Source organism: Belnapia arida (assembly GCF_016773205.1).
GTDB lineage: Bacteria > Pseudomonadota > Alphaproteobacteria > Acetobacterales > Acetobacteraceae > Belnapia > Belnapia arida.
In genome coordinates, this window is sequence record NZ_JAETWB010000010.1 from 1 (window position 1) to 55,557 (window position 55,557).

Below are 55,557 nucleotides of genomic sequence, written 5' to 3' on the forward strand. Positions count from 1 at the left end.
TACCCCGTGCCATGCCCGCCTCCTAACGCAGCCGCCGGACTACTCTACCGGCGGACCACTCCTAGGGGGTCAGGTCAACAGGACAAATTGCCTGCAATGGAATGCGCAACTTTTTGCGTAAATAAGAGAGTGAGTTTTTAGCAATGAGACAAGTATTGCCGCCAAAGAATTGTGCCAGAGGACATTGGAGTTTCTCCAAGAGAAATTGAAGTAGTGCATACCAATGTCACTGCCAATTTTCGTGCTCCCAAACAAATCTATTTTTGCCACGCGGCCGTCCAACAGGACGACGTCCGCATATCGCTCCGACGCGAATTTGGAGGCAGGCGGCGCCATCAGTCGTTCTTTCCGGAATCGAGGGCGAGATCGTTTGCTAGGGTTTCGGCGATCTCATCTGACTTGCGACGGATGTGCCGTTTGGCGTAGCGAGCGCCCATCGACGATTCGCCGCGCCATCCTTGGAGGCGGTTTCGAATCCTCACCTCCTCCGTCACTGATGGGCGTTTTTCAGGGGGGAGGCTGTCGACGGTAGCGCTGAACTGGTCGTTCCAGGAACGTCGCACAGTATGGGGAGCGAGGAAGTCCGGAATGTTGGAATCTTTCTCCCGGAGCCGCTCGAAGATCCTGTTGATCGCGCGGAGGCTGAGATGCGCTCCTCGCCCGTCCGTAAACAGGAAGCCTCGGCGCCTAGCGTTCTGCGACAACTTAGACCAAAAATCTTCCATGAACCTGTCGAAGGCGTCGGCGGTCTTGGGGTTGATGGGGACCGTGCGCGGGATTGTCTTCGACGTGTGTATCTCAAACCGCCGAGTGCTGTATTTGACGTGGTCGGCCTTTGCCTCCCTGACCTCTGCGCGCCGAGCTCCTGTATCTAGCAACAGGCGCCAGATTAGGTAGTTTCGAACTTGCACGAAACCCGGCGTGAACGGGTTTTGCTTTGCCCCCGGCAGCATCGCTTGGTCGATGCGCTGCAGGACGTCGCGATCGACACCTTCGAGCGTGGGTTCATCATCGCTGCCATGACTGCTCCGGGGAGCCCGCTGCCGCAACCGGGCCACGACGGCCTCTCCGAGCTTTTTCAGGTTCTCCGATGCACGCTGCTGGCGGTCGAGTGATCCCAGGCGCATGCCCAACTGCCACTCGACATAGGACGCAACCCAGCGGACGCGGGTTGCGATCTCGGCCGGATTGGTGACTGGAGGCACCGATCGCTCCAGCCGACGGGGGTCGGGCCGCGCATCCTCTAGGCGGACCACCCTTTGTCGCTCTGGTCGGGACGTGTGCGTTCGGGCGGCGCGTGCAGCCCATTCCACTTGGCCCACCGCCGTCAGGCAAAGGAAGTCGGCGAGGCTCTCAACATCCTCGATGGAGAGGAAGTTGCCCTGCCGTAGGTCATGGTCCAGATCCCGTCCGAGCACCCCGGCCCACATCCGGGCCATCCCGAGCGTGCGTAGGACCTTCACGACCGTGTTCGGCGAGCGGGACGCTTTCCCGTACTCGACGGTGGCGTACACGTTTGGCCAGAACGCCGGGCAGCCGCAGCCCTCTCTACGGTCCAGCAGCACTGCTAGTTCCTGCCCGGATCGGGACGGGAACCTACGAACCTCAAACGGCAACATGTTTCCGAACCCCGAACCGTCACGATAAGGTCTATCCTACCTTCCGTTACGGTTTCCTAGAAGAGGGCTGGAAAAAGCTAAGACGGACAGGGGCTTCCATCCCTGTCCGTCCATCCAAGTTTCCGTTTTTATATAGGTCTCGCTACTGGCAGGCCAGGCATTCCTCGTAATCCGTCGTTGAGGTCTGCGCGCCGCGGGCCACCAGCGGCAGCGCCGCGTCGGCCGCGGTCGGCACATGGGCCGCCATGATGTCTTCCTGGCCGACGATCTTCTCGCTGATCGTGTCGGCGCGCTGGATGGACAGGCTGCGGCAGTAGTAGAGCGACTTCACCCCGCGCTTCCAGGCCATGACGTGGATCTGGTGCAGGTCGCGCTTGTGGATGTTGGCGGGGAGGAAGAGATTCACCGACTGGCTCTGGCAGATGAAGGGCGAGCGGTCGGCGGCGTGCTCCACCACCCAGCGCTGGTCGAGCTCGAAGGCGGTCTTGAAGGTGGCGCGCTCCGGCTCGGTCAGGAAGTCGAGATGCTGCACGCTGCCCTTGCGGACGGTGATGCTGGTCCAGGTGTCCTCGTCGTCGCGGCCGTGCTTCGCCAGCACCTTCTTCAGGTACGGGTTGCGGACGATGTAGCTGCCCGACAGCGTTTTGTGGTTGTAGACATTCGCCGCGATCGGCTCGATCCCCGGGCTCGCGCCCCCGGTGATGATGGAGATCGAGGCGGTCGGCGCGATCGCCATCTTGTTCGAGAAGCGCTCCATGAAGCCGTATTCGGCGGCGTCCGGGCAGGGCCCGCGCTCCTCGGCCAGCTGGCGGCTGGCGGTGTCGGCCTGCTCGCGGATGTGCCTGAACATCCGCTTGTTCCACACCTTCGCCACCACGCTCTCGAAGGGCACGTTCTGGGCCTGGAGGAAGCTGTGGAAGCCCATCACGCCGAGGCCGACGGAGCGCTCGCGCATCGCCGAGTACTTCGCCTTCGCCATGCTGTCGGGCGCGGTGTCGATGAAGTTCTGCAGCACGTTGTCGAGGAAGCGCATCACGTCGGGGATGAAGCGCGGGTCGTCCTTCCACTCGAACCAGGTCTCGAGGTTGAGGGAGGAGAGGCAGCAGACGGCGGTGCGGTCGCGGCCGTGCTGGTCGCGGCCGGTGGGCAGGGTGATCTCGGAGCAGAGGTTGGAGGTCTTGACCTCGAGCCCGGCCAGCTTGTGGTGCGCCGGCATCGCCTTGTTCACATGGTCGGAGAAGACGAGGTAGGGCTCGCCGGTCTCGATGCGGGCGGTGAGGATGCGGATCCAGAGGGCGCGGGCGGAGATCTTCCGCATGATCGCGCCGTCCTTCGGGCTGCAGAGCGGCCACTCCTCATCGGCCTCGACGGCGCGCATGAAGGCGTCCGAGATCAGCAGGCCGTGGTGGAGGTTCAGCGCCTTGCGGTTCGGGTCGCCGCCGGTCGGGCGGCGGATCTCGATGAACTCCTCGACCTCGGGGTGGCTGACGGGGAGGTAGACGGCGGCCGAGCCGCGGCGGAGGGAGCCCTGGGAGATGGCGAGCGTCAGGCTGTCCATGACGCGGATGAAGGGGACGACGCCGGAGGTCTTGCCGTTGCGGCCGACCTTCTCGCCGATGCCGCGGAGGTTGCCCCAGTAGCTGCCGATGCCGCCGCCCTTGGCCGCCAGCCAGACATTCTCGTTCCAGAGGCCGACGATGCCGTCCAGGCTGTCATCCGCCTCGTTCAGGAAGCAGGAGATGGGCAGGCCACGCGTGGTGCCGCCGTTGGACAGCACGGGCGTCGCCGGCATGAACCAGAGCTTGGAGATGTAGTCGTAGATGCGCTGGGCATGCGCCGCATCGTCGCCATAGGCCGAGGCGACGCGGGCGAAGAGGTCTTGGTAGCTTTCGCCGGGCAGCAGGTAGCGGTCATCCAGCGTCGCCTTGCCGAAATCCGTCAGCCGCGCGTCGCGGCTGCGATCGACCTGAACCTGGTGATGACCTGCAAGCTGAACCGTATCGAACACCGCGCTATCCCCTTCCAGTCCCCGGTGGGGGAGAATGCATCCAGCAGCGACGTGACACAAGATATTGTCGTCTGCACCCCCTCATAACACCAGATGGGGTGTTTGGTTCCGGCGCGGCGCGAAAGCGGGCCGAGCGCCGATGTTCATATTCCGTTCATGGATAAGCGGTCATTGCGGGTGAGTCCGTCAAGCCTCATCGCCATCCATCCCCATGATCCCCGCTATCCACAGGCCCGTCGCAACGCAGGCGTGACGGATTGCCGGGCGGGACAGGGTTTTGCATGCTCCCCGGAGACGGATGCGAAGGGAGGATCGGCCATGGTCTGGCGTCGGCATCTCGCGGGACTCGGCCTGGCGCTGCTGCCGGGGCTGGCGGCGGCGCAGGGCGCCGGGGTCAGCCTGTTCAAGGTGGTCGGGCCGCGGGACGAGGTAACGATCGGCCTCACCGAGGCGGAGCTGGCGCGGCTCGGCAGCGGGCCGGCGGTTGAGCGACTCGCCCGCGCGCTGGTGGCCGAGGGGCAGGTCACCGCCTGGCGCTACGCTGTCGGGCGGGCACCGGACGGGGCAACGCGATTCGCCGCCACCGGACGAGTGGCGATCCTCAGGAGCGAGAGCCTGCGAATCGAGCCCTATGCGGCCGCGCTGCCGGTGGCGCCGCCGCCTGCGGAATAGGAAGCGTGCCGCGGCGCCGGACGAGGCGCCGCGTGTTCGCAGATCCTTCATGACCGCGGCATGACGGCGGCCGGGCGCCAGGGTGGCGCTGTCGGCAGATGCGCGCGAGCACGGCGCGGGAATGGGTTGTGCTCCCGGCCCGGGAGGCATCGGCACCGCAAGGTCCATCGAGGCCGCGCCGGGAGGACATGCGCGAGCGCACCCGGAACGAGCACCCCGACCTGAAGATGCGTGAAGGCAACCATCGGCCCTTCGCGGCGCTGCATGCCCGGAGCGGGCGGGCGCCGACCCTGGTTGCCCGCCCCTCAAAGCCCGCGTGAGGGCCGGCGGCCGCCATGGCAAGGCCGGCTACCGGCCCGCAGGATTTTACGTTGCCAGTGCAGGATTCCACCATGGCCGGTTGGCCCGCATCGCCCAACGCCTTCCTCGCCCATGTACCGAGCGATGACGCCGCTGGCCCCCTGCGCCCGGGCTGCTGCCGCGCCGCCGGCGAGGCCGGGCCGCGGGGCGTGCCCCGGGCATCCGACGCCCATGCATGACCAGCCCGGCCCCGATCCGGAGGAGCTCCGCCGGGAACGGGCGGCGCTGCAACGGGAGGTCGAGCGACTCCGGCAGGAGCTCGAGGGGGCCAGGCGGGCGCCGGCCGGCCCTGCGGCGGAGCTGGGCGCCCTGCTCGACCAGCGCATCGCGGAGGACCAGGCCCGGCTAATTGCTTCCCGGGCAGCCGCGACCCTTCGCGGGCATGCCGATGCGGAGCCGGCCGCCGGCTGGCACGAGGCGGAGCTGCGCACGGTCATCGAGGGCGCGATCGATTGCGCCATCGTCGTCACCGGCCGTGACGGGCACGTCCTGTCCTGGAATCCCGGCGCAGGCGCCCTGCTCGGCTGGGGCGAGGCGGCGGCGCTGGCGGGGATGCCGCTGGACGCCGCGCTGGAACCCGGTGACGAGGCAGCGGCCGGCGCGCTCGCGGCGGATGCCGCGACGGTGCTGGGCGGCGGCCGGGTCTCGCGCGAGGGCTGGGTGCGGCGGCGGGGCAACGGCCGGGCCTGGGTCGCCATCGAGGCGATGCCGCTGCGCGCACCCGGCGAGGCCACGCCGGTCGGCGCGGTCTGGATGCTGCACGACCGCAGCGCGGCCCGCCTGGCCGAGGCGGCGCTGCGGGAGGAGGAGGCGAAGTACCGCATCCTCTTCGAGGCGATGGACGAGGGGGTGATGATCTTCGAGCGGCTGCCGCAGCGCCCCAATGGGCTGCGCGACTGGCGCTACGTGACGATGAACCCGGCCTCGCAGGCGATGTTCCGCACCGGCGATCTCACCGGGCGGTCGGTGCGCGACCACTTCCCCGACGAGGACGAGGGTTGGTACGACATCTTCGACCGCGCGCTCGAAACCGGCGAGGTGGCGCGCTTCGAGCGCGAGGCGCGCTCCCAGGGCAGGATCCTGCAGATGTACGTCGCCCGGGTGCAGGACCAGGCACGCGGCCGGATCATGGTGGTGATGCAGGACGTCACGACGCACCGCCGCGCCGAGGCGGCGCTGCGCGAGAGCGAGGAGCGTTTCCGCAGCTTCGCCGAGAACTCGGCCGACGTGCTGTGGATCGCGGGCGAGCAGGGGGCGAGGCTGGAATACCTCTCGCCGGCCTTCGAGCGCATCTTCGGCGAGCCGCGCGACCACCTCCTGGCCGATCTCGGCCGCTGGCGCGACCTGGTGCACCCGGAGGACCGCGCGGCCGCCTTCGAGGCGATGCCGCGCGCCCTCGCGGGCGAGACGGTGGTCGCGCAGTACCGCGTGGTGCGGCCGGCGGATGGCCGGGTCGCCCACCTGCGCGACACCGGCTTCCCGATCCGCGATGCCTCGGGCCGGGTCGCGCGAGTCGCCGGCATCGTGCAGGACGTCTCCGACATGGTCGCGGCCAGCGGCGCGCTGGAGACGGAGAAGGAGCGCTTCCGCCGGCTGGCCGAGGGCATCCCGCAGCTCGTCTGGCGCTCGGCGGATGGCGGGGACTGGAGCTGGGCCAGCCCGCAATGGATCGCCTTCACCGGCCTCACGGATGCGGCGAGCCGCGGGCCGGGCTGGCTGGGCGCGGTCCACCCTGACGACCGGGCGGTGGTGCGGGCGGCCTGGGGCCGTGCCGCCGCGATGGACATCGTCGATGCCGAGTGCCGCCTGCGCCGCGCCGCGGACGGCACCTGGCGCTGGTTCCAGATGCGCGGGGCGCGCGGCCCGGCCGTCGGCGCGGGCGGCGCCGCGGAATGGCTCGGCGCCTGCGCCGACATCGACGATACCATCCGCGCGCGCGAGGCGCTGACCCGCGGCGCCGAGGAGCTGGAGGCGCGGGTGGCCGAGCGGACCGGGGAGCTGATGGCCGCCGAGGAGAGCCTGCGCCAGGCGCAGAAGATGGAGGCGATCGGCCAGCTCACCGGCGGCATCGCGCATGACTTCAACAACATGCTGCAGGGCGTGACCGGCGCGCTCGAGATGGCGCGGCGGCGGATGGATGAGGGCCGGGCCGGCGATGCCGCGCGCTACATGCTGGCGGCGCGCGACGCGGCCGGGCGCGCGGCCGGCCTCACCCGCCGGCTGCTCGCCTTCGCGCGGCGCCAGCGGCTCGACCCGAAGCCGCTGAAGCCGGAGGCGCTGGCGGCGGGGATGGCCGACATGCTGCGGCGGATGGTCGGGCCCGCGATCGCGCTCGAACTGCGGCTGGAGGATGGCGCCGGCGCCGTGCTGTGCGACCCGAACGAGTTGGAGAGCGCCATCCTCAACCTCTGCATCAATGCGCGGGATGCGATGCCGGAGGGCGGGAGCCTGACGATCGCCAGCCGCGGGGCCCGGCTCGGGGCGGCGGCATTACGGCCTGACGAGGCGGCGCTGCCGGGCGACTTCATCGAGATCGCGGTGCGGGACACCGGCACGGGCATGGCGCCCGAGGTCATGGAGCGGGTGCTGGAGCCATTCTTCACCACCAAGCCGCAAGGCCAGGGCACCGGCCTCGGCCTGAGCCAGGTCTTCGGCTTCGTGCGGCAGTCCGGCGGCGTGCTGCGCATCGCCAGCACGCCGGGGCGCGGGACGACGGTGCGCCTGCTGTTGCCGCGGCACGCCGGAGGGGCTGCGGCCGTCCCCGACGAGGCCGGCGGGATGGAGCAGGCGGAGCTGGCCGCCGCCGGGGCGACGGTGCTGATGGTGGACGACGAGACGACGGTGCGCACGCCGGCGGCCGAGCGGCTGCGCGACCTCGGCTACCATGTGGTCGAGGCGCCCGACGGCCCGGCGGCGCTGCGGCTGCTGGACGAGGGGCTGCGCCCCGACCTCCTGGTGACGGATGTCGGCCTGCCGGGCCGGATGGATGGGCGCAGCGTGGCCGAGGCGGCGCAGGACCGGCTGCCGGGCCTGCCGGTGCTGTTCATTACCGGCTTCGCGCGGGTAGCGCTGCCGGACGACGCGGCGGTGATCCCGAAGCCCTTCGACCTGGAGGTGCTGGCGCGCGCGATCACGGCGGCGCTGCCGCGCGAGGGGTGACGGCGGCGGCGCGGGCGGGGGCCGCTCAGGCTCTGGCGCGCATTGCCCGCGGCCTGGCCGGGGCCTCGCCCTCGAATTGCAGGGCGCCGCTCAGGAAGGCGGTCATCCGCTCGATCTCGGCCTTCAGCTCCCGCGCAGCCTCCTCGCCGGCGCCACGGCGCAGGGCGGCGAGGATCGGCCCGTGCCGGTGCGCCGCCTCCGGCGGGCTCCCCATCACGATCCAGCGGGCCTCCCAGAAGAGCGGGCCGCGCCGCAGCCAGAGCGCCTCGATTATGCCGAGCAGCATCGGCGCCCCCGCCCGGCGGTAGAGGCCGAACAGGAATTCGCGGTCCTTCTGCAGGCAGAGTTCGGGCCGGCCGGCGGCGCGCGCGGCATCCTGCTCGGCCACCACCGCCGCCAGCGCGTCGAGCGTGCCTGCATCCACCCGCCCTGCGGCCAGACGGATGGCGAGCGGCTCCAACTCGGCGCGGATCGCGCTGACCTCCTGGAAGGCGGCGCGGGTCAGGCGAGGGACCAGGACGGTGCCCGAGGGCAAGGCGTCGAGCGCCTGTTCGGTGGCGAGGCGGCGCAGTGCGGTCCGGGCGGGCATCGGGCTGGTGCCGAGCGCCTCGGCGATGCGGCGGATCGACAGCTTCTCGCCCGGGGTGAAGACCCCCTCCACCAGCGCCTGGCGCAGCCGGCGGTAGGCCTGCTCCTCGAGTGGCAGCTCTTCGGCGGCGATATCGTGGGTGGAAAGAGTGATTGTCATGGGCCGGTCTTTGTGATCACATTTTTACGGTGAATGATATGCCGAAATAAGGCTGCAGCCTCAGGGAGCCGTCCAAGCAGCCCATACCGGAGTGCCCGCCCATGCCCAACCGGTCCCCATCCGCCCGCCCTATCCATGGAGCCATGCCATGAGCGCTGCCATCGATGACCGCCGGAACAGCCTCGACCTGCCGGGCGCGGTCGAGGCGGCGCGCACCGCCTATGCGGCGAAGCGGCCGCTCAGCGCGGCGCTGCACGAGCAGGCGCTCGAAGTGCTCGGCGGCGGCAATACCCGCAGCGTCATCGCCTATTCACCCTTCCCGACATCGATGACGCGGGGCGAGGACTGCCGGCTCTGGGATCTCGACGGCCATGAGTATCTCGACCTCTGCGGCGAATACACCGCCGGGCTGTTCGGCCATTCCGAGCCGCGCATCCATGCGGTGCTGCACGACGTGCTGCGGCGCGGCATCAACTTCGCCTCGGTCGGGCCGGGCGAGGAGCGGCTGGCGCGGCTGCTCTGCGGGCGCTTCCCCTCGCTGGAGCGGGTCCGCTTCACCAACAGCGGCACCGAGGCGAACCTGATGGCGCTGACCGCGGCGCGGGCCCTCACCGGCCGCCCGAAGGTCATGGCCTTCCGCGGCGGCTACCATGGCGGCGTGCTGACCTTCCCCTTCGCCGGCAGCAGCCCGGCGGCGCTGCCGCTGCCCTTCGTGATGGCGGATTACAACGATGCCGCCGGCGCGGCCGCCGCCGCGCGGGAGCATGGCGCGGAACTGGCGGCGATCATCGTGGAGCCGATGCTGGGCTCCGGCGGCTGCATCCCGGCGGAGCCGGCCTTCCTCGCCGCGCTCCGGGCGGTGGCGGACGAGACCGGCGCGCTGCTGATCTTCGACGAGGTGATGACCAGCCGCCACGCGGCCGGCGGAATGCAGGCGCGGCTCGGCATCACGCCCGACATGACGACGCTCGGCAAGTACATCGCCGGCGGCATGTCCTTCGGCGCCTTCGGCGGGCGGGCGGATGTGATGGCGCAGTTCGGCGGCAAGCTTGCCCATGCCGGCACCTTCAACAACAACGTGCTGTCGATGAATGCCGGCGTCGTGGCGATGGGCGAGATCTTCACCGCTGAGGCGGCGGAGGCGCTGTACCGGCGCGGCGAGGCGCTGTGCGCGCGGCTGAACGGGCTGGCCGAGGCGGCCGGGGTGCCGCTCGGCTTCACCGGCATCGGCTCGATGCTGACCGTGCATTTCCGCCGGCCGGCGCCGGGGCGGCCCTATGCATCGACCCCGGGCGAGGAGCAGCTGCGCGAGCTGTTCTTCTTCGACATGCTGGAAGCCGGCATCTACCTCGCCCGGCGCGGCATGGTGGCGCTGAGCCTGCCGGTGGGCGAGGCGGAGCTGGACCGCTTCGCCGCCGCCGTCGCAGGCTTCATCGAGCACCGCGCGGAGTTGCTTCGCGCTGGGGGAGTTGGCGGCTGATGCGGCTCTCGATCCTCTCCCTCCTCGCGGCGGGCCTGCTGGGCCTTGCCGCGCCGGCAAGCGCCGGCCCGACCCTGGACGCAGTGCGGCAGAACGGCGCCGTGCGCTGCGGCGTGCCCTCCGGCGTCGCCGGCATGGCCCGCCCGGATTCGCAGGGCCGCTGGGTCGGGCTGCATGCCGATATCTGCCGCGCGATCGCGGCGGCGGCGCTGGGCGATGCCGACAAGGTGCGCTTCGTGCCCCTCACGGCGCAGAGCCGCTTCACCGCCGTGCAGAGCGGCGAAGTGGATGTGCTCGTCTATCTCACCGCCCTGACGCTGTCGCGCGATGCGACCCTCGGCCTCAGCATCGTGGCGCCGCCCTACTTCTACACCGGCCAGGGCTTCCTGGTGCGCCGCAGCCTCAACATCACGCGCGCGGCCGAACTCGACGGCGCGACGGTCTGCGCCACCCAGGGCAGCGTCGTCGAGCGGAACCTGAACGACTTCGCCCAGCGCTCCAACATCCGGCTGACGACCATCGCCTTCGACACCCAGCCGAACGTCATCGCCGCCTTCTTCGCCGGGCGGTGCGATGCCATCAGCAACGACATGATCAGCCTCAGCGCCAACCGGCTCGCCGCGCCCGACCCGGATGCGGTGGTGCTGCTGCCGGAGCTGATCGCCAAGGAGCCGCACGGCGCCATGGTGCGCAACGGCGATGGCGAATGGGCGCTGCTGGTGCGCTGGACCATTTCCGCCCTGATCCAGGCGGAGGAATTCGGCTTGACGCGCGAGACCGTGGTGGCGGCACGCGCGAGCACCACCGACCCACAAATCCGCCGCTTCCTGGGGCTCAACGAGAATGTCGGCGCCGGGCTCGGGCTGCGCGACGACTGGGCCTTCCAGGTCGTCCGGCAGGTGGGCGACTACGGCTCGCTCTACGAGCGCCATGTCGGCGCGCGGGGGCTCGGGTTGGAGCGGGGCCTGAACCGCCTTTGGAACCAGGGCGGGATGATGATGAGCTGGCTCTGGTAAGGGGCCGGTGTCAGCGCTGCTGCTGCTGCTGCGGCGGGCGGCGCGGACGGGGCCGGGGCGCGGCCGCCTCGCCTCCGCCCGGCATGGCCGGGGCGGCGCCGCGGCCGAGGCGGCGGCGGGCCTGCTCGTCCCAGGAGCGGACATCGGCCCAGAAATCCCCCGGCTCCACCGTCAGCGGCGGCTGGCCGCCCGGTGGGGGGCCGCCTGGCGAGGCGCCGGGCCGTGGCTGCGGCTGGGCCGCGGCCGGCAGGACCAGGCCGAGCGCCAGCGCGAGACCTGCCCAGAACTGCTTCGTCACCCACTCCTCCCCCGGCTGCGGCCGCTTACTTCGCCAGGGCGGGCCGTGGGTGCAAGGGGGTCAGCCGGCCGGGCGTGCCCCGCACCAGTCGGCGATGAAGGCGGCGATGGCGAGCGTCGTCTGCTTCAGGTGGTCGAGGCTGGTCCGCTCGTCGAAGGCATGGGCCCCCTCCCCCTTCGGCCCGTAGCAGAGCCCGGGGATGCCGAAATAGAGGCCGTAGAAGCGGGTGTCGTTCACTGCCGTGGTGATGCGGGCCGGCATCTCCTCGCCGAAGACCTGGGCATGGGCGCGGGCCAGCACCGCCTCCGCCTCGCTGCCCGGCTCCAGGACGTAGCCATCGGCGAGGAAGCCGTGCCACTCGACCGAGGGCGGGTTGTTGGCGAGGAAATTGTCGCCGCGCGCCGCCTCGGCGACGCAGCGTTCGACGCCGCGCTGGATCTCGGCGACATCGGCGCCGGGCAGGAGGCCGATGCGGCAATCGACCTCGCACCAGGCAGGCGTGCTGCTGGCCCAGTCGCCGCCGCGGATGATGCCGGGGTTGAATTTCAGCGGGCTCTCGATGCCGTTGTACCATTCGTGGTGGCGGGCGGCCTCGTTCAGCGTGGCGGTGTGGGACTGCAACGCCTGGATCAGGTGGTAGGCGGAGAGGATGGCGTTGCTGCCGCTCTGGGCGACCGCGACATGCACCGGGATGCCGCGCACCTTAATGCGGAACCAGAGCGTGCCGGTATGGGCGCGGGTGATAGTGCCACCCGTCGGCTCCGGCACCAGCGCGGCCTCGGCGCGGTAGCCGCGGAGCAGGGTCGAGAGGGCGCCGTTGCCGGTGCTCTCCTCCTCGGTGACGGTCTGGAGGTGGACATCGGCGGCGGGTTCGAGCCCGGCCGACTTCAGCGAGTCCATGGCGAAGACCATGGCGGCGACGCCGGACTTCATGTCATGCGCGCCGCGGCCGTACATCCAGCCGTCCTTGATGGTGGCGCTGTAGGGCGGGTAGGTCCACATCTCGACAGGGCCCTCGGGCACCACGTCGATATGGCCCTGGAGGATGAGGCTGCGGCCGGTCGGCTTCTCGGCGCGATGGGTGGCGACGACCTGGACGGAGCGGTCGGGGTCGGCCTCGACCATCGGGCTGGCCTTGAGGTGGCTGGCGAGCGGGACATCAGCGAGGGTGAAGCGGTCCACCGCATAGCCGCGGGCGGCGAGCTGGCGGGCCATCCAGTCCTGCAGCGGCGCCTCGTTGCCGCGGGTGGAGGGGAAGCGGACGAGATCGGCGAGGAAGGCGGTCTCGCGCTCGAAATTCGCATCCACCGCGGCGGCGAGGCGGGCGAGCAGGGCGGCGTCGGGCATGCGAAGCTTCTCCGTGGCGATGCCGCAGCATGCGCCGGGCCGCGCGCCCGCGCTACTGCACGGGGCGGGCGTATAGCGCGGTGGTGTGGTTCACCGGGCTCGGCTCGTAGGTCACCTTGTCGCGCCGCGCGGCCCAGGTATTGCGGAGGAAGATGATCGGCAGCACGCCCTTGTCCTCCAGCAGGGCCTGCGCGGCCTGCTGGGTGAGGATCTCGCGCCGCTCCGGGTCCATGGTGGTCAGCGCCTCGGCCAGCGGCGCGTCCATGGCGGGGTTGGAGTAGCGCTGGCGGTTGAAGGGGCCATGGCCGAGCTCCGGGTTCCGCGTCATCGCCACCTGGCGCATCGGGTTGATGGTCAGGTAGCTGCTGAAATAGGTCATGAAGAGCGAGAATTCGCGGTTGGTGGCGCGGGTGAAGAGCGTCGCCGGCGGCAGCGTCTCGACCGAGGTCTCGATGCCGATTCGGGTGAAGGACTGCGCGAGCGCCTGGAGCAGCCCGTCATCGCCGGGGAAGAAGCCGTTCGGGCCGTGGATGGTCAGGCGGAAGCCCCCCGGGTAGCCGGCCTCGGCCAGCAGGGCGCGGGCGCGGGCCGGCTCATGCGGCAGGGGCGGCAGGTCGGGCAGGCGGTGCGCGGCGATGGGGGCGGCGAACTGGTCGGCGGCGCGGGCCTGGCCGTGGTAGAGACGTTCCGCGATCGCCTCGCGCGGGATGGCGAGCGACAGCGCCTCGCGCACCCGCCGGTCGGCGAGCGGGTTGCGCGGCAGGGGCCGGCCCTGGCGGTCGGTGGCGAAGGGCGTCGTCTCCCGCATCGCATCCGGGGCGAGGTAGACGAAGGTCACGCTGTCCACGCTGAAGAGTGCGAAGCGCGGGTCGCGCTCCAGCCGGGGCATGTCCTGCATGGGGACGTAGTCGATCAGGTCCGCCTCGCCGGTCAGCAGCGCCGCCATGCGGGAGCCGCCCTGCGGAATGTAGCGGAAGGTCACGCGGTCCCAGGGCTCGGCGGGGCCCCAGTATTCCGGGTTGCGCGTCACCTCCAGCCGCTCGTTCGGCAGCCAGGCGGCGTAGCGGTAGGGGCCGGTGCCGATGGCCAGCCGCCCGGTGTTGAAGTCGGAGGTGGACGGGCTCGGGCCATGCACCTTGCGCGAGAGGATGGCCGGCGCCGCCAGGTCGATGGGCATCAGCGGGTTCGGCTCCCGCGTGCGGAGGATGACGGTCTGCGGGTCCTTGATCTCGACCGCGCTGATGGTCCGTACCGCCGGGGTGAAGAGGGCCGGGCTGTTCGGCACGGTGGGGACGCGGGCGAAGGTGTAGGCGATGTCCTCCGCCTCGAAGGGCGTGCCGTCGTGGAAGCGCACCCCCCGGCGCAGCTTCACCTCCCAGGTCAACGGGTCGATCAGGCGGAGGCTCTCGGCGAGGCGCGGCTGGGGGCGGGCCTGGTTGTCGAGCTCGAACAGCGCCTCGAAGATCTGCCGCAGCACCATGTTGTTGTTGGTGGTGTTGTGGAAATGCGGGTCGAGCGCGCTGGGCGGCGTCTGTGCCGCGATCACCAGGTTGCGCTGCGCCGCCGCGGGTGCTGCGATGCAGAACGCTAGCGCCGCCGCCATGAAGCAATGGTGCATGGAAGCCTCCCGTCGTGCCGGTCTGTCGCCGGCCTCCTGGGGGAAGCGTGAGGCGCGGGCCGGGCCCGCGTCAAGCCGCCTCGCGCGGCCTCACCGGATGGGCGGCGCGTATTGCAGCCCGCCTTGGGTCCAGAGGCCGTTGATGCCTCGCTGGATGCCGAGCGGGGTGATGTTGCGTTCCCATACCTCGCCGAGATTGCCGACCTGGCGGATGATCTTCACCGCCCAGTCGTTCTCGATGCCCATAGCCCGGCCGAACTCCCCGGTGCGGCCGAGCAGGCGCTGGATGTCGGGGTTCGGGCTCGCCATGAAGCTGTCGATGTTCTGGCTGGTGATGCCGTACTCCTCCGCCGTCACCATGGCGAAGTGCGACCAGCGGACGATGTCGAAGAAGCGCCAGTCGCCCTTGCGCACCAGGGCGCCGAGCGGCTCCTTCGAAATGATCTCGGGCAGCAGCACGAAGTCGCCGCTGTTGCCCTGGGCAGCGCGGAAGGACGCGAGCGAGGAGGCGTCGTTGGTGTAGGCGTCGCAGCGGCCGCTGACGAAGGCGGCGCGCAACTCCTCGACCTGCTCGATGATGACGGGGGTGAAGCGCAGATTGTGGGTGCGGAACCAGTCGGCGAGGTTGAGCTCCGTCGTGGTGCCGGGCTGGACGCAGATTGTGGCGCCGTCGAGCTGGCGGGCGGAGGTGACGCCGGAGGATTTCCGCACCATGAAGCCCTGGCCGTCGTAGAAATTGATGCTGGCGAAGGCGAGGCCGAGCTGCGCCTCGCGCCCCAGGCTCCAGGTGGTGTTGCGGACCAGCAGGTCGACCTCGCCGGATTGCAGGGCGGTGAAGCGCACCTGCGTCGTCGTGGGGACGAAGCGGACCTTGCCGGCATCGCCGAGGATGGCGGCGGCGACGGAGCGGCAGGCATCGACATCGATGCCGCGGAAGACGCCGCGCGCATCGGGCACGGCGAAGCCGATCGCATTGACCGAGACGCCGCAGATGACGAGGCCGCGCGCCTTGATGGCGGCCACGGTGTCGGCGCCGTTCTGGGGCTGGGCCTTGGCCTGGGCCAGGGCGGCGAGCCCGAGGCAGAGACCGAGAAGCAGCTTGCGCATCATGCCCATTCTCCCTGGCGGCAAGGAAGCTTCGCCGGGGGATGGCGGGGGGCGCAAGCCTTTCCCTGGCGCCGAGCTTTGGCCTAATCTCCTCGGCAACGGGGCCGAAGCCCCCGACCGAGGGAACCCTTGCCATGAACCTCTCCATCCGTCCCGCCAACCCGGCCCGCCCCGATTTCGTCGGCGAGGTCTCGGGCATCGACCTGCGGCAGCCGATCGGTGCCGCCGAGGCCGCGGCGATCGACGCCGGGATGGATCGCTACGCGGTGCTCGTCTTCCGCGACCAGCCGATCGACGACCAGCAGCAGGTCGCCTTCAGCCGGCATTTCGGCGAGCTGGAGCTGGCGACGGGCGACATCGTCCAGGGCCAGGCGCGGCGGCTGTCGATGGAGATCAACGACATCTCCAACCTCGAGCGCGACGGCACGGTGATGGCGCGGGACGACCGCAAGCGGCTGTTCAGCCTCGGCAACATGCTCTGGCACAGCGACAGCAGCTTCAAGCCGACGCCGGCGAAGTATTCGCTGCTCTCGGCGCGGGTGATCCCGGGCGGCGGCGGCAACACGGAATTCGCCGACATGCGGGCGGCCTGGGATGCGCTCGACGATGAGATGAAGGCGATGGTGCGCGACCTCGTCTGCGAGCACAGCCAGATCTACTCGCGCGGCGTGCTCGGCTTCACCGACTTCACGTTGGAGGAGCTGGAGAAGTGGCGGCCGGTGCCGCAGCGGCTGGTGCGGCGGCATCCGAGGACGGGGCGGCTTTCGCTCTTTCTCTCGGCCCATGCGGGGGCGATCCAGGGCTGGCCGGTGCCGGAGGCGCGGGCCCTGCTGCGCGACCTCAACGAGCATGCGACGGGGCGGGAGTTCGTCCACGCCCATGTGTGGCGGCCGCATGACCTGGTGATGTGGGACAACCGGGCGACGATGCACCGGGCGCGGCGGTATGATTCGACCAAGGTGCGGGACCTGCACCGCACCACCGTCGCCGACGTGGCGCCGACCCTGGAGCAGGCGGCCTGATCTCCTTGCCGGGCTTCCCGCGCAAGGCGGTTGGCCCGGGCGGACTTTCCACAGACCGGGCCACCACGGCGGCCCGGTACCGTTTCGGACATTGGTTTACACCGGTAGGTTCCGCGGAATCCTTGATATATCAAGGGTCTGCGCGGGTAGCTTGCAGATTCCGGATGAAGGCGGGGCGCACGGATCCGCGATCGTTCCGGGCAGCAGGCGCCAGGCTTCGGCCCCCAGACTTATCCACAAGTTCGGGGATAAGGGTGTGGACTGAGATGTGGACGGGTTGCACCGGCGGCAGCCCGGCCTTGCCCTTCCGTCGATCCGCGCCACGGCATGGACCCGCCCGCTGCCGGGGCCTGGAGGTCCCTAGAGCCCGTGCGTCACCCGCCGGGAGTTGCTGCGGCGCAGGTTGCGCAGCCGTGCCAGGGCCCAGAGCGGGAAGAGCCGCGCATAGCCGTGGTAGCGAAGGTAGAAGACGCGCGGGAAGCCCGTGCCGGTATAGTCCTCTTCCGGCCAGGCGCCGTCCGGTCCCTGGTTGCGCAGCAGCCAGAGCGCGCCGCGATCGACCGCAGGGTCCTCCACCACCCCGGCGGCCATCAACGCCAGAAGCGCCCAAGCGGTCTGGCTGGCGCTGCTCGGGCCCATGCGGCGGTCCGGGTCCGCGCGGGTGCCGCCGCGGCGGGGATAGGTCAGCCCGTCCTCGCCCCAGCCGCCATCCGGGTTCTGCACGGATTTCAGCCAGGTGACAGCCTTGCGCATGGCCGGATGCGCGGGCGGCAGGCCGGCGGCGTTCAGCGCCGTCACCGCCGACCAGGTGCCGTAGACGTAATTGACGCCCCAGCGGCCGTACCAGGCGCCGTCCGGCTCCTGCTCGCCGAGGAGGTAGTCGATGGAGCGGCGCATCACCGGGCTGTCCGGCGCATGGCCGAGCTGGGCCAGCATGGCGAGGCAGCGGCCGGAGACATCGGCAGTCGGCGGGTCGAGCAGCGCGCCGTGGTCGGCGAAGGGGATGCTGTTCAGGTACTGATGGGTGTTGTCGGCGTCGAAGGCGCCCCAGCCGCCGCCCTTCGACTGCATGCCCACGACCCATTCGGTGGCGCGGGCGATGGCGGCGTCGGTGCGGTCTTCCGGCAGGGCAGCGGTCTGCTTGCGGGCGCGGTCGAGGGCGAGGACGACGGCGGCGGTGTCGTCGACATCCGGGTAATGCGGGTTGGCATACTGGAAGGCCCAGCCGCCGGGCGGGACGCCGGGGCGGGCCTCGGCCCAGTCGCCTTCCAGGTCCGTCACCTGCCGGTCGAGCAGCCACTCGAGGCCGCGCCCGGCGGCCGCCTCGGCCTCCTCGCCGCCGGCCTCCAGCAGCGCGTGGGAGACGAGGGCGGTGTCCCAGATGGGGGAGAGGCAGGGCTGGACATAGGTCTCGTCCCGCTCCGGCCGGTCCATCACCAGCTTCTCGACCGCGGCCCAGGCGGTGACCATGCGCGGGTCGTCCTCGGCCACGCCGAGGCAGTGGTACATCCAGATCGCGTTCGCCATGGCGGGGTAGATGGCGCCGAGCCCGTCCTCGCCATTCAGCCGCTCAGTGACGAAGGCCTCGGCGCGGGCCTCGGCGCGGGCGCGCAGCGTCTCGGGGATCAGGCCGTGGGCACGTTGCAGGACGGCGTCCATCTGGCGGAACAGGGTGCGCCAGGGCTCGGCCGCATGGGCGCCGCCGGGCCATTGCTTCACCAGGGCGGGCGGGGTGCGGAACAGCTCCGTCACCGAGACGCCGAGCGGCTCGAGCGGCTGCGGCCTGTGGGCCATCACCACGGTCAGCGGCACCAGCACGGTGCGGGCCCAGTAGCTGATCTTCGACAGGTGGAAGGGGAACCAGCGGGGCAGCAGCACGATCTCGGGCGGCATCACCGGCACCGCCTGCCAGGGCACCTGGCCGAAGAGCGCGAGCGTCGCCCGGGTGAAGACGTTGCTCTGCTCCGCCCCGCCGGCGGCGAGGATGGCGGAGCGGGCGCGCTCCATATGCGGGGCATTGACCGGGTCGCCGATCAGGCGGAGGGCGAAATAGGCCTTCACCGAGCAGGAGATGTCGATCGGCCCGCCATGGAAGAGCGGCCAGCCGCCATCGCAATTGGCATCCTGCTGCGCCTGGAGGCGGCGGAGGTAGCGGCCGATCCGCGCCTCGCGCGCCGGATCGCGCTGGCCGAAGAAGCGGCGCAGCATCAGGTACTCGGCGGGGATGGTGGCGTCGGCCTCCAGTTCGAAAACCCAATGACCGTCCGGCTGCTGATGGCCGAGGAGATGCGCCGCGGCGCTGTCGATTGCGGCGTCGAGAGGCCCCGGCACCAGCGGGCCACTCGGTCCGGCCAGCGCCAGGTCCGACCGCAGCGCCGCCGCGGCGAGATCCTGAATCGTGGACAAGGCGAACAATCCTCTAGGGGCCGGACGTGACGCCAGCCGATCAACTTATGCGAATACGGCCTCTTACCGTGCTTGCGAAGGGGAAGTTGCCCGGATGGGATTGCATTAATCCGCTCCTGTGGCTCGATCCGCGCGCGGACCAGCTTCGCCCTTCCACATCCCTCCCCGGCCGCGCCACTCGGCGAAGGCCGAGTCCAGCGTGAACAGCATATAGGCGGCGGCGATCCCCGGCAGGGCCAGCCCACGCAGGGGAGACATGCCGAATCGGCGCAGGGTGGGGGCGAAGGCGAGCGCCATGCCCCCCCAGGCGAGCAGGCCGAGCCAACGGGCGGGGCCGCCGGCCAGCAGCGCCAGCGCGGGCGGGGCAAGGTAGACAAGGGCCAGCGCCGCGATCATCCCGGCAAGCGTCAGGGCATTGTAGCCGAGCTGCGCATAGGCGGTGCGCGCCACCATGCGGCGGATGGCGCCCGCGCCCTCATAGGGGCGGAGGCTCTCGACCCGCTCGGTGAGGCCGGTCCAGATCGGGCCGACGCCCTTCATCCGCCGGGCCAGGGCGCAGTCGTCGATGATGGCGCCGCGGATCGGGGCGAGGCCGCCGGCACGCTGGAAGCCACGGCGATCCAGCAGGACGCAGCCGCCCGCCGCCGCCGCCGTCCGCGCGCTCGGGTCGTTCGACCAGCGGAAGGGATAGAGCATTTGGAAGAAGAAGATGAAGGCCGGGATCAGCCAGAGCTCGGCGGCGCTGGCGCATCGCAGCCGGGCCATCAGCGAGACCAGGACGAGGCCCCCGGCCTCCGCCCGCTGCACCAGGCGGCGGAGGCTGTCCGGCGCGTGGCGGATATCGGCATCGGTGAAGAGCAGCCGGCCGGGCGGCTCCCGCAGCGCCTCGGCGAGGCCCTGCTCCAGCGCCCAGAGCTTGCCGGTCCAGCCGGGCGGGCGGGCGCGGCCCCGGATCACGGTGAGCCTGGGGTCGCCGGCGGCGGCGGCGCGGGCGACATCGCCGGTGCCGTCCGTGCTGCGGTCGTCGACCACCACCAGCCGGAAGGGGCCGGGATAGTCCTGGGCGAGCAGGCCGCGCACCGTCTCGCCAATGGTCTCGGCCTCGTCCCGCGCCGGGATGATGGCGGCGACGCCCGGCCAGCGCGGCGGCTCGGGCAGGGTGGCGGCGTCGCTGTCGTCGTCGCGGGCCAGCCAGAAGAAGCCGCGGCCGAGCAGCAGCACGGCCCAGGCGAGGCAGCAGGCCAGCGCCAGCCCCAAGGCCAACCAGGTCACCGGTTGAGCATCCCCTGCTCGCGGAACCAGGCGATGGCCTCGGCCACCGCCTCCTGCCAGGGCCGGGCATGGTGGCCGAGCATGCGCTCCGCCTTGGCAGCGCTGAAATACATCGGGCGCGCGGCCATGCGGAGGCCATCGAGGGTCAGCATCGGCTCCCGCCCCGTCAGCCGGGCCAGGCCCTCGGAAGCGACGGCCGCCGGCCAGAGCGGCGCGCGCGGCAGCCGCACCGGGCGGCGTCGGCCGAAGATCGCCGAGATGCGGGTCAGCAGCTCGCCGAGCGGCACGTCCTGGCCGCCGAGGATATGGCGCTCGCCCACCTCGCCCCGGGTGAGCGCGGCGACGCAGCCGGCGGCCACGTCATCGACATGGACGAGGTTGAGGCCGGTATCGACGAAGGCCGGCATCCGCCCCCGCGCCGCTTCGAGGATGATGCGGCCGGTCGGCGTCGGGCGGCGGTCGCGGGGGCCGATGGGCGTCGAGGGGTTGACGATGACGGCGGGCAGGCCGGCCTCGGCGACCAGCCGCTCGACCAGCCGCTCCGCCTCGGTCTTGCTGCGCTTGTAGGGGCCGATGGCCTCCCCGGGCGAGGCGGCATCCGCCTCGGTGGCCGGCCGGCCGTCGCGGCGGGGCTTCAGCGTGGCGACGGAGGAGACATGGACGACGCGGCGGCAGCCCTCGGCCAGCGCCGCGCGCATCACCGCCTCGGTCCCGGCGACGTTCACCGCCCACATGCGCTCCGGGTCGGGGACGAAGATGCGGTAGTCGGCGGCGCAATGGATGGCGGCGTCGCAGCTGCGCATGGCCTCGGCGATGGAGGCCGCATCGGTGAGGTCGCCGGGGATGAACTCCACCGGCAGGCCGCTGAGCACGGCACGCGGCGTCTCCGGCCGGACCAGGGCGCGGACGCGGTGGCCGGCGCCATGCAGGGCCAGGGCGATGGCCGAGCCGAGGAAGCCCGTCGCCCCGGTCAGCATCACGGTCCCGGTCATGGCCGGCGGCGGCTGGTGCCAGGCGGGGGAAACCCGGGCCTCATCGGCAAAGCGGCAGCGAACCTGGCATTTCGGACCGTTTGTGTCGGCAATGTCCCATTCCGTGTTGCGGCGCAGGGCGCATGGATAGGTAATCGGGGACCGTTAGGCCAGTACCCTTCGGCGCCGCCCCCTGCCCTGCCGCCGGGGCTCGCTTCGCCGAAGCCGAGGGGTTGCAGCTCGATCGCCGGCCCCGCAGGCCCGGCAGGCGGAGGACCGCTATTCCCGCTCGATCCCGGCGCGGCGCACGACATCCTGCCATCGGGTCCGTTCCGCGGCGAGCAGGCGGTCCATCGCCTCGGGCGGGCCACCCACCGGCTCCGCGCCCCAGCTCGCCAGCCTCTCGCGCACCTCCGGCAGCAGGAGGATGCGGTCGATCTCCTCCGCCAGTCGCCTGCGGACCGCCATCGGCGTGCCCGCGGGAGCGGCGTAGCCAAGCCAGGCCGCGGCCTCGTAGCCGGGGATGCCGGCCTCCTGCAGCGTCGGCACCTCAGGCAGCAGGGCGAAGCGCCGGGCGCCGCCCACCGCCAGCGGGCGCAGCGTGCCGGCGCGGAAATCCTCGAGGAAGGAGGGCGCCTGCTCGATCACCAGCTGGATCCGCCCCGCCAGCAGGTCGGTCCGCGCCGGGGCGCCGCCCCGGTACTGCACCATCTCCATCGGCACGCCGCCGGCGAGCGCGCGGAACATCTCGACGGTGAGGCGGGAGGCCATGCCGGAGGTGGCGAAATTGATCGCGCCCGGCCGGGCGCGGGCCAGCGCCAGGAATTCCTGCACGCTCGATACGCCGAGCGAGGCGGGGACGACCATCACATAGGGGATCGTCGCCACCATGGAGACGCCGCAGAGGTCGCGCTCCGGGTCGTAGGGCAGCGTCTTGTAGACATAGGGATTCACCGCCATCGGCCCCGGGCTGGCGGCGAGCAGCGTGTAGCCATCGGCCGGCGCCTTCGCCACCGCATCGGCGCCGAGGATGCCGAAGGCGCCCGCGCGGTTCTCGACCGCCACCTGCTGCCCGAGCGGGGTGGCCAGCCGCTCCGCGACCAGCCGGGCGATGAGGTCGGTGGCGCCGCCGGGCGCGAAGGGCACGACGACGCGGAGCGGCCGCGCCGGCCAGGCCTCGGCACGCGCGATGGCCGGCAGGGCGAGGGCGGCGAGGAGGGTGCGGCGGCGCGGCATCAGGCGGGCTCGGAGAAGAAGCGGTTGGCGGGGCGCGGCAGGCCGAGATTGTCCCGGAGCGTCCGGCCCTCATAAGCCGTGCGGAACAGGCCGCGGCGTTGCAGCTCCGGCACCACGAGCCGGATGAGGCGCTCGAGCCCGGTCGGCACCACCGGGGCCGCGATCATGAAGCCGTCGCAGGCCTCGGTCCGGTACCACTCCTCCATCAGGTCCGCGATCTGCCGGGCGCTGCCCTTGAACAGGTTGCCCGCCATCTGCGGCAGGATGCGCTTGTAGGTCTGCCGCACCGTCAGCCCTTCCGCGCGGGCCACGCCGAGGATCGCCTTGCCGATGCCGGTCGGCCCGACATGCTCCGCCTCGAGATCGGGCATCGGTTCGTCGAGCGCGTAGCCCGTCATGCGGTGGCCGATCATCTTGGAGAGGTAGTCGAGGCCGACCGCGGGGGAGACGAGATCCTCCAGCGCCTGGAACAGTGCATCGGCCTCGGCTTCCGTCTCGCCGACGAAGATGGTGACGCCGCTCAGGATCTTCAGGCTCTCCGGCCTGCGGCCATAGCGCGGCAGGCGCGCCTTGAGGTCGGCATAGAGCGTGCGGGCGCGTTCGATCGTCCCCTCGATGGCGAAGACGCAATCGGCGGTGCGGGCCGAGAGCTCCTTGCCCATCTCCGACTGCCCGGCCGAGAAGATCACCGGATGGCCCTGCACCGGGCGCGGCGCGTTCAGCGGCCCGGCGACCGAGAAATGTTCGCCCTTGTGGTTCAGCGCATGCACCCGCGCCGGGTCGAGGAAGCGCCCGCTGGCCTTGTCCTGCGAAAAGGCATCGTCGGCCCAGGAGTCCCACAAGCCCTTGACTATGTCGGCGAATTCGCCGGCGCGGGCGTAGCGGTCCTCGCGCGGCGCATGCGCCTCCTTGCTGAAGTTCAGCGCATCGCCGGGATTCGAGGTGGTGACCAGGTTCCAGCCCGCCCGTCCGCCGCTGATATGGTCGAGCGAGGCGAAGCGCCGCGCCACCGCATAGGGCTCGTCATAGGTCGTCGTGGTGGTGGCGACGAGGCCGATATGCCGCGTCACCATGGCGAGCGCCGAGAGCAGCGTCACCGGCTCGAACACCGCCGGCCGGTCGGAGGGGCTGGTGGCGGCGAAGAGGTCTGGCTTGTCGAGGTTCCGCACGCCGTTGCCATCGGCGAGGAAGAGCAGGTCGAACAGTCCGGCCTCGGCGATGCGGGCCAGGCGTACGGCATTCTCAAGGTTGCTGGCCGGACGGTCCCAGGCATCCGGATGGCGCCATTCGCCGACATGGGACCCTTGGGCATTCGCATTGGCGGCGAGGATCATGGGAATGGCGGCGGCTCCCCGGCAGGCTGGTGGCTGGGGCGGAGTGCAGCCGGTCCCGCCGGGCTTGGCAAGCGCCGGACGCCGCCCCGACGCCGCCCCGGTGGCAGGGGGCCCGGCCCGGCCGGTGCTTGACGCCGAAGTCCGGGTAGGATTACCGGGGCTTCGCACATCGAACGAATGTTCGCATTCCGACCAACGGTGCGGCAGCCGGCTCCCAGGCGCCGGCGAGCCACCTCGGACGCAAAGGACGCAGCGCGGTGCCGGAAGACGTCTCCCGGGCTCGGGCCGGGGCGGAGCCGCCGAAGGCTTCGGACAACCCGAAAAACCAGGTTCAGTCTGTGGCCAGGGCCTTCGGCCGAAACCTGCCCGCGCTGACCGTCGCCGAGGTCGCGGGCCGCGCCGGGCTCGACCGCGGCATCGCCTTCCGCCTGATTGCCACCTTGGCCATCCCGCGGGCGCGGGACCTGGCGGCGGAGCCGAGCGATGGGGCGCGCCTGCCGCTGGGCGCCATCGGGGTGTCCGCGGCATGACGATGACTGATGCACCCGGTCCCCGGCTCCGCCTGCTTGCCGACGACCTCACCGGGGCGCTGGACACCGCTGCCGAGCTCACCGCGCTCTGCGGGCCGGTGGAGGTTCTCTGGGATGGCGCGGCGGAGGGACCCTCGCCCCCCGGCAGCGTCGCGCTGGATTCCGGCACCCGGGAGGCCACGCGCGATGCCGCCATCGCACGGGCCGGCTCCCTGGCCCCGGCGCTGGCCGGTGCGGGCATCGCCTACAAGAAGGTGGACAGCCTGCTGCGCGGCCATGTCGCCGCCGAGCTCGCCGCCTGCTTCCGTCTGGGCGCCTGGCGCCACTGCGTCCTCGCCCCCGCCTTCCCGGCGCAGGGCCGCATCACCCGCGGCGGGCGCCTGATGGTGGGACGGCCGGAGGGCGGCGGCTGGTCCCCGGCCGGGGAGCGGGGCCTGCAGGACATGCTGGCGGCCGAGGGACTGCCGGCCGAGACGGGACGCACCGATGCGCCGCTGCCGCCCGGCATCGCCGTGTTCGATGCCGCGACCGAGGAGGATCTCGCGCGCCTCGCCGCGCTGGGCCGCGCGGCGCAGGGGCCGGTGCTGTGGTGCGGCAGCGGCGGGCTGGCCCGCGCGCTGGCCGGCGAGGCCAAGGTGTGGCCCTCGACCCTGCTCGAAGCCCCGGTGCTCGGGCTGTTCGGCTCCGACCAGGCGGTGACGGCGCGGCAGCTGGCGGCCTGCGGCCCGAGCTGGCTCCGGCTCGCGGAGGGGGGCAGCGCCGGGGCGGCCGGCATCGCGCGGCGGATGGGGAAGACCGGCGTGGCGCTGGCAAGCCTCGACCTGCCGCCCGGGCTGGCGCGCGGCGAAGCGGCGCGCCGCATCGAGGCCGCCTTCGTCGCCCTGGCGCGCCGCCTGCCGCGCCCCGGCACCCTCATCGCTGCCGGCGGCGAGACCCTGCGGGCGCTCTGCCGCGGCCTCGGGGCGCGGTCGCTGCGGACGGCGGGGCTGGTCGCGCCGGGCGTCCCGCGCTCGGTCATGCAGGGCGGCGCCTGGGACGGCGTCTCCGTCATCTCCAAATCCGGCGCCTTCGGCACCGACGCGCTCTGGCGCGACCTTCTCGGCCATAACGGCCTGCCCATGGGGAACATCCACCAATGACGCCACGGCACCTTGCGATCACCATGGGCGATCCCGCCGGGATCGGGCCCGAGATCATCGTCAAGGCCTGCGAGGCGCTGAGCGGGCGCATCGCGGCCGGCGAGCTGCGGCTGCTCGTGATCGGCAGCGGCAGGGCGCTGGAACGCGCCCGCGCCGCGCTGGCGCCCGGGCTCGCCATCCCCGAGGTCACCGCCGAACAGGACGACTGGCCGGCCCTGTGCTTCCTGCAGGCCGGCCCGGAGGGCGCGCCGATCGAGCCGGGGGTGCTCTCGGCCGATGGCGGCCGCTTCGCTTATCTCGCGGTCGAGCAGGGCGTGCGGCTCGCGCAGTCCGGCCGGGCCGGCGCCATCGTCACCGCGCCGCTGAACAAGGAGGCGCTGAACAAGGCCGGCTACCACTATGCCGGCCACACCGAGATGCTGGCCTCGCTGACCGGGGTGAAGGGCTCGGTGATGCTGCTGGCGCACGGCAACATGCGGGTCAGCCACGTCACCACCCATGTGGCGCTGCAGGACGTGCCGAAGCGGCTGACGCCCGAGCGCCTGCGCTTGGTGCTGGACCTGACGCAGGAGGCCCTGCTCGGCCTGGGCATCCGGGAGCCGCGCATCGCCGTCGCCGCCCTCAACCCGCATGCCGGAGAGGGCGGGCTGTTCGGCCGGGAGGATATCGAGGTCTCCGAGCCCACCATCGCCCAGGCGGTGCGGGACGGATTGCAGGTGTCCGGCCCGGTGCCGGGCGACACCGTCTTCGTCAAGCTGCGGGCCGGCCAGTACGACGCGGTGGTGGCGATGTATCACGACCAGGGGCACATCCCGGTCAAGCTGCTCGGCTTCAACGTCGATCCCGCGACCGGGAAATGGGACGCGCTGTCGGGCGTCAACATCACCCTCGGCCTGCCGATCATCCGCACCTCGGTCGACCACGGCACCGCCTTCGACATCGCAGGACGGGGCATCGCCAGCGAGCGCAGCCTGATCGAGGCCATCGAATACGCCGAGCGGCTTGCCGCCCACCGCGCTACCGCCTGATCGCCAGCGCCGGCCCGCTGCGCCTCGTCGCGGGCGCGGGGGCCGACTATCGGCCGGGTGCCCGGTTCCGTAAGCTGGTGCGAGAGATGCCGGGCAGAGCATCCCACGTCCAGGAAACGGAATCGCATCGATGAACAGGCTCGACGGCAAGGTTGCGTTGGTTTCGGGTGCGGCGCGCGGCATCGGCGGGGAGGCCGCCCGGCTGATGGCGAAGGCGGGCGCGGCGGTGGTCGTTGCGGATATCCTCGGCGAGGCCGGGCGGCTGACCGTCGAGGCCATCCGCGGCGAAGGCGGCCAGGCCGAGTACGCGCATCTCGACGTGACGCGCGAGGAGGACTGGCGGGCCGCCATCGGCCTCGCCACCACGCGGTTCGGCAAGCTCGACATCCTGGTGAACAACGCCGGCGTCTTCATCGGCAAGTCGATCGAGGATGTCACCCTTGCGGAATGGGACAGGCTCGTCGCCGTCAACATGACCGGCGTCTTCCTCGGCACCCGGCTCGCCGTGCCGGCGCTGCGGGAGGCGGCGGCCTCCTCCGAGCATGGCAGCGCCATCGTCAACCTCGCCTCCATCGCCGGCATTGTCGGCTCGCAACTCGACCCGCTCTATTCGATGACGAAGGGCGGGGTGACGCTGTTCACCAAGTCGGCCGCGCTGGAATTCGGGCGCAAGGGCTACCGGATCCGCGTCAACTCCATCCATCCCGGCGTGATCGAGACGGATATGGGCGAGCAGACCTTCGTCGCGCGCGCGCAGCGGACCGGCAGCAACGACACCGCCCCGGCGCGGAAGGTCGCGATGGATTCGGTTCCGTGGGGCCGTCTCGGCATGGCCTCGGACATCGCCAAGGGCATCGTGTTCCTCGCCTCCGACGACGCCGGCTACATGAACGGCGCCGGCCTCGTGGTCGATGGCGGCGTGACCGCGGCCTGAGCCGAACCCCCGCTCGAACCGAGATTCCAAGGAGCATCAACCCCATGCCTGACATGACGCCCGCTCCGGCCGCCCGGAGCTTTGATGCGCTCATCATCGGCGCCGGCTTCTCCGGCCTGTACCAGTTGCTGTGCCTCAGGGACCGGCTGGGGCTGAACGTTCAGGTGCTGGAAGCGGGCGATGGCGTAGGCGGCACCTGGTACTGGAACCGCTACCCAGGCGCGCGGTGCGATTCCGAGAGCCATTCCTACAACTACACCTTCTCGAAGGAGTTGTTCGAGGAATGGGAATGGTCGGAGCGCTACCCGGAACAGCCGGAGATCATGCGCTACCTGAACCATGTCGCCGACCGCTTCGACCTGAAGCGCGACATCTGCTTCGGCACCCGCGTCGTCGCCGCGCGCCATGACGAGGCGGCGGGGTCCTGGACCGTGACGACCGAGGCCGGCGAGAAGCTGACCGCGCAGTTCCTCATCACCGCCGTGGGCTGCCTCTCGACGGCGAACGTGCCGGCGCTTCCCGGGCTCGGCGATTTCGCGGGCCGCTGGTACCATACCGGGCAGTGGCCGCATGAGGGCGTGGACTTCAGGGGGAAGCGCGTCGGCCTGGTCGGCACCGGCTCCACCGGCATCCAGGCGACCCCCGTCATCGCCGAGGCGGCGGCGCACCTCACCGTGTTCCAGCGCACGCCGAATTACAGCGTGCCGGCCCACAACGCGCCGCTGACGCCGGAATTCAGGCAGTGGGTGAGGCACAACCATGCCGAGCTTCGCCGCATCATGCAGAGCACTCCGAACGGCCACCCCTTCGTCATCGAGGACCGTTCGGTCTGGGACGTGACCGCCGAGCAGCGCCAGGCCATCTACGAAGCGGCCTGGGCCAAGGGCGGCCTGCAATTCCGCGCGGCCTTCCGCGACCTGCTGGTCGACAAGGAGGCGAACGACACCGCGGCGGCGTTCCTGAAGGACAAGATCCGCGAGATCGTGAAGGACCCGGCCACCGCCGAATTGCTGGCCGATATCGACCATCCCTATGCCGCCAAGCGTCCGCCCATCGACAGCGACTATTTCGCGACCTTCAACCGCCCCAATGTCACGCTGGCCGATGTGCGCCGTGCGCCGATCGAGCGCATCACGCCCGCCGGCATCCGCACCGCGGCGGCGGAGTATCCGCTCGACATCATCGTCTTCGCCACCGGCTTCGATGCCATGACCGGCCCATTGCTCAGGATGAACATCGAGGGCCGGGACGGGCGGGCCCTGGCAGAGGCCTGGGAGGCCGGGCCGCGCAACTACCTCGGCTTGCAGGTCGCAGGGTTCCCGAACCTGTTCACCATCACCGGGCCCGGCAGCCCTTCCGTGCTCTGCAACATGCCGGTCGCCATCGAGCAGCATGTCGAATGGATCACCGACTGCATCGCCCGGCTGCGCGCCGATGGCCTGGCGCGGATCGAGCCGACGGAGGCTGCGATGGATGACTGGGTCACGCAGGTCAACGATGCTGCGCATGCGACATTGCTGCCGCAGGCGCATCATTCCTGGTATCTCGGGGCCAATGTGCCGGGCAAGCCGCGCGTCTTCATGCCCTATGCCGGCGGCATGGCGCGCTACCGCGCCATCTGCGACGAGGTCGCCGCCGCCGGCTATCCTGGCTTCATGCGAGGCGCGTGAACGGCACCTTCAGGTCCGAACCAGCGGGCAACCGCCTTCCGCAAGGGGGCGGAAGGCCTGCTCGGCCGGCACGGTCTCCAGAACCTTGAAGACGTCGCCGGGGTTGCGGCTCTCCTCCGGCGTCTTCACCTGGAACAGGTGGACTGGGACGATCATCTGCCCGTCCTGACGGATCATGCCCTGGCCGAAGGCATCGTCATCGGTCGGCATCGCCTTCATCCGTTCGACCGTCCGCTGGCCCGACCGCTTGGCCTCGGCCACGCCCATCTCCTTCACCGCCTTGAGGTAATGGACGGTTGCCGCATAGGCACCGGCATGCAGGGAGTTCGGCAATACGGTCGGCCGCTCGAAGCGTGGCTTGACGCGATTGTAGAAGGCGCGGGTACGGTCGTTCAGGTCCCAGTAGAAGCTCTCGGTCAGCACCAGGCCCTGGGCGAGCGGCAGGCCCATGCCGGCGACATCCGTGATGAAGGCACCGAGGCCGGCGACCTTGGTGCCGCGGCGTGTCAGGCCGAACTCCTGGGTCTGCTTCATGCAGTTGATCAGGTCCGCCCCGGAATGCGCCAGCGCGATGACCTTGGCCCGGCTCGACTGGGCCTGCAGCAGGAAGGAGGCGAAGTCGGTGGTTCCGGGGAACGGGTGCCGCACGCTGCCGGCGACCTTGCCGCCGGCAGCCCGGACGAACTGGGATGCATCCTCCTGCAGGGCATGACCGAAGGCGTAGTCCGCCGTGACGAAGAACCAGCTGTCGCCGCCCGCCTTCGTCAGGGCCGTGGCGGTGGCGTGCCCCATGGCCCAGGTGTCCAGCGGGCCGTGCACGAGGTTGGGGGAACATTGGGCGCCGGTCAGCACGGAGGACAGGGCGCCCGTGTTCAGGTGCACCTTGTCCTTCTCGCGGGCGACGGTGTTGGCCGCCAGCGCCACCGCGGTGTTGCCGACCTGGACGAGGGCGTCGACCCCGGCCCGGTCGATCCATTCCCGGACGATGGCACTTGCGATATCCGGCCGGTTCTGATGGTCCGCACGGACGATCTCGACGCGGATGCCAGGGTTCTGGGCGGTGAACTCCGCCACCGCCTGTTGCACGCATGCGGTCCCGGTCGGCCCCTCGACGTCCTTGTAGGGCCCGGACATGTCGGTCAGCGCGCCCAACCGGATGAGGTTGTCCGCTGGCTGCGCCGCGGCAAGCCTGGGTGCGGAGAGCAGGGCGAGCGATGAAGCGCCGAGTAGGGCGCGCCGGCCGATGGTCATGAGTCCTCCCGTGATGCCGCCGGCGATTCGGGGCCGCGATGCGCGGGGCCCGTCGCCATGCCGGCTTGGGGAGACCCTGTACACGACGGAGCCGCGGAGCGTAACCGCCCGGCGCCCCATGCCTGGCTCAGCCGTGGGCCTGCGGACCTGCAATCACAGGGCCACCGGCCGCACCTGCGTGGGCACGATCCATCCCGGATGGCCTCCGCCATGCCCTGAGCCGTATGATGCCGGCAACGGGCGCGCCCTGGCCGGCGTGACACCGCGGGGGAAACATCATGCTACGCTCGGAACACCGCATCCTCACCACGCATACCGGCAGCCTGCCGCGGCCGTCCGGCCTGACGCAGCTCTACGCCCGCCGAGCCCGCGGCGAGGCCGTGGACCCGGTGGCCATCGACGTGGCCGGGCGGGAGGCGCTGGGGGGCATCATCCCGGCCCAGATCGAGGCAGGGCTCGATGTCGTCAACAACGGCGAGCAGCAGCGGGACAGCTTCGCGCTGTATCTCCGCCACCGCCTCACCGGCATCGGCGGCGAGAGCGTCCGCGCCACCTTCGCCGACATCGACGCCTATCCGGAGTTCAAGGCGGAGTTCACCCGCCAGGCCGGCACGAAGGAGGCAGTGAGCAACACCGCCCTGCTGCCCGCCGCCATCGGCCCCGTCGCCTATGCCGACGCCCGCGCGATCGAGGCGGAGTGCGACGACTTCGCGGCCGCGCTCGCGCCCCTCTCCGGCCGATATGCGGAGGCCTTCCTGACCGCCCCCTCGCCGGGGATCATCGCCTCCATCGTGCAGAACCGGCACTACGCGACCGAGGAGGCCTATCTGGCGGCGTTGGCCGAGGCGCTGGCGGTCGAGTACCGCGCCGTCGTCGCGCGCGGCTGGGTGCTGCAGCTCGACTGCCCGGACCTGGCGCTGGAACGGCACTGCTCCTACCGCGACCGTCCGCTCGCGGATTTCCTGGCCTTCGTCGAACGCGTGGTGACGGCCATCAACCGCGCCCTGGCGGGCATCCCGCGTGACCGGGTGCGGCTGCATGTCTGCTGGGGGAATTACGAGGCGCCGCACGACCAGGACGTGCCGCTTGCGGAGATCCTGCCGATCCTGCTGCGCGCCGATGTCGGCGGGCTGGTGCTGCCCTTCGCCAACCCGCGGCATGCGCATGAGATCCGTTGCCTGGAGCGGATGCCGCTCGCGGCCGACCAGCTGATGGTCGCGGGCGTGATCGACACGCTGACCAATTTCGTCGAACACCCCGAGGTCGTGGCCGAGCGGATCGAACGCGTGGCGCGGGCGGTGGGCGACCCGCGCCGGGTGCTGGCCGGCACCGATTGCGGCTTCGACACCTCGGCCGGCCGCGGGCGTGTCGCCCCCGACGTGGTCTGGGCGAAGCTCCGCAGCCTCGCCGAAGGCGCGCGACTCGCCTCCGCGCGGCTCTTCCCCGCGGCCGGGTGAGGCGCGGCGCATGTGCTGGATCTGCGAGGTTCGGCGCGAATTCGCCGGCTTGACGGTCAGGGCGGAGCCGGCTGCGCCGCCGGCAGGCGCGGAGGAGGCCGCCTCCCCTCCCCCCGCCGCTCCGGTCAGCCCTTCGCCAGGCCCACATCCCGCAGCGCCTGGCCCATCGCCGCGTCGGACCGGTCCATGAAGGCGGCGAAGCCCGCGGCATCGGCGAAGCTCATCCCGAAGCCGCGGGTCGTCATGAAGGCCTGGAATTCCTCCGAGCGGTAGACGCGGTCGAGCGCGGCGCCGAGAACCTGCCTGACCTCGGCCGGCAGGCCCAGGGGGCCGGCGATGCCCCGCCAGAGCCCCGCTGCGTAGTCGATGCCGAGCGCCTCCTTCAGCGTCGGCACCTCGGGGAAGGCCGCGTTGCGCTCGGCCGCCATGACCACGAGGGGCCGGACGCGCCGGGCATCGACCATGCTCCGGCCCTCCGGCAGGGAGCAGGCCGCGAGGTCGATGCCGCCTGCCGCGAGTTCCTGCATGCCCAGCGCGGCGCCCTCGACCGGAACCCAGAGCACGTGCTCGGCGCCGAGTCCCATGGCGCGCAGCCAGCCGACGAGCGCCAGGTGCCAGCTGCCGCCGCGGCCGGAGCCGCTGCCCTTGATCCGCCGCGGCGGGGCCGCGCGCAGCGCCTCGGCCAGCGCGCGGATGTCGGCATGCGGCGAGGTGGCATTGACCAGCACCGCCGCCGGATCCTGGTTCAGCAGCGCGATCGGCGTGTAGCTGCGCGGAGTGATCTCGGTCAGGCCAACCCAGTGCATCATGGCGATCTCGAGCGTCAGCATGCCGATGGTGTGGCCATCGGGCGCCGCGCCGGCGATGGCGGCATGGCCGACGACGCCCTGGCCGCCGGTGCGGTTGACCACGACGATGGGTTGGCCGAGATCGCGCTCGAGCAGGGCGGCGACCATGCGCGCGACGGCGTCCGTGCCACCGCCGGCTGCCCAGGGCACCAAGAGCTGGATGGGACGGGACGGGTAGCGCCCCTGGGCGCCGGCCCGCGGCGGGCGCAGCGCCAGGGCCAGGGCGGGCGCCGCCAGCAGGCCGCGGCGATGGGTCACGAGCGGCCCGGCTTGCGGCTTCCTGGTCGTCGCAGGCCCGCATGGCCGGCCATCGCGTATCGGCATCCGTCTTTCCTCCCAAGTCGCCAGGAATGGCATCGCGGCAGGGCCGGATGCCTCGGCGGCTTCCTTCTTGTGCGGGAACTCAGCGCCGTGGCGGAGGCCGTGTCAAAGGAAACAGAAAGGCCGGCCGAGCGGCAAAGCGGGCGGCGGGTTCGGCGCCGCCCGCTTGGCGCCACGGAAATCCGCCGGATCGTGGTGCCGACGGGGTTCCCGCCTGGTTGCCTCCGCCTGGATGAGCCTGGTACGGCAAAGCCCCACACCGCGATCCATTCGTCCGAACCATCCGCCGACTGATCCTCGCGCGCAACGCCGTCGAGCGCGTGCTCGGCTGCCCCAAGGTTTTGCACGGACGCGGCCTGGCACGACGACCTGGGCGGATCCTTCGCCACAGCAGTCAATGGCCGGTACCGAAACCGTGCCCCCGCTGTTGCGGCACGGGCATGCGCCACACGGTTCTCCGAATACCTCGCCCCGTGCTGGGCTACGTGCCCTTCGACCGGACGCGCGGGGGCCTCCGCCAGGGACAGGCATTCTCCGGTGCCGAAGAGTATGGGCATCATCCGATCCGACTCTGCCGCGCTCGACGGCGATCTCGCCGTCCCGCGCTATTGCTGAGGAGCAAAGCACCCACCTTTGGTTACTCCCATTGGCGGCCTGCAAACGTGCTGCCGCCGCGCCCGGCAGCAATCCAGCGGCGCTGCCCATGGAAGTTCCAGAACACTCCGGAGAATTCCGGGGTGCCGGCAGGGATGGCGTGCTTCATTTCAAGCCCTGGATTACCTGCTGCCGCTCGCTTCGGTGCCATGCCGCCTACCCTGTGAGAACTCCGTCTCGCGCGGGACCCGCCAAGCCGCGCTGTGCAGCCACCCGAGCAGGATCGTGGCCAGAGGCATCTGGCCCTGGAGAGATCTATGACACGTGACGAATGCGCGGCTCATGTCACCCAGTTGGGCGAAGCCCTCGGCATCGGGACGCTTATCCTGGACGAGGACGGGCTCTGCATCCTGGCGGTGAGCGATGGCGGCCTCATCCCCACGATCGGGTGGAACGCCAACGGCCGCACCCTGGACGTGATGATCTGCCTCGACCTGGAGCCGAAGGACAGCGAGCTGCGCATGCTCATGGCGGAGAATTTTGCCTGGGACGCCGCGGCGGGCGCAGTCTTCGCGCTCGAGCCGCAAACGGGCGCCCTGGTCATCCAGCGGCGTTGCACCTCGACGGACCTCGAACACGGGCTGTTGCCTGTCCTCGACATCCTGATCGACCTGGCCGAGTCCTGTACCGCGCGCTTCTCCGCACCGGCCGATGAGGAAATGCCCATGCCTGCCTCACCTCCCCTGGGCTTCGGCGCCGGGAGCATCAGGGGATGAGCGTCTCCATCAACCAGTATGTCCAGCAGGCGAAGCTCAGCCGCGAAGGAAACATACGCGAAAGCGCAACAACGCCCGGCGACATCACCAACCGCGGGACATTCGGTGGGCGTGTCGTTGCTGCCTTCCGGAACCTTGGCGAGGCGCTCGGCTTCGTCCAGGCCGATGCAACCAAGGCGCAGCGCCAGCAGAATGCGGTCGCCGGCTTCCGCGCCGCCCTCGTAGATCGCTTCGGCGCAGACCTAGCGGACGCTGCCCTGGTCAGGGCAGGCATCAAGCCGGGCACGCAGAAACTCACCGGCCAGCATGTGATGGATGCGGTGCAACACGCCAAGGCCGACATGCGGTTCTATCGCATGGAGAACGTGGCCAAGATCAAGCCGTACAAGGCGCCGGCCGCTGGTCAGCAGGCCTCGCCCCAGTTACAGGCGGTGGCCCGCGCGCTGCAGCCGCCGGTCGATCTCGCCTCCCTAACGCCCGCAGCATGGAAGGCATTCGAGAGCCGTTTCATCCTGGAGGCAAAAACCGCGACCGTCTTCGGAACGGCGCTGCTGACGCGCGAAGCGCTTGCAAAAACGGCGCGGGCGGTGCTCCGCGACGTGGTCGAACTCGATGGCGCCGGCAGCCTCGACAGGGCGCAGAAGGCACGAGCGGACTTCCACCGGGCCATCCGCGACACGATCATCGACATGTGCCTTGGCAAGGATGAGGGCCGGCTGGCCGATCGACTCGGCAAGGTGTCGGAAACCTTTGCAGCCATGCACGATGCCGACGGACTGCTGGAGGGCGGCACCGATGACGTGGAAAGCATCATCGATGCCGCGGTCATTCAGGCATTCTCAGGCTTGTCCCGGGAGCAGGCAAGGGCGGCGCAGCGCAACGCGCTGGCGGAGAATTCCCCGTTGCGCAACCTGTACAAAGCCATCGACGACGCCAAGAACCAAGACCTGACAACGAATGCCAGACAACGTCTTGGCATTGCGCAAAGGACTGCGTTGAAGATCGTAGGCGGCTTCGCCAGTGTCCTCGGCCCACTGTCCGATAGCCGTGACAACGACATCTACGAAGTAACCATAAGCAAGGATTCCAGCAAAGGCGGGCAGCGACGGGCGGCGACGGCAGTGGACGGCTTAGTGGCAGCGTCACGGCCCGAGGAGTCGCGGGCAGAGCAATTGGTGGCTGGTACCTTGGCGCGTGCCATCCGCGGCAAACTCAAGCCTGCGGAGGCGACCGGCATTGTCAGGCAGCACGTCGCTGCGATGTGCATCGAGAACCCCCAAGCACGACCTTTGAAGATCCTCGCCGAGCTGCGGACGGCCTTGCGGGCGGAGACGCGTCTGCCGAAGGCCATTCAGGACCAGTTCGAAGCGGCGCTGGTACACGCCGAAAAGGTGGATTGGCGAGGTGCTGGCCTCGTCGAGCGGGTGGCCATGCTACATGCCGCTTCGGCACAAGGAGCGGATGTCAGGGCCGAGGTGGACCAGGCACTGCGCTCCCAATCTCCTCCGCCGAGAACAGAGATGGAGCGGCACAGCGCCCTGAAGGAGCTTGGCAAGCGGCTCACGGGAACGATGGAAGACCACCGTCCCCCAGGCACCGAGGACGACTACTACGAGAAGGCCAAGGGTGACGTGAGGCTGACTGTCATGCAGATGAGAGCCGAAAGCCTCCTGAGTGTGACCCGCTCCACATTGGAAGCCGGTATCAGCCGCGAAGGCTTTTCGGTCGAGGAGCAGGCGGCAGCGTTCGTGGAGAGCTTCCTGCGGTCAGGCCAGGAGGTCATGGCCTCGCCGAGGAAGGCTCTCGACTCGCTGCAGGCCGAAGTGGAGCGTTTGCCTGCCGACCATCCAGCGGGCAAGGCCTTGATGGGTGCTATTGCACACGAACGCCTTGCTCCTCATTGGCCGAAGCCTTTGTAGGGCACGAACGACGAGCATTAGCACGACGATGCCAGCAGCTGTGCTGCACCGCAGCTGGACAAGACGCACCATCGAACTTGGAAAGTTTGGTACGTGATACCCGTCGGCGATGTGGAATTCCCTGAATTTCCCTGGTGCGTACAGACGATATTGCCAATGATCGGCGCTGCGGACGAGGAAGAGTCCGCCGGATTGAGCAAGCTTCGGCAAAGGCGAGAAGCATAGGCATATAGCTGTTGGTTGGAGGCGGATATCGTCCCTCACCCGCCGCAATGATGCGACTATAGGTGCCGTGACGCCACCTGCCTTCGCAATCCTGATCACCGTCGGCGCTGACAGGGTCCAGAATCCCGCCGATCAGCGTCATCCGACAAGCACAATGGCAATGCATGAAGAGGAGACCAGGGAATGGCCGGTGTTTTCAACTACGTCAGCGACGTCATCGTGAGCGGCACCGCCGATGACGACAACATCATTTCCTACGGCAACAACGACACGATCATCGGCTTTGGCGGTGACGACACCATCCTGAGTGCTGGCCAGGAGGTCCTGATTTACGGCGACAGCCTCGTCACCGGCGGCGAAGACTCCGGCACTGGCAAGGATCTGATATTCGGGCGGGAAGGGCCGGATACGATCTGGGGCGGTGCTTCGGCCGACACGATGACGGGGGGTGGCAGCTTCACGACCAGTGGCATCGACACCTTCAGCTTCGGATGGGTGCCGCAGGCACGATTGCCGACCCTCGATACGACCGATTTCCAGGGCAACAACGACCTGATCATAGACTTCGACCAAGCCAGCGGAGACACCATCGACCTCAATGGCTACATGCTAGAGCCCAATACCGGGGTGTTCCTGGGCACCAAGCCGTTCACCGATGAGAACGTCTTGCAGGTACGCTACGAGGACCAGGGCGACACGACTGCCGTGCAGTTCAAGGCCCCGACCTCCTCCAACGTCGCCACCGCACAAACGGGCGAGATCGATCTCGGCGGCAAGGCCTACGTCCTTACCATCGCCGACTTCGCTCCCGGTCTCGAGGACCGAAGCGGCACTGGCTGCAGCGCGCCCCCGACCGAAGAGGTCGACTGGAATGCCCTGGCGGCGCAGGTTCTGGCCAACTTCGCCGCCACGGGACATTGGTTTGTGTAGGTCTTCGACCCCGATGCTGACCCGGTGGCTGCAGCATCTCAGGCAGGATACTGGCACCAAGCCGATGGCCCATTAGCTAGACTGCTCCGGCCAGGGAGGTTCCCTGGCCGGACGACGCTGGCAACACCTCTGGGCTCAGACAAGTCGCGTCTGTCCATTCCTGCCCTGCGAAGCGCCCTTCAGGCGAAGAGGAAGTCACAACCAGAGAGGGCATCGAGCTGCACGTCCCTCAGCACGATGACTTCACCGGGAGCGACACGCAGCAAGAGGTCTGGGCCCGCCTGTCGCGCCACGCTGGCCAGGCTGGCGAAGCTGTGGATATTCGTCGCCGTCAGGTCGATGCGGTCCTCGCCCGGGGTGAAGTCCGTCACGACGTCACGACCTATAGCGCCGCCGAAGACGAACCGGTCGGCACCGGCACTGCCGGTCAACAGGTCATGATCGTGGTCCCTGCCGCCTGTCAGCGTGTCGGCACCTCGTCCACCGATCACCTGGTCCGCGCCGCTGCCCCCATCCAGGTGATCGTCGCCGTTGCCACCGCGAAGGGTGTCAGCACCCTGTTGACCCAACAGCCGATCTGCGCCCCCACCACCCAACAAGCGGTCATCGCCATAGCCGCCATCGAGGGAATCGTTGCCATCACGGCCCAGGATTCGGTCGCTGCCCGAGAGACCGCGGACGTGGTCGTTGAGCGACGTGCCGACCAGCCGGTCAGAGGAACCTGTCCCGACGAAGGCCGAAAGCGCCTCGACGCTGACATAATCCACCTCCAGCAGCCGCGTCTGATTTTGCGTGGCCTGAGAGACGGGCGGCAGGTTGCCGTAATCGGAAACTTGCGACCAGCTGCTTGGTGGCCCCCAGATGTTCATCCACAACTGCATGGGCTGGGTGGGAACGACACCCGTCTCCGTTCGGATCAGCGTACCATCGACGAGCCAGCGAACCTGGTTCGGCAGCCATTCAATCCTGTAGACGTGGAATTCGCTGAGATTGCCGCTATCAGGAACGGGATCAATCTGGAAGACGCCGTCGTCGTACGGGTCGTCCTGATAGACATTGGTCTGGATAAGGTTCGGATCGGACGGATCCTGACTGCGCTTGGGGATCCACTCGACATCGATCTCGTCGTGCCGGCCATTAGGCAGTGCCACGAACGGGAATATCCCGGCGATGAGGCCGGACGGGTTGGCAGGCCGTCCGTCCGCGTCGTTCGGGCCAAGGCGGGCGCGCGCCTCGAAAGCGATTCCATTGGGACTGTTGCTGGTGTCGAAGCCGAAGGCCTCCTTCGTGAAGCCGGCGGTTCCGAAATAGGTCGGCTGGTCGGGCCTTCCGGTCGGATTGTGGGTGTCGAGGCGCAGGATGGCGTTTCCGCCCTGTGCGACAGGAAGGCTGGCGCGGATCTGGGTATTGCCCAGGAAGGACGGATCGCCAGTCGGAAAGCTCCAATCCGCGGCGCTCAGCGATCCGTCAGTGTTGAAATCGTCTCTGAATATGCTGCGTGTCGAGGAAATCTGCTGCATGTCCAGTGTCTCCTCCCGGCGGTTCTGCTACCCGCGGCCAGCTCAGGCTGTCATGCGCAATGCGTTGCTGCACAGGCAAGGCGGTACGTGCAGCATCGCCGTCAGGTTCTGGCGCAGCGAGCTCAGGTGGCCATGAAGACAATGACGGCGCCTGCGGCAGCGCTCAAGGCGAGCGCTGTGGAATGTTATGGAACTCCAAGAAGACGCAGGACTGCCGACGAGGCTCATGGCATGAGGCGGTACGCCGCCGTCACACGAAGCGACGGCGGGAGGAGAGCCTATGCCGCCCATGTGGCAGGGCCTTCCTGCAGCCGCATCAACCGATCTTCTGCACGACGCCTTTCAAGGCATCGCCAATCGTCTTGATCATGGTGGACTGCAGATTGATGGCAAGCGACCACTGGTTGGTCATCGCCTGAAGCTTGACCATGTCGGCCGAGTTGGTCGAATCCATCGTCTTGGTGAAGGAGTTCAGCTGGTTCTGGTAGTTATCCGTCGCACGGCCAGCCGTATCAGCCACCGACTGGTAGTCGAAATTCCCGATTCCAGACATCGATATCACCCTTCCTCAACTGGTTGCTCTCACCTTGCCGCCTTTGACTCACCGTAGTGCTGCCAAGCGGTCTGCAGAACCTGACCGGCCGCTTCGACCGCCTCGGACACCGCCAGCAATTCGCGGTACTCAGCGGGCGCTGCGCCTGCCGCCAGCTGTCGTTGCACATTCTCGCGCAACTTTGCCAGCACCTGCTCGGCATGACGTCTTTCCGCACCGTCCGCATCGCCGCGCAGACGGCCTTGCAGTTCGGTTAAGTCCGTCTCAGCGCTCATTTGTTCCATCCTCCATTACCCAATTCGGCGGCCTGGCGTAGGGAAGCTCGATTTCCCCGGCCGCGGATGCGGCGCGCAGCTTGCGTGCTTCGATTGCCGTGATCCGCCAGGCCTCGCCGATGCGGTCACCTATGCCGAGGCGCTGGCCGTCGCCCATGACGAGGTAAGGCTCATGCCCCAGCTTGACACCGCTTGGCTCCACCGTGGCGGTAGGCAGCAACTCCGCTTCCAACTGAAGCCAATGCCCGAAGCGCGCTTCGAACTCCCGCGCGACATCCGGCCAGCGTGCGATTCCTTCGGGTGAGCCTTCGCCGACGACACGGAATCCACGTGAGGTGGCGGAGATCTGAACTCCGGCAACGATGCCGTTGGCCGGAAGCGCCTGCTCGAGCGCCGCGCGCGCACGGGCCGGCGTCACCATCCGATCGACCGCTTGGCGCAATCCGGGCACATCCGTGCGCAGCTGCCGTATCATGCTCTCGACCGCATCGTCGCCGCCCGGCATGAACCCGTCCAACTCGACATGTCCGGGGCCGACCACCTGTACGCTTGCGTCGGGCGTGAAGGAGCGAACCACCGTCAAGATGGATTCCGCCAGCATGGCATCGGTGATGACGGACACGTCGGCGGCCACCCCTGCCCACCGCAGCGCCGCCACCAGCCGTGCCACCTGTTCGTCCGACGCGACCTGCCCGGTGACCGCCACGCGATCCCCACTCGCCGCTGCTGCCACCGTACCGCTCATTTCCAGCGATGCCAGGACTGTTCGCGTCCGTTCGACCGGCGATGCGGTGGGCGCTGCTGGGGGGGGCGGCACCGGCGCCAATGCCCACCGAGCCGCGGCACCGGCTGTTACCAGGACGGCCGCCGCTGCGGCAAGCCACGGCGCGCGGCGGGACAGGCGTTCGGGCGAAGGGGTTTCTCTCGCCATGGCCTGCATGGTGTCCTCGCCGGCGGAGGCAAGCAGAACCTGCGTCGGCGCATTGAGCGCGATGCTGTTCCAGTCCGCCTCGCAAGGTCCCAGTGCGAAGCTGGTTGCGCCGACTTTCACCGGCGTCAATGCCGCGAGCGTACGCTCCTCACCTGCCGTAAGCGGTACCCCACCTACCAACACGTCGTCGCCCAATGCAGCGATGAAGACCGCTCCCTCCACGAGCCTGATGCGGAGATGCGCCGGCGCCAGCATGGGCTCGACGAAGGTGACGTCTGCCTCGGGTCCCGATCCGACCAGCCACTCGCCTTCGGCAAGCACGATCTCCCCCCCTTTGCTCGGACCGTCCAGAACATGCAGCACCAGCCGCTCCGGTGCCTGTTGCCGCAAGGTGCTCACAACGAAACCCTCGCCAGTGGTTGTACGGTAATCTCCGGCGTCAGTTCCTGATAGGACAACACGGGCAGGTCACGGCATTCTCCCTCGACGATGCGCCGGAGGTAGCGGCGCACGTCCATGGAGGTCAGGAGAACCGGCTTGCTCGTCTGCCGTGCCACGTCTCCCATAGCGCGACGCACCTTCTCCACGATCTGGCGGGTGATCTGGGGGTCGAGTGCGAGGTAGGAGCCGGAGCTTGTCTGGCGGATCGCGTTGCGCAGCGTATCCTCAAGCTCCGGCGTGACGACGTAGGCCGGGATGATGTTGAGCCCGCTGGAATGACGGTAGCAGATCTGCCGCTTCAGGGCGCCGCGCACATACTCCGTCAGCAGGACGGTGTCCTTTTCCTTCTGTCCCCATTCGATAAGGGCAGAAAGGATGGCACGCATGTTCCGCACCGACACGCCCTCGGACACCAGCCGCTGGAGGATTTCCGCAATCCGCTGAAGCGGCACGATGCGCTGCACTTCCTTCACCAGTTCCGGGAAGCGATCCTCCATCCGTGTCAACAGGAAGCGCGTCTCCTGCAGGCCCAGGAACTCGTCGGCGTAGCGACGCAGCACATGCGCGATGTGATAGCTGAGGATCTGCGGCGGCTCCATATAGGCGACCCCCGCCGCCCTCAGCGTGTCGACCCGCGCTGCATCGACCCAGCGGGTTTCGATCAGCGGCAGGAATGGCTTGTCGTCCTCGAAGGGTACGCCCGCTATGCCAAGGTTCTCCGCGCTGTCTCGCGCGAGCAGACGCCCCGGACGCACGCGGCCCTCCCCGCAAGGGACTTCATGGATGAGGATGCTGTAGCTGCCGTCCTTCAAGGCCGGGTTGATCCGCAGCAGGATGCCCGGAAAGGGTACGCCGAGGTCGAAATACAGTGCATGTCTCACCCTTGCCAGCTCGGCATTCAGCGTCTCGGCCTGCATGGCTGTTTCGATGTCCGGCGCCACATCGACCATCAGTGGAACCGTCAGGGAGAAGTCGTCCACATCTGCGGAAGCCTGTTTCGACTCGTTTTCGCGCGCCGAGGCCGATGCGGGCATCGTCAGTGCGGAGAACCCGCCCTGCGCCGGCGCTGGCCGCGTCCGACCGCGGTGCAGCATGTAGCCGCTGCCGCCGGCGGCAGCGGCAAGCCCGAGGAACACCACCGCCGGGAAACCCGGTACGCCTGCGAAGAGCACCAGGACCACCGCGCCCACCATCAGCGCGCGGGGCTGTGCGGTGACCTCGCTTCCGATCTCGCTGCCGAGATTGGAATCGCCTGCACTCTCATCCGTCACCCGCGTGACGATCAGCCCGGCGGTGATGGAGGTGAACAGTGCTGGAATCTGGCCCACCATGCCGTCGCCGATCGTGAGGATGGCGTAGGTCTCCAGCGCTTCGCCGACCGGCATGCCGCGCTGCATCGTGCCGATGGCCAGACCGCCGATAAGGTTCACCGCGATGGCGATCAGGCTTGCGATCGCATCGCCCTTCACGAACTTCATCGCCCCATCCATGGCACCGTAGAGCTGGCTCTCCTTCTCGACCCCGCTGCGGCGGCGCCGTGCCTCGGCCATGTCGATCGTGCCGGCCCGCATGTCGCCGTCGATGCTCATCTGCTTGCCCGGCATGGCGTCGAGCGAGAAACGGGCCGCGACTTCGGCGACGCGCTCGGATCCCTTCGTGATGACTACGAACTGGACGATGGTGATGATCAGGAAGATGACCGCTCCGACCACCAAATTTCCAGCGACGACGAAATTGCCGAAGGTGAGGATGATGTCGCCGGCATTCGCTTCCAGCAGGATCAACCGCGTGGACGCCACGCCGAGCGACAGACGAAACAAGGTGGTGAGCAGGAGAAGCGACGGAAAGGATACGAAGGAGAGCGGCGACCGTATGTAGACGGCCACCATGAGGAGGATGGCCGAGATACCAAGGTTGATGGCCTGCAATACGTCCATGATCGCCGGCGGAAGCGGGATGATCATCATGAAGATGACTGCGATCAGCATCAGCGCGAGGACGAGGTCGCTGCGGCCGGCCAGGAGCGCCAGCAGCTTGCGGAGCAGGGCCATCACCTAACGTCTCCTCGCCGTGCCGGGACGCAGGCCGATCGAGGCGGCCGACTGGGCGGTCTCGGCATAGGCACGCGCCTTTTCCACCTGCCCAAGCCGCCACGCCGCCTTGGCCGCGACGTGCAGCATGGGCGCCGCCGCCGGCCCGGACGGCCAGTCCGTCAGGATGCCTTCCGCTGCCGCGACAGCGTCCTCCGACCGCCCGGCCCGGAGCAGCGCGAGGCAGTGCGCCTGCCGTGCCCAGGCAGGATCGGCATCCAGCTCGATCAGCGCGGCCAGGAGTGCCCTGGCTTCCTCCGCGCGGTCGAAGCGCAGGAGCACATGTGCCAGTACGGCAACCGCATCGCGCAGGAGGGGCTCCATCGGCGCCAATCGAGGCGCTGGCCCGTTGTCGGGCAGACGGCTATCCACGAAGAAGGCTCCGGCAGGCTTCATCCAGCACTCGACTGTCGGCCTCCACGGACTCCAGCACGGCCCGGGCCTCCGAAAAGACCCGGCGTTGTACGCCGGCATGGCGATTCGCAAGGTCGCGCATCAGCGCCCGCGCGCGGTCCAGGGCCTCGTGGTAATGGGCCGGGTCCACGGCCCGCGCATCGGTCAGGGTCGGAACCGAAGCGGCGTCGAGCAGCTCATCCACGCCCTTTGCGCCGAACAATGCGTCGAGATGGACGACGGATTGGGTGTCCAGGGCAGGTGCCGATCCCTCCTCGGGAAGCCGCGCGGCGGGCAGCGCCCGGCGGACCGAGACGAGGCCGATGTTGAAGGCGGGGAATCGCTCGTCCACACCTTGCGTCATGGCTGAGCCCCTGCCTCCGCCTCGTCGGCCAGCCGGTTCAGCAGCCGCAGGCAACCGTCCAGCATCGGGGTATCCACCTCCTCCGCGGCAAGATGCAGGCTGAGCAGCAGGCTGCGATGGCTGCGGCACCGTATGTGAACCGGGCGCGGCACGCCGCGCGCCGGATGCACGGCACGCAGCGCGGCCGCGAGGACACCGGTTCGCCATGCAGGCAGGTCCCGCTCCAGCAGCAGCGTCAGGCCCCCTCGGTCTTCGGCAATGAGGAGGCGGCCCGCACGCTCGAAGCGAAGCACGACGGGCATGGTGCGCGGCATCGCAACGCCCAGCCCCTCGCAAAAAGCCCGGATGCCCGCTTGAGCGCTCATGCGCCTGCGTCCTCGCGCTCGGCGAGCGTATCGAGCGCCTGCTGCATCCCGCCCAGCACCGCGAAGCGGGCCTCCCCATCCCGGAACACGGAGACCGGCATCAGGGCCAGCACCTCGCGCGCTTCCCTCATGAAGACGATCTGCGCATCGGCGCGGTCTGGAGGAATGCCCAGTTGCAGCGGCATCGAGACGAGCCTGGCGGGGTTCGGCGCCGGGTCGGTCGCCACCGGCAGCAGGTGTTCCATGATTGCCGTCGGCGTCGGCGTGCCGATATGCAGCTTGCCAAGGCGCCGGCCCATCTCCCGGCACCGGTCGTGCACGGTGCTCAGGACATGGAGCGTCGACAGCTCGTCCAGCACTTCCCGCAGCCGCGCAGGGGCGATGGACGGACCGGCGGATGCGAGGTCGTTCCCGACCGCGCGGGTGAGGAAGCGCAAGCGGTCGGTGAAGCCCTCGACCCCGAACTGCTTGAGGATGCTGCCATAGACCCCTGCCGGCGAGGCGGCTGAAAAGACCGTGTCGCGGTAGAGGCTGCGCAACGCCGAGGCCGCCTTCTGATCGCCGGCGGAGAATTCGAAGGCGGCGGCGGAAGTGTTCAGCCCCGCCCGGATCGCAGCCCCTTCGCGTGCCTCGAGGAGGTCACGCGCCTGGGCCAGCCGGTCGGCCAGGCCATTCGCACCCCTGGCACGCATGTGCTTGGCTGCGGCGTCCAGCGCCGCGAAGGCATGCGCCGGTTCGGCGAAGGACGAGCGCGCCCGCTGGACGAGGTCCTCCGCCGAGCCGTGCTGTCCGTGACGCCCACGATGCTCGCGTTCCGCCACGGCCGCCATGAACAGGCCGAGGGCGCGTGGATTGAACTCCGGCAGCCTGCTCATGTACTCGGGGGCCTGCTGGATGGCCTGCACGCCCTCGCCCTCGCACTCCTCGAGGGACTCCGAGACTTCTCGGTCCCAGATCTCCTTCTCCTCGAAGTCTTCCACGCCGTCTCCATCCGCGTCTGCCATCACCTCCTCGGCGAAGCTGGGCTCCTCCTCTCCGTCGACCGTCACGGCCTCGCCGTTCCAGATTCCGACAGGTGCAGGCACGGCCGGCGCATCCCGCTGCAGGCCCGCATCCGGACCGGAGCGTGAGGTGCTCACCTGGTCAACCACGGGCACATCCTCCTCGCAACAGGGTGGGGCCGCCGGGGGCGGGGGCGGCATTCATTCGCGTGACAGGCTTTGCAAGGCGCGGAGGACCTCCGCGAATGGCTCGATCAGGTCCGACGGGATGTACTGCTCGACCATGGCCTGCTCTAGCAGGGCCCGGGCGAGCGGCACGTCCTGCATGACCGGCACGCCGGCCGCGTGCGCGGCCTCGATCATCCGCCGGGCGACCAGATCGGTGCCCATGGCGGTGACCACCGGAAGCGGCGTCGTTTGCTCCTCATAGACCACCGCGACCGCGACATGGGTCGGGTTGGTGACGAGCATGGTCGCCTTCCGCGCCCGGTCTATCTTGCCCTCCGCCAGCATCTGCTGGTGCAGCTGCTTGCGCATCCCCTTCACCTGCGGGTCGCCCTCGCTTTCCTTGTACTCGCGCTTGACCTCGTCCTTCGACATCTTGTGCTTCTTGGTGAAGCTGTACCGCTGATAAGCAAAATCGGCAGCGGCGATTATGATGAATGGGGCCGCCGCCCAGACCATCAGCAAGTACAGCATGTCGCCCACATAGCGCCGCAGGCAATCCAGCCCGCAGGCGGGCAGGTACACCAGGGCCTGCATCCCCCCGGTCACGATGTGCCACACGATGGCGCTGAGGACGGCGATCTTGAGAAGGGACTTGCCGAACTCCACGAGGTTCTGCAGCCCGAAGGTCTTCTTGAAGTACTGCGCCGGATTGAGCTTCTTGAGCGAGGGCTTTGCATGCTCACCCGAGAGCAGCAGGCCGAACTGCAGCAGGCTGCCCGCCGCTCCGCCCACCACGCAGATCAGGAGGAAGGGCAGCAACAGCGTCACCATCTGTTCGAGCAGCCCGTGCAGCACGCGGTCGGCCGCGATGCTCGGCGGCATGTCCAGGAACGGAAGCGGCATCGTCAGCATGATCTGCATCCGCTGCGTCATCCCGGGCAGCGTCACCGCCAGCAGGGTGAAGAACAGCAGGATCAGCAGGGAGGAGGACAGCTCCTTGCTGAACGGCACCTCGCCCTTCTTGCGGGCGTCGCGCAGCCGCTTGGCCGTTGGCTGTTCGGTCTTCTCGCTCATCGCAGCCATCCTCCGACGACGCCGAGGACGGCCTCGCTATCGCCGAGGCGACGTGTCGCCTCCTCCATCAGGATGCCAAGGGACAGCGCCAGCGCCAGCAAGCCGACTGCGCTCTTTACCGGCATAGCGAGGAAGAAGACCTGCAGCTGCGGGGCGAAGCGGCTTACCAGGGCCAGCCCTGCCTCGCTGAGGAACATCACGGCGATCGCGGGGCCTGCCATGAGCAGCGCCAGCATCATCACGCTGTCCAGCATCCCCAGCATATGGCGGGGAAATTCCGCGCCGAGGGCTGGCAGGAACTGCCAGGCGGGCCAGACGAGGTGCGACCGGTAGAGAAGGTCGAGCAGGGCCAGGAAGCCACCGCTCACGAAGAGCCAGACCGTATAGAGCTGGGCGAGCATGATGCCGGTCGGCGAGGCTTGATTGCCCGTTGCCGGGTCGAGTGAGCTGGCAGAGGTCGAGCCGCGCTGGTTGTCGATCAGGACCCCAGCGGTTTCGATGCCCCAGGAAAGCACCGCGAGCGGCAGCCCGAGCAGCAGCCCGATGACGGATTCCTTCACCGCGAGTGCGGCGATCAGCCAGACATCCCCGGTGTCGAGGCCGGGCGGCAGGGCGGCCTCGAGCCGCGGCAGCACCGGCAGGGTCAGCCCCAGGACGACCCCGTTGCGCGCGACGCCCGTCAGCACGCCACGGCCGAGGAAGGGCGTGACCATGAGCATCGTCGTCGTGCGCGCGACACCGAGGAAAAGGACGACCAGCAGCGGCCCAAGGCGCGCGATGGCATCCTCGATTCCGGGCAGGCTTGCCACGGGCTAGGTCCTCCCCAACGGAGCAGCGCCGCGCTCACGCATGGGGGATGCTTGCGAAGAGGCGTTCGGTGTAGCGGTACAGCGCACTTCCCAGCCACCCCGCGGTGCCCACCAGAACGACGCTCACGCAGGCGAGCTTGGCCGCAAAGGAAAGCGTCTGTTCCTGGATCTGGGTGATGGCCTGGATCAGGCTGACAAGCAGGCCGACGACGGTGGCGACGATGATGGCGGGGGCGCTGAGCGTCAGCACCAGCAGCAGGGCATCGGTTGCGAGCCGGACGACCTCGGCATTCGTCATCCCATCGTCCTCGCATAGGAGAGCACAAGCCCCTGGATCAGGGCCTCCCACCCGTTCACCACGACGAACAGGAAGAGCTTGAACGGCAGGGAGATCGTCATTGGGGAGACCATGTTCATCCCCATCGCCAACAGGATGTTGGAGACGACGAGATCCACCACGATGAACGGCAGGAACAGCAGGAAGCCGATGCGGAAGGCCGCCGTCAGCTCCGCGGTGGTGAAGGCGGGCACGAGCACGAGGAAATCCCGGTCGGTCACGCCGACGGCAAGCTCCGGCGGCCAGAGGCGCTGCGCCGTGTTGACGAAGAAGATGCGGTCGGCGGGCTTGGTATTGCGGTCGAGGAAGGCGCGGAACGGCTCCGCCGCATCGCTCGCCAGCCCGGCCAGTGCCTGAAGGTCGGACATGGCAACCGGCCTGTCGCGCACGGCATCGTAGGCCTGGTGCCCGACCGGAGCCATGATGTAGAGCGTCAGCACGATGGCGATGCCGTTCAGTGCCATGTTCGGCGGGACGTTCTGCACGCCCAGCGCGTTCCGCACGAGCCCCATCACCACGACCAGCTTGAGATAGGTCGTCGTCAGGATCGCCACGAACGGCACCAGCGCCAGCGCCCCCAGCAGGACGATCAGCGAGACCGGATTGGGCAAGCCGTCCTGCATCCCGGCCCCCTCAGCCGTCGCGCGCCAGGCGCAGTTCGGTCACCCGGACGCCCGTGCGCTCCGCGATGCGCACCAGCTCGCCGGTTCCGATCACCTGGCCGTTCACGCGCAGGCTGACACGCATCGTCGCGTCGAAGCCGAGGTCCAGCACCTGCCCGGGGGCCAGCTCCCGCAGGCGCGAGAGCGGCAGGGTCAGGCGCCCGACCTCGCACTCCACCGTCATCGGCAGATCCTCCAGCGAGGGTGGAGGCAGGCCCCGGGGGGTCGCGTCATCGGGCATGTTGAGCCTTCCATCGATCCATGCATTGACCTCGAGCCGCCCGCCAAGGAGTCGCCCGCGCAGCAGCCCGGCATGGCCGACCGGGCGAATGACCGTGGCGAGGCCACCCTCGCCATCCGTGAGTTCGGCCTCGATCAGCACGACGTCGCCTGCCGAAAGCGCGCTCAGCTCCGCAACCGACAGGGAGAGCCGTGCGACGACCAGCGCCAGCTCGACGGGGAGTGCCGCCAGATCCAGCAGGCGGGGCGGACCCGCCCTGTCCATCCGCGATGCCACCCAGGCCAGGGCGCCGTCGTCCAGCGACAGGGATCCAACGGGCTCACCGCCGGTCTCGCGCGCCAGCAGCAGGACATGCGGCCGGTCCCCTGCCCCGTCATCCTCGCGCCATGCCGGGCGCAGCCCAGACCAGCGTTCCGCCAAGTCGGTCGCCTCCCCGAGCACCACGCCCAGCAGCACCGGGCGCAGCGCCGGCGGCAGGCCGATGGGGGCGAGGTGAGCCCAGCGGCCGGACGCCTGCGGCAATATCGCGGGGTCCATCATGGCCAGCACGGAGTGTCCCCCGAAATCGGCCAGGACCCGTAGCCAACCGGCAGGCGCCCCGCGCCAATCCGGCCCGCCCAGCGCGGCCACCAGCGGCTGTCCACCCAGGGCAAGGCGCGCCGGCAGGTGCCGCGCGACCGTGGAGGACGCCTCGGCGCCTGCCGCCGTATAGGCGGGCAACGCAGCAAGCAGGCTGCTATCCTGCGGCATAGCTCAGCATTGCCTCGTAGCCGCGCGAACGCCGTTGGCGCTCATCCTCCGCGCCGGCGCCCTCGCCTCCGGTCGCGGCCGGTACCTGCAGGACCACGCGTTCACCCAGCCGGTCGGCCAGTTGGGCCGCCAATTCCGCGCCGCGGTCGCGCAGCAATTGCTGGCCATCCATTCCCTGCGCCTCGATCCGCACCTCCAGCCCCTGCGCGGCGCGCGCGATCTCCACCTGCACCGCGCCACCGAGTGCATCGCTCTGCACCGAGGCGTGGAGCACCGCCGTGCCGGCGGCCTGCCCGCTCACCAGAACCCGGTCCACGACGCTGTCGACCAGCTTTGCCAGCGCTTCGCGCCGAGCGGCATTCTCGACGCCATCCGCCGCCTCGACCGGCTTCGCGCCCATCCCGGCCAGGACCGCCTCGCCCGGCAGCGAGCCGGGCGGCATGGCGAAGGGGGGCGGCTGATCCTGGCGGCTCTCATCCTCGCCACCCTGGTCCCTGCCATCCTTGTGGCGACGCAGCAGCCGCGCCAGCCGCTCCGCATCGCCTGCCTCGGCCTCACGGGGCGCGGCACGCTCGTCCCTGCGTCCCGGTGCCGTACCGCGACGAGGGGCAGCGCCGGCAGGCTCAGAAGGCCCGATCGTACCCATCATTCCGCTCCCACGCTGGAACCTCGTCCAGGCCATCCGCCGGGTCGTCGTCCCCGTGCCGTGCCGTGACCTCCTCCATCACGGCATCCTCCTCGCGGGCGGCCTCCCGCGCCGCGCCCTGGCGCAGGACGCGCACCAGCTCCACGAACTTCTCGACCCCGCGCCGCGCCTCGGCCAGCGCGGCCGACGCGGCCCGCTCGGCCGCCTGTGCCTCGCGCAGGCGGGCACGCGCCTCCTCCACCTGCTGCAACAGCACCTCTTCCTTCACCCGAAGCGCCAGCGTCGCCTGCCGCGCGGCCTCCAGCGTGTCGAGGTCCACGATCCGGCCGATCAGCGGCGCATAGATCGCGGCCGCGCGTGCCGGCATGGCCTCGGTCCATTGCGCCGCGGTCCGGATGGCGGCCTCCGCCGCCGAAACCGCCGCGATGCCCGCCTGCCGGGCGCTGCGCTGCGCCTCCTCCGCCTGGTTGGCACGGAAACGCTTCAACTCGACCAGGCGGCCGACGATGTCCCTGTCCATGCGCCGCCCCCCTCATGCGAGCGCCTGGCCGAGCTGGTGCAGGACCTTGTCGAAGGAAAGCAGATCCTGCGTTCCCTGGCGCAGGAAGGCCCGGATGGCATCGATCTTGGCCACGGCCTCGTCCGCCTCCTTGTCCGATCCCGCCTTGTATTCGCCGATCCGCACCAGCAGCTCGACCTCCGCATACTTCGCCATCAGCCGCCGCGTCTTCGCCGCCAGCGCCCGGTGCTCGGGCGCCGCGACGGCGTCCATCACGCGGCTTGCGCTCGCCAGCACGTCGATCGCCGGGAAGTGGTTGGCCGCCGAGAGGGCGCGCGACAGGACGATGTGGCCATCGAGGATCGAGCGGACCTCGTCCGCCACCGGCTCCGCCATGTCGTCGCCCTCGACCAGCACGGTGTAGAAGGCGGTGATGCTGCCCTTGTCGTTCGTGCCGGTGCGCTCCATCAGCTTCGGCAGGATGGCGAAGACCGAGGGCGGGAAGCCGCGCCGCGTCGGCGGCTCGCCTGCCGCCAGGCCGATCTCGCGTTGCGCCCGGGCGAAGCGCGTCGCGCTGTCCATGAGGAAGAGCACGCGCAGCCCCTGGTCGCGGAACCATTCGGCGATGGCCGTCGCCACATAGGCCGCCTTGGAGCGCTCCATTGAGGAACGGTCGCTGGTCGCCACCACCAGGACCGACTTCGCGCGCCCTTCCGGACCCAGGTCGCGCTCGATGAACTCGCGCACCTCGCGCCCGCGCTCGCCGATCAGCGCGAGCACCGTCACATCGGCGGCGGCCCCGCGCACGAGCATCGACAGCAGCGTGCTCTTCCCGCCGCCGGCCGCGGCGAAGATGCCCATCCGCTGCCCCTCGCCGCAGGTCAGAAGCCCGTCGAGCGCCCGTACGCCGAGCGGCATCGGCTCCGCGACCACGCGCCGGGTGAGCGGGTCGGGCGCTTCCGCGTAGACGGATACCTCCACCTCCGTCACCAGCGGACCACGGTCGCGGGTGTCGAGCGGCCGTCCCATCCCGTCCAGCACCCGGCCCAGCAGGCCCCGCCCGGCCGGCACCATGTGCGGCTTGCCCGTCGGCAGGACCTCCGTCAGCGTGGAGACACCCCTCAGGTCGCCGAGCGGCACGAGCACGGCTGCGTCCCGCTGCAGGCCGACCACCTCCGCCGTCAGTTCGTAGCCGTCCTCCGCATTCCGCAGCAGGCAGAGGTCGCCGATCCGCGCGCCCGGCGCCGTTGCCCTGATGATGGTGCCGACGACCTGCAGCACGCGCCCGCGCACCTGCACCGAGGGCGTCTGCTCGATCACCTCGCGCGCGAGGCGGAAGACGTCGTCGAAGTCACGCGGCGACACGAGCGGCGACGGCGTGGCCAGACCCATCCCTCAGCCCCCCACCGAGCCGCTCGCCGCGAGCGAGCGCTTCAGCCCGCGCGCGAGCGCCGCAAGCTGGCTTTCCACCGTCGCATCCACCAGCCCCGCATCGGTCTCAAGGATGCATCCTCCATCCTTCAGCCGTGGGTCGCCCACCACGTCCACATCCGTGCCGTGCAGGCTTGCGCCGACCAACTCGTCCACCGCGGCCTGCAGCGCATCCACCCGCCCCGGCGCCACGCGGAGCCGCGCCAGCCGGCTGTGGGTCGCGAGCCGCAGCGCCTGCCGCGCCGTGCGCAGCGTTACCTCGCCAGGGTCGATCTCGCCGATGACCCGGCCGGCAATCTGAAGGGAGAGTTCGATGATCCGTCCTTCCGTCCGTGCCATTGCCGAGGCGGTGGCCTCGGCGATGTCGAAAAGCCGGTCCTGGATCTCGGTCGTCGCGGCGGCAAGGCCCGCCAGGCGCGCGGCCTCGCGCAGGGCATCGGCCTCGGCATGGGCGGCCGCGACGACCGAGGCCGCCTCAGCGCGTGCGGCGGCGAGGACTTCCTCCGCCTCCAGCAGGCGCGCGGCGGTGGCCGCGGGCAGGATGCTGCCGGGACCAAGCAGCCCGACGCCGCCGCCGTCTAGCGCGACCAGCCGAACCATGCCGGCGCCTCCTCCCGGAACAGACGGCGCAGGGCCGCGAGCGCGGCCGGTCCCTGGTCGCTCTCACGGCACGCCCCGATGATCGCCTCCCAGACCGGCTTCGGGGCACGCAGACCGAAGCGCGCCAGCACAGGCGCCGGCATGTCCCCCAAGGCCAGCCCCAGCAGTCGCGCTCCGGGCGCCAGCATGTCATCGGAGGCCGGCGCCGCATCCAACGCCTCGACCAGCGCCGCCGACGGCCTGGGCAACAGCGCACATCGGCCAAAGGCGAGGGACCAGGCGCGTTCGCCGAGCGCGGCGCGGGCCGCCGCCATCTCCGCCCTTCGCAGCAGGGTGGCGAGCGACGGCGCCGAGAGCCAAGCCGTACCCATGGCAACCACGTCGAGCAGCGCCGCCGGTGGCGCGAGGGCGAGCCGAGCGCCGGGCCGGTCGCGCATCACGGCGGCGATCGCATCCGCATCGCCATCCGCCACGGGCGCCAGCCACCTGCCGAGCGCCCCGCGCAGCGCAGGGTCGGCGAGCGCTGCCTCCGCCTCGATGGCGGTGCCGGGCCAGGATGGCAAGGACGCGGCATCCGCCCCGGCCGCGCCATCGGCCAGCAGCATCAGCATGGCATCCGCCCAAGGGGAATCCAGCCATTCGGGCGCTGCGGCGAGAAGGCTCATGTCAGCGCCGGCACCGTCGGCACCTTCGCGGCGTGCGCGCGCCGCCGGAGCAGCAGCGCAGCCAACGCGACATTGCCCAGCAACGCCGCCGCCAACGCACCGCCTATGCCGTAGAGCAGGAACGGCGGCAGGGTCGCAGCCACCGGAAAGACCGGGATGCGGGATGGCGCGTCGTCCGGCACCGCCCGTACGAGCACCACGGAGACCCGCTCGTAGGACAGCCCCTCGATGCTGTTGACGACCAGCTCCTTGATCCGGGGCACCAGCACCTCGACGGCGGTGCTTGGCGCGTAGCGGATCATCACCGCTGCCGATGAGGGACGGGCGATGCCGGCCGAAGGGTCGTTGTTCGGCAGGACCACATGCACCCGCGCACTGAGGACACCGTCGATCCCGGACAGGGTGCGGGAAAGTTCCTGCGTGATCCCGTACATATAGCGTACGCGCTCCTCCGCCGGCGAGGAAATCAGGCCCTCCTTGCGGAACAGGTCGCCGATGTTGGCGTAGCGATCACGCGGCAGCCCGGCGACGTTCAAAAGGTCGACCGCATCGGACACGCGGCCGGATTCGACCCGCAGAGAAATGCCGCCCCGGCCCGTCGCCTTCTCGGCCGAGATGCCGGCGCGCAACAGCAAGGCAAGCATGTCGTTCGCCTCACGCTCCGGCAGCGTTCCGTAGAGCTCGACCTTGCCGCAGCCGCCGAGCGCCAGCATCAGCGCGAGGAGCAGCGCGAGTGGATTTCGCCGCATGGCCGGCACGGCCCTGGTCACTGGTTCTTCAGGAAGGTATCCAGCGTGCTGGTGGCCTTGCCCGTCACCTTGCCGAGCAGGTCCTGCTCCATCGTCACCTGCGTGATGGAGTACTGCATGCGCAGAAGCTCCGCCGGGTCCATGCCGCCGGTCGATGGAGCATGCAGGCCAGACTCCACTTGGTTCACAGCACCCTCGAACTTGCGGCTCATGCCTTCCAGGCCACGCAGAATCTTGTCGCCGGCGCATTCACCCGCGGGCGCCGGCCCGTGCAGGTCCGCGCCCATCGCCTCCGGCGCCGGTGTCGGCGGCGCGCCCGCCTGGCCACCCGACAGCGCGGCCTGCATTCTCTCCACCGCCTCGGGCGAGGCCGTTGCCGCCCGGGGCGCGCTTGCACCTGCTGCCTGCGTCAGCGCATCACCGGCCGTGCCTGCCGCCAGATGTTCGATTGGCATGATGTCCTCCTTCAATGCCGCGCCGGGCATGTCTCAAGGTTTCGCCGACAGCAGCGCGGCCGCTGCGGGATCGCCACCACGGTGCTGCGCCCGCGCCGCCGTTGCATCGGCCTCCGAGCCATGCCCCGCGAGCCGCAGCGCCAGCACGAGGAAGGCCGCTCCGTATCCGTCGCCAGCCTCCGCCAGGGGCCGCAATCCGGCGACGGCGTCCTCCGCCCGGCCATCGGTCAGCGCCGCGAGCGCCGACCCGATCCGAACCTCGAGCGATCCCGGCCGTGCCGCCTCCAGCCCCACGAGGATACAGCGTGCCTGGTCCGTACGACCTTGCGTGCAAGCGATGAAAGCAAGTTCGGTCAACAGACGGCGCACCTCTACCGACATGTCCATCAATATTTCCTTCCAAGACACGCGGTGGCAAGGTTCTTCCTTTTTCTATCATCTGAAATACCACAAATAGTATTGACAAATACTTTTGTTAGATGAAATGTTTCATATGCTCTATTGTCACGGTCAACATCCATACCCTTGGGAGCAGGCGTGAAAGACTCTTTCCTGGAACACGTCGCCTTCATCGCGCTCGGCCGCAGGGATGCGGTTCCTCCGCATGCCACGTCGTTCCAGTTCATGGTCGACGGCCTCCCCATCCTGGCGGAGACATCCGGGAAGGTCGTCGCGCTCACCGCCACGCTGCTGCCGGCGCTTCCCGACGATGCGCAGCTGCGCACCATGCTGTCGCTGCGCGCGGCATCGCGGTACCGCTTCAGTGGTGCGCTGAGCAGCGACGACGCGGGCCGCCTCCTGCTGAACGGCAGCGTCAGTGCCGAGGAAGATGTCGGCGAGCAGCTTTCGCGTTTCTGCAATGCGGCAGCGTACTGGGCCGCCCGGAGCAAGCGCCTCGCGCAGGCTGCGCCCGCGAGGCCAGCGCTGCCGCCGTCGATGATCTTCCCATGAGCGAAGCCCCGATCCAGCGCCGTGCCGCTGTGGCGAGACACGTTGCGGCGCGCCTGTGGCCGAGGGGTGTCGTGCGGGGCCTGGGGGCCCCTGTCCTGTTGGCCTGCCTCGCGGCCTGCACGCAGTCGCGGCCAACCTTTCTCGCCGATGGCCGGCCAGCCTACCTGGTTACCTGCACCGACCTTTCGGCCGGGTACGATCGCTGCCTCCGGCACGCCGGGGAGATTTGCGGGCCCTCCGGCTATCTGTTGTACGATTGGCAAGGCTATCCCCTCCTCGCCACACGGTCTGG

The 55,557-nt window shown here is 69.7% G+C and carries 52 protein-coding genes; 16 read left to right on the forward strand and 36 right to left on the reverse strand.

Going from position 1 to position 55,557, the window contains the following annotated elements; genetic code table 11:
• Positions 1–335 precede the first annotated feature (335 nt).
• Entirely contained in the window at positions 336–1,565 is a 1,230-nt protein-coding gene (locus tag JMJ56_RS18385; protein WP_202833234.1) for a tyrosine-type recombinase/integrase, read from the reverse strand.
• A gap of 196 nt (positions 1,566–1,761) precedes the next feature.
• Entirely contained in the window at positions 1,762–3,627 is a 1,866-nt protein-coding gene (locus tag JMJ56_RS18390; protein WP_202833235.1) for a ribonucleoside-diphosphate reductase subunit alpha, read from the reverse strand.
• Positions 3,628–3,945: 318 nt separating this feature from the next.
• Here JMJ56_RS18390 and JMJ56_RS18395 point away from each other — a divergent pair, with 318 nt between their 5' ends.
• From JMJ56_RS18395 to JMJ56_RS18400, 3 genes are all read left to right on the forward strand, one after another.
• Positions 3,946–4,299 (forward strand): hypothetical protein, encoded by a 354-nt coding sequence (locus JMJ56_RS18395; RefSeq protein ID WP_202833236.1) that lies wholly within the window; start codon positions 3,946–3,948, stop codon positions 4,297–4,299.
• Between the two features lie 188 nt (positions 4,300–4,487).
• Positions 4,488–4,619: a hypothetical protein gene (locus JMJ56_RS34910; RefSeq protein WP_268885031.1), complete on the forward strand. Its 132-nt coding sequence runs from the start codon at positions 4,488–4,490 to the stop codon at positions 4,617–4,619.
• A gap of 211 nt (positions 4,620–4,830) precedes the next feature.
• Positions 4,831–7,818 (forward strand): PAS domain-containing hybrid sensor histidine kinase/response regulator, encoded by a 2,988-nt coding sequence (locus tag JMJ56_RS18400; protein ID WP_202833237.1) that lies wholly within the window; start codon positions 4,831–4,833, stop codon positions 7,816–7,818.
• A 25-nt stretch (positions 7,819–7,843) separates the two neighbouring features.
• Here the strand turns inward: JMJ56_RS18400 and JMJ56_RS18405 are convergent, their stop codons facing one another.
• Positions 7,844–8,566, reverse strand: coding sequence for a GntR family transcriptional regulator (locus JMJ56_RS18405; protein WP_202833238.1), 723 nt, complete (start codon positions 8,564–8,566; stop codon positions 7,844–7,846).
• A 148-nt stretch (positions 8,567–8,714) separates the two neighbouring features.
• Here JMJ56_RS18405 and JMJ56_RS18410 point away from each other — a divergent pair, with 148 nt between their 5' ends.
• Together JMJ56_RS18410 and JMJ56_RS18415 are read left to right on the forward strand one after the other, a co-directional pair.
• The gene (locus JMJ56_RS18410; RefSeq protein WP_202833239.1) at positions 8,715–10,046 is read left to right on the forward strand and encodes an aspartate aminotransferase family protein; all 1,332 of its coding nucleotides are present in this window, start codon (positions 8,715–8,717) and stop codon (positions 10,044–10,046) included.
• The gene (locus tag JMJ56_RS18415) at positions 10,046–11,062 is read left to right on the forward strand and encodes an amino acid ABC transporter substrate-binding protein (protein WP_202833240.1); all 1,017 of its coding nucleotides are present in this window, start codon (positions 10,046–10,048) and stop codon (positions 11,060–11,062) included. Before JMJ56_RS18410 ends, JMJ56_RS18415 begins: the two co-directional genes overlap by 1 nt.
• Before the next feature lie 10 nt (positions 11,063–11,072).
• Here the strand turns inward: JMJ56_RS18415 and JMJ56_RS18420 are convergent, their stop codons facing one another.
• The 4 genes from JMJ56_RS18420 to JMJ56_RS18435 form a co-directional block, all read right to left on the reverse strand.
• Complete coding sequence (locus JMJ56_RS18420) at positions 11,073–11,360, reverse strand: hypothetical protein (RefSeq protein WP_202833241.1); 288 nt, start codon at positions 11,358–11,360, stop codon at positions 11,073–11,075.
• 60 nt (positions 11,361–11,420) lie between these two features.
• Entirely contained in the window at positions 11,421–12,707 is a 1,287-nt protein-coding gene (locus tag JMJ56_RS18425) for an ArgE/DapE family deacylase (protein ID WP_202833242.1), read from the reverse strand.
• 52 nt (positions 12,708–12,759) lie between these two features.
• Complete coding sequence (locus JMJ56_RS18430) at positions 12,760–14,325, reverse strand: ABC transporter substrate-binding protein (protein WP_202833243.1); 1,566 nt, start codon at positions 14,323–14,325, stop codon at positions 12,760–12,762.
• Positions 14,326–14,415: 90 nt separating this feature from the next.
• Positions 14,416–15,435, reverse strand: coding sequence for an amino acid ABC transporter substrate-binding protein (locus JMJ56_RS18435; protein ID WP_202833244.1), 1,020 nt, complete (start codon positions 15,433–15,435; stop codon positions 14,416–14,418).
• 131 nt (positions 15,436–15,566) lie between these two features.
• Here JMJ56_RS18435 and JMJ56_RS18440 point away from each other — a divergent pair, with 131 nt between their 5' ends.
• Positions 15,567–16,454, forward strand: coding sequence for a TauD/TfdA dioxygenase family protein (locus tag JMJ56_RS18440; protein WP_202833245.1), 888 nt, complete (start codon positions 15,567–15,569; stop codon positions 16,452–16,454).
• Positions 16,455–16,814: 360 nt separating this feature from the next.
• On the opposite strand, the gene shc is transcribed toward JMJ56_RS18440, so the two are convergent.
• The 5 genes from shc to JMJ56_RS18465 form a co-directional block, all read right to left on the reverse strand.
• Positions 16,815–18,860 (reverse strand): squalene--hopene cyclase, encoded by a 2,046-nt coding sequence (gene shc / locus JMJ56_RS18445; RefSeq protein WP_236037939.1) that lies wholly within the window; start codon positions 18,858–18,860, stop codon positions 16,815–16,817.
• Positions 18,861–18,965: 105 nt separating this feature from the next.
• Positions 18,966–20,132, reverse strand: coding sequence for a glycosyltransferase (locus JMJ56_RS18450; protein ID WP_328702417.1), 1,167 nt, complete (start codon positions 20,130–20,132; stop codon positions 18,966–18,968).
• Positions 20,129–21,124 (reverse strand): hopanoid-associated sugar epimerase, encoded by a 996-nt coding sequence (hpnA, locus tag JMJ56_RS18455; protein ID WP_202833246.1) that lies wholly within the window; start codon positions 21,122–21,124, stop codon positions 20,129–20,131. The genes JMJ56_RS18450 and hpnA overlap by 4 nt, the downstream gene beginning before the upstream one ends.
• A gap of 258 nt (positions 21,125–21,382) precedes the next feature.
• Complete coding sequence (locus JMJ56_RS18460) at positions 21,383–22,339, reverse strand: Bug family tripartite tricarboxylate transporter substrate binding protein (protein ID WP_202833247.1); 957 nt, start codon at positions 22,337–22,339, stop codon at positions 21,383–21,385.
• Positions 22,339–23,673 carry an LLM class flavin-dependent oxidoreductase gene (locus JMJ56_RS18465; RefSeq protein WP_202833248.1) on the reverse strand — a complete coding sequence of 445 codons (1,335 nt, stop codon included), beginning with the start codon at positions 23,671–23,673 and terminating at the stop codon, positions 22,339–22,341. The genes JMJ56_RS18460 and JMJ56_RS18465 overlap by 1 nt, the downstream gene beginning before the upstream one ends.
• Positions 23,674–23,930: 257 nt before the next feature.
• On the opposite strand from JMJ56_RS18465, the gene JMJ56_RS18470 reads away from it, so the two are divergent.
• The 5 genes from JMJ56_RS18470 to JMJ56_RS18490 all read left to right on the forward strand — a co-directional run bounded on the left by JMJ56_RS18470 (position 23,931) and on the right by JMJ56_RS18490 (position 28,974).
• A complete protein-coding gene (locus JMJ56_RS18470) occupies positions 23,931–24,203 on the forward strand; it encodes a helix-turn-helix domain-containing protein (RefSeq protein ID WP_202833249.1) in 273 nt (90 codons plus the stop codon).
• Positions 24,200–25,342, forward strand: coding sequence for a four-carbon acid sugar kinase family protein (locus tag JMJ56_RS18475; RefSeq protein ID WP_202833250.1), 1,143 nt, complete (start codon positions 24,200–24,202; stop codon positions 25,340–25,342). The genes JMJ56_RS18470 and JMJ56_RS18475 overlap by 4 nt, the downstream gene beginning before the upstream one ends.
• Positions 25,339–26,370, forward strand: coding sequence for a 4-hydroxythreonine-4-phosphate dehydrogenase PdxA (gene pdxA / locus JMJ56_RS18480; RefSeq protein WP_202833251.1), 1,032 nt, complete (start codon positions 25,339–25,341; stop codon positions 26,368–26,370). Before JMJ56_RS18475 ends, pdxA begins: the two co-directional genes overlap by 4 nt.
• Before the next feature lie 130 nt (positions 26,371–26,500).
• Positions 26,501–27,304, forward strand: a complete 804-nt coding sequence (locus JMJ56_RS18485; RefSeq protein WP_202833252.1) for a glucose 1-dehydrogenase — start codon at positions 26,501–26,503, stop codon at positions 27,302–27,304.
• A 44-nt stretch (positions 27,305–27,348) separates the two neighbouring features.
• Positions 27,349–28,974, forward strand: coding sequence for a flavin-containing monooxygenase (locus JMJ56_RS18490; protein WP_236037940.1), 1,626 nt, complete (start codon positions 27,349–27,351; stop codon positions 28,972–28,974).
• Between the two features lie 9 nt (positions 28,975–28,983).
• Here JMJ56_RS18490 and JMJ56_RS18495 read toward each other — a convergent pair whose 3' ends face one another.
• Positions 28,984–30,225, reverse strand: coding sequence for an ABC transporter substrate-binding protein (locus tag JMJ56_RS18495; protein WP_202833253.1), 1,242 nt, complete (start codon positions 30,223–30,225; stop codon positions 28,984–28,986).
• Between the two features lie 278 nt (positions 30,226–30,503).
• Between JMJ56_RS18495 and JMJ56_RS18500 the strand changes: the two genes are divergently transcribed.
• Entirely contained in the window at positions 30,504–31,682 is a 1,179-nt protein-coding gene (locus JMJ56_RS18500; RefSeq protein WP_202833254.1) for a uroporphyrinogen decarboxylase/cobalamine-independent methonine synthase family protein, read from the forward strand.
• Positions 31,683–31,807: 125 nt separating this feature from the next.
• On the opposite strand, the gene JMJ56_RS18505 is transcribed toward JMJ56_RS18500, so the two are convergent.
• The gene (locus tag JMJ56_RS18505) at positions 31,808–32,788 is read right to left on the reverse strand and encodes a tripartite tricarboxylate transporter substrate binding protein (RefSeq protein ID WP_328702418.1); all 981 of its coding nucleotides are present in this window, start codon (positions 32,786–32,788) and stop codon (positions 31,808–31,810) included.
• A gap of 974 nt (positions 32,789–33,762) precedes the next feature.
• Here JMJ56_RS18505 and JMJ56_RS18510 point away from each other — a divergent pair.
• The 3 genes from JMJ56_RS18510 to JMJ56_RS18520 all read left to right on the forward strand — a co-directional run bounded on the left by JMJ56_RS18510 (position 33,763) and on the right by JMJ56_RS18520 (position 37,295).
• Positions 33,763–34,221: a type III secretion system chaperone gene (locus JMJ56_RS18510; protein WP_202833256.1), complete on the forward strand. Its 459-nt coding sequence runs from the start codon at positions 33,763–33,765 to the stop codon at positions 34,219–34,221.
• Complete coding sequence (locus JMJ56_RS18515) at positions 34,218–36,140, forward strand: hypothetical protein (protein WP_202833257.1); 1,923 nt, start codon at positions 34,218–34,220, stop codon at positions 36,138–36,140. The genes JMJ56_RS18510 and JMJ56_RS18515 overlap by 4 nt, the downstream gene beginning before the upstream one ends.
• A gap of 408 nt (positions 36,141–36,548) precedes the next feature.
• Positions 36,549–37,295, forward strand: coding sequence for a calcium-binding protein (locus JMJ56_RS18520; protein ID WP_202833258.1), 747 nt, complete (start codon positions 36,549–36,551; stop codon positions 37,293–37,295).
• Between the two features lie 179 nt (positions 37,296–37,474).
• Here the strand turns inward: JMJ56_RS18520 and JMJ56_RS18525 are convergent, their stop codons facing one another.
• The 22 genes from JMJ56_RS18525 to JMJ56_RS18630 form a co-directional block, all read right to left on the reverse strand.
• Positions 37,475–38,815 carry a family 16 glycosylhydrolase gene (locus JMJ56_RS18525; RefSeq protein ID WP_202833259.1) on the reverse strand — a complete coding sequence of 447 codons (1,341 nt, stop codon included), beginning with the start codon at positions 38,813–38,815 and terminating at the stop codon, positions 37,475–37,477.
• Between the two features lie 316 nt (positions 38,816–39,131).
• Entirely contained in the window at positions 39,132–39,368 is a 237-nt protein-coding gene (locus tag JMJ56_RS18530; protein ID WP_202833260.1) for an EscF/YscF/HrpA family type III secretion system needle major subunit, read from the reverse strand.
• A 29-nt stretch (positions 39,369–39,397) separates the two neighbouring features.
• Positions 39,398–39,643 carry an EscE/YscE/SsaE family type III secretion system needle protein co-chaperone gene (locus JMJ56_RS18535; protein WP_202833261.1) on the reverse strand — a complete coding sequence of 82 codons (246 nt, stop codon included), beginning with the start codon at positions 39,641–39,643 and terminating at the stop codon, positions 39,398–39,400.
• Entirely contained in the window at positions 39,633–40,937 is a 1,305-nt protein-coding gene (locus JMJ56_RS18540; RefSeq protein ID WP_202833262.1) for an FHA domain-containing protein, read from the reverse strand. Before JMJ56_RS18540 ends, JMJ56_RS18535 begins: the two co-directional genes overlap by 11 nt.
• Before the next feature lie 32 nt (positions 40,938–40,969).
• Positions 40,970–43,066: a type III secretion system export apparatus subunit SctV gene (sctV, locus tag JMJ56_RS18545; RefSeq protein WP_202833263.1), complete on the reverse strand. Its 2,097-nt coding sequence runs from the start codon at positions 43,064–43,066 to the stop codon at positions 40,970–40,972.
• Positions 43,067–43,069: 3 nt separating this feature from the next.
• Positions 43,070–43,429, reverse strand: a complete 360-nt coding sequence (gene sctY / locus JMJ56_RS18550) for a type III secretion apparatus assembly chaperone SctY (RefSeq protein ID WP_202833264.1) — start codon at positions 43,427–43,429, stop codon at positions 43,070–43,072.
• Positions 43,430–43,469: 40 nt separating this feature from the next.
• Positions 43,470–43,862, reverse strand: a complete 393-nt coding sequence (gene sctX, locus JMJ56_RS18555; RefSeq protein WP_202833265.1) for a type III secretion apparatus assembly protein SctX — start codon at positions 43,860–43,862, stop codon at positions 43,470–43,472.
• Positions 43,859–44,227, reverse strand: a complete 369-nt coding sequence (locus JMJ56_RS18560) for a type III secretion system chaperone family protein (RefSeq protein ID WP_202833266.1) — start codon at positions 44,225–44,227, stop codon at positions 43,859–43,861. The genes sctX and JMJ56_RS18560 overlap by 4 nt, the downstream gene beginning before the upstream one ends.
• Positions 44,224–45,312, reverse strand: coding sequence for a type III secretion system gatekeeper subunit SctW (sctW, locus tag JMJ56_RS18565; RefSeq protein ID WP_202833267.1), 1,089 nt, complete (start codon positions 45,310–45,312; stop codon positions 44,224–44,226). The genes JMJ56_RS18560 and sctW overlap by 4 nt, the downstream gene beginning before the upstream one ends.
• Before the next feature lie 117 nt (positions 45,313–45,429).
• Positions 45,430–46,470, reverse strand: a complete 1,041-nt coding sequence (sctU, locus tag JMJ56_RS18570) for a type III secretion system export apparatus subunit SctU (protein ID WP_202833268.1) — start codon at positions 46,468–46,470, stop codon at positions 45,430–45,432.
• Entirely contained in the window at positions 46,467–47,279 is an 813-nt protein-coding gene (gene sctT, locus JMJ56_RS18575) for a type III secretion system export apparatus subunit SctT (RefSeq protein WP_202833269.1), read from the reverse strand. Before sctT ends, sctU begins: the two co-directional genes overlap by 4 nt.
• 34 nt (positions 47,280–47,313) lie before the next feature.
• On the reverse strand, positions 47,314–47,577 hold the full coding sequence (gene sctS, locus JMJ56_RS18580) for a type III secretion system export apparatus subunit SctS (RefSeq protein ID WP_202833270.1): 264 nt from the start codon (positions 47,575–47,577) through the stop codon (positions 47,314–47,316).
• Positions 47,574–48,239 (reverse strand): type III secretion system export apparatus subunit SctR, encoded by a 666-nt coding sequence (gene sctR / locus JMJ56_RS18585; protein ID WP_202833271.1) that lies wholly within the window; start codon positions 48,237–48,239, stop codon positions 47,574–47,576. Before sctR ends, sctS begins: the two co-directional genes overlap by 4 nt.
• Positions 48,240–48,249: 10 nt before the next feature.
• Positions 48,250–49,269 (reverse strand): type III secretion system cytoplasmic ring protein SctQ, encoded by a 1,020-nt coding sequence (sctQ, locus tag JMJ56_RS18590; protein ID WP_202833272.1) that lies wholly within the window; start codon positions 49,267–49,269, stop codon positions 48,250–48,252.
• The gene (locus JMJ56_RS18595; RefSeq protein ID WP_202833273.1) at positions 49,256–49,915 is read right to left on the reverse strand and encodes a hypothetical protein; all 660 of its coding nucleotides are present in this window, start codon (positions 49,913–49,915) and stop codon (positions 49,256–49,258) included. The genes sctQ and JMJ56_RS18595 overlap by 14 nt, the downstream gene beginning before the upstream one ends.
• Positions 49,893–50,435: a type III secretion system stalk subunit SctO gene (gene sctO / locus JMJ56_RS18600; protein ID WP_202833274.1), complete on the reverse strand. Its 543-nt coding sequence runs from the start codon at positions 50,433–50,435 to the stop codon at positions 49,893–49,895. The genes JMJ56_RS18595 and sctO overlap by 23 nt, the downstream gene beginning before the upstream one ends.
• 12 nt (positions 50,436–50,447) lie before the next feature.
• Positions 50,448–51,806: a type III secretion system ATPase SctN gene (sctN, locus tag JMJ56_RS18605; protein ID WP_202833275.1), complete on the reverse strand. Its 1,359-nt coding sequence runs from the start codon at positions 51,804–51,806 to the stop codon at positions 50,448–50,450.
• Between the two features lie 3 nt (positions 51,807–51,809).
• Entirely contained in the window at positions 51,810–52,445 is a 636-nt protein-coding gene (gene sctL / locus JMJ56_RS18610; RefSeq protein ID WP_202833276.1) for a type III secretion system stator protein SctL, read from the reverse strand.
• Entirely contained in the window at positions 52,424–53,110 is a 687-nt protein-coding gene (locus JMJ56_RS18615; protein ID WP_202833277.1) for a hypothetical protein, read from the reverse strand. The genes sctL and JMJ56_RS18615 overlap by 22 nt, the downstream gene beginning before the upstream one ends.
• A complete protein-coding gene (gene sctJ / locus JMJ56_RS18620; RefSeq protein WP_202833340.1) occupies positions 53,107–53,859 on the reverse strand; it encodes a type III secretion system inner membrane ring lipoprotein SctJ in 753 nt (250 codons plus the stop codon). The genes JMJ56_RS18615 and sctJ overlap by 4 nt, the downstream gene beginning before the upstream one ends.
• A gap of 17 nt (positions 53,860–53,876) precedes the next feature.
• Complete coding sequence (locus JMJ56_RS18625) at positions 53,877–54,344, reverse strand: EscI/YscI/HrpB family type III secretion system inner rod protein (protein WP_202833278.1); 468 nt, start codon at positions 54,342–54,344, stop codon at positions 53,877–53,879.
• A gap of 3 nt (positions 54,345–54,347) precedes the next feature.
• Positions 54,348–54,701 carry a hypothetical protein gene (locus JMJ56_RS18630; RefSeq protein ID WP_202833279.1) on the reverse strand — a complete coding sequence of 118 codons (354 nt, stop codon included), beginning with the start codon at positions 54,699–54,701 and terminating at the stop codon, positions 54,348–54,350.
• A gap of 150 nt (positions 54,702–54,851) precedes the next feature.
• Between JMJ56_RS18630 and JMJ56_RS18635 the strand changes: the two genes are divergently transcribed.
• Positions 54,852–55,265 (forward strand): hypothetical protein, encoded by a 414-nt coding sequence (locus JMJ56_RS18635; protein ID WP_202833280.1) that lies wholly within the window; start codon positions 54,852–54,854, stop codon positions 55,263–55,265.
• Positions 55,266–55,557: the final 292 nt, after the last annotated feature.

Excerpts from the sequence above, each read along its gene's own strand:
- sctS (WP_202833270.1), bottom strand. The coding sequence starts at position 47,577 with ATGACGAATGCCGAGGTCGTCCGGCTCGCAACCGATGCCCTGCTGCTG.
- JMJ56_RS18395 (WP_202833236.1), top strand. The coding sequence starts at position 3,946 with ATGGTCTGGCGTCGGCATCTCGCGGGACTCGGCCTGGCGCTGCTGCCG.
- JMJ56_RS18405 (WP_202833238.1), bottom strand. The coding sequence starts at position 8,566 with ATGACAATCACTCTTTCCACCCACGATATCGCCGCCGAAGAGCTGCCA.
- JMJ56_RS18485 (WP_202833252.1), top strand. The coding sequence starts at position 26,501 with ATGAACAGGCTCGACGGCAAGGTTGCGTTGGTTTCGGGTGCGGCGCGC.
- sctO (WP_202833274.1), bottom strand. The coding sequence starts at position 50,435 with ATGGACAGGGACATCGTCGGCCGCCTGGTCGAGTTGAAGCGTTTCCGT.
- JMJ56_RS18490 (WP_236037940.1), top strand. The coding sequence starts at position 27,349 with ATGCCTGACATGACGCCCGCTCCGGCCGCCCGGAGCTTTGATGCGCTC.
- sctL (WP_202833276.1), bottom strand. The coding sequence starts at position 52,445 with ATGGTTCGGCTGGTCGCGCTAGACGGCGGCGGCGTCGGGCTGCTTGGT.
- JMJ56_RS34910 (WP_268885031.1), top strand. The coding sequence starts at position 4,488 with ATGCGCGAGCGCACCCGGAACGAGCACCCCGACCTGAAGATGCGTGAA.
- sctJ (WP_202833340.1), bottom strand. The coding sequence starts at position 53,859 with ATGCGGCGAAATCCACTCGCGCTGCTCCTCGCGCTGATGCTGGCGCTC.
- JMJ56_RS18415 (WP_202833240.1), top strand. The coding sequence starts at position 10,046 with ATGCGGCTCTCGATCCTCTCCCTCCTCGCGGCGGGCCTGCTGGGCCTT.
- JMJ56_RS18520 (WP_202833258.1), top strand. The coding sequence starts at position 36,549 with ATGGCCGGTGTTTTCAACTACGTCAGCGACGTCATCGTGAGCGGCACC.
- JMJ56_RS18440 (WP_202833245.1), top strand. The coding sequence starts at position 15,567 with ATGAACCTCTCCATCCGTCCCGCCAACCCGGCCCGCCCCGATTTCGTC.
- JMJ56_RS18465 (WP_202833248.1), bottom strand. The coding sequence starts at position 23,673 with ATGATCCTCGCCGCCAATGCGAATGCCCAAGGGTCCCATGTCGGCGAA.
- sctQ (WP_202833272.1), bottom strand. The coding sequence starts at position 49,269 with ATGCCGCAGGATAGCAGCCTGCTTGCTGCGTTGCCCGCCTATACGGCG.
- JMJ56_RS18435 (WP_202833244.1), bottom strand. The coding sequence starts at position 15,435 with ATGATGCGCAAGCTGCTTCTCGGTCTCTGCCTCGGGCTCGCCGCCCTG.
- JMJ56_RS18515 (WP_202833257.1), top strand. The coding sequence starts at position 34,218 with ATGAGCGTCTCCATCAACCAGTATGTCCAGCAGGCGAAGCTCAGCCGC.
- sctN (WP_202833275.1), bottom strand. The coding sequence starts at position 51,806 with ATGGGTCTGGCCACGCCGTCGCCGCTCGTGTCGCCGCGTGACTTCGAC.
- JMJ56_RS18495 (WP_202833253.1), bottom strand. The coding sequence starts at position 30,225 with ATGACCATCGGCCGGCGCGCCCTACTCGGCGCTTCATCGCTCGCCCTG.
- JMJ56_RS18535 (WP_202833261.1), bottom strand. The coding sequence starts at position 39,643 with ATGAGCGCTGAGACGGACTTAACCGAACTGCAAGGCCGTCTGCGCGGC.
- JMJ56_RS18615 (WP_202833277.1), bottom strand. The coding sequence starts at position 53,110 with ATGAGCCTTCTCGCCGCAGCGCCCGAATGGCTGGATTCCCCTTGGGCG.
- JMJ56_RS18430 (WP_202833243.1), bottom strand. The coding sequence starts at position 14,325 with ATGCACCATTGCTTCATGGCGGCGGCGCTAGCGTTCTGCATCGCAGCA.
- JMJ56_RS18630 (WP_202833279.1), bottom strand. The coding sequence starts at position 54,701 with ATGGACATGTCGGTAGAGGTGCGCCGTCTGTTGACCGAACTTGCTTTC.
- JMJ56_RS18560 (WP_202833266.1), bottom strand. The coding sequence starts at position 44,227 with ATGAGCGCTCAAGCGGGCATCCGGGCTTTTTGCGAGGGGCTGGGCGTT.
- sctV (WP_202833263.1), bottom strand. The coding sequence starts at position 43,066 with ATGGCCCTGCTCCGCAAGCTGCTGGCGCTCCTGGCCGGCCGCAGCGAC.
- sctR (WP_202833271.1), bottom strand. The coding sequence starts at position 48,239 with ATGCAGGACGGCTTGCCCAATCCGGTCTCGCTGATCGTCCTGCTGGGG.
- JMJ56_RS18530 (WP_202833260.1), bottom strand. The coding sequence starts at position 39,368 with ATGTCTGGAATCGGGAATTTCGACTACCAGTCGGTGGCTGATACGGCT.
- JMJ56_RS18525 (WP_202833259.1), bottom strand. The coding sequence starts at position 38,815 with ATGCAGCAGATTTCCTCGACACGCAGCATATTCAGAGACGATTTCAAC.
- JMJ56_RS18510 (WP_202833256.1), top strand. The coding sequence starts at position 33,763 with ATGACACGTGACGAATGCGCGGCTCATGTCACCCAGTTGGGCGAAGCC.
- JMJ56_RS18475 (WP_202833250.1), top strand. The coding sequence starts at position 24,200 with ATGACGATGACTGATGCACCCGGTCCCCGGCTCCGCCTGCTTGCCGAC.
- JMJ56_RS18410 (WP_202833239.1), top strand. The coding sequence starts at position 8,715 with ATGAGCGCTGCCATCGATGACCGCCGGAACAGCCTCGACCTGCCGGGC.
- JMJ56_RS18460 (WP_202833247.1), bottom strand. The coding sequence starts at position 22,339 with ATGCCGCGCCGCCGCACCCTCCTCGCCGCCCTCGCCCTGCCGGCCATC.
- sctU (WP_202833268.1), bottom strand. The coding sequence starts at position 46,470 with ATGAGCGAGAAGACCGAACAGCCAACGGCCAAGCGGCTGCGCGACGCC.
- JMJ56_RS18425 (WP_202833242.1), bottom strand. The coding sequence starts at position 12,707 with ATGCCCGACGCCGCCCTGCTCGCCCGCCTCGCCGCCGCGGTGGATGCG.
- sctX (WP_202833265.1), bottom strand. The coding sequence starts at position 43,862 with ATGACGCAAGGTGTGGACGAGCGATTCCCCGCCTTCAACATCGGCCTC.
- JMJ56_RS18500 (WP_202833254.1), top strand. The coding sequence starts at position 30,504 with ATGCTACGCTCGGAACACCGCATCCTCACCACGCATACCGGCAGCCTG.
- sctY (WP_202833264.1), bottom strand. The coding sequence starts at position 43,429 with ATGGAGCCCCTCCTGCGCGATGCGGTTGCCGTACTGGCACATGTGCTC.
- pdxA (WP_202833251.1), top strand. The coding sequence starts at position 25,339 with ATGACGCCACGGCACCTTGCGATCACCATGGGCGATCCCGCCGGGATC.
- JMJ56_RS18595 (WP_202833273.1), bottom strand. The coding sequence starts at position 49,915 with ATGGGTACGATCGGGCCTTCTGAGCCTGCCGGCGCTGCCCCTCGTCGC.
- JMJ56_RS18625 (WP_202833278.1), bottom strand. The coding sequence starts at position 54,344 with ATGCCCGGCGCGGCATTGAAGGAGGACATCATGCCAATCGAACATCTG.
- hpnA (WP_202833246.1), bottom strand. The coding sequence starts at position 21,124 with ATGACCGGGACCGTGATGCTGACCGGGGCGACGGGCTTCCTCGGCTCG.
- JMJ56_RS18400 (WP_202833237.1), top strand. The coding sequence starts at position 4,831 with ATGCATGACCAGCCCGGCCCCGATCCGGAGGAGCTCCGCCGGGAACGG.